The 57671-nt window shown below is 68.1% G+C and carries 55 protein-coding genes and 1 pseudogene (2 of these 56 only partly in view); 18 read left to right on the top strand and 38 right to left on the bottom strand.

The window, feature by feature from the left end; all coding sequences use genetic code 11:
• Positions 1 to 2513 carry the 3' portion of a PE family protein gene (locus G6N68_RS03770; RefSeq protein ID WP_240355358.1) on the top strand. The gene continues 808 nt to the left of window position 1, outside the view, so the window shows 2513 of its 3321 coding nt (coding positions 809–3321); the start codon falls outside the window, past its left edge; its stop codon occupies positions 2511 to 2513.
• 229 nt (positions 2514 to 2742) lie between these two features.
• Here G6N68_RS03770 and tsaD read toward each other — a convergent pair whose 3' ends face one another.
• The 14 genes from tsaD to glmS form a co-directional block, all read right to left on the bottom strand.
• Positions 2743 to 3765, bottom strand: a complete 1023-nt coding sequence (gene tsaD / locus G6N68_RS03765; protein WP_163708047.1) for a tRNA (adenosine(37)-N6)-threonylcarbamoyltransferase complex transferase subunit TsaD — start codon at positions 3763 to 3765, stop codon at positions 2743 to 2745.
• Positions 3762 to 4229 (bottom strand): ribosomal protein S18-alanine N-acetyltransferase, encoded by a 468-nt coding sequence (gene rimI, locus G6N68_RS03760; protein WP_163708043.1) that lies wholly within the window; start codon positions 4227 to 4229, stop codon positions 3762 to 3764. Before rimI ends, tsaD begins: the two co-directional genes overlap by 4 nt.
• A 47-nt stretch (positions 4230 to 4276) precedes the next feature.
• Positions 4277 to 4903: a tRNA (adenosine(37)-N6)-threonylcarbamoyltransferase complex dimerization subunit type 1 TsaB gene (gene tsaB, locus G6N68_RS03755; protein WP_205351451.1), complete on the bottom strand. Its 627-nt coding sequence runs from the start codon at positions 4901 to 4903 to the stop codon at positions 4277 to 4279.
• A complete protein-coding gene (tsaE, locus tag G6N68_RS03750; RefSeq protein ID WP_163708038.1) occupies positions 4897 to 5370 on the bottom strand; it encodes a tRNA (adenosine(37)-N6)-threonylcarbamoyltransferase complex ATPase subunit type 1 TsaE in 474 nt (157 codons plus the stop codon). The genes tsaB and tsaE overlap by 7 nt, the downstream gene beginning before the upstream one ends.
• Positions 5363 to 6427, bottom strand: coding sequence for an alpha/beta fold hydrolase (locus G6N68_RS03745; RefSeq protein ID WP_205351450.1), 1065 nt, complete (start codon positions 6425 to 6427; stop codon positions 5363 to 5365). Before G6N68_RS03745 ends, tsaE begins: the two co-directional genes overlap by 8 nt.
• Positions 6428 to 6480: 53 nt before the next feature.
• On the bottom strand, positions 6481 to 7650 hold the full coding sequence (alr, locus tag G6N68_RS03740) for an alanine racemase (protein ID WP_163708032.1): 1170 nt from the start codon (positions 7648 to 7650) through the stop codon (positions 6481 to 6483).
• Between the two features lie 84 nt (positions 7651 to 7734).
• Complete coding sequence (gene gad / locus G6N68_RS03735) at positions 7735 to 9120, bottom strand: glutamate decarboxylase (protein ID WP_163708029.1); 1386 nt, start codon at positions 9118 to 9120, stop codon at positions 7735 to 7737.
• Positions 9121 to 9156: 36 nt separating this feature from the next.
• Entirely contained in the window at positions 9157 to 10578 is a 1422-nt protein-coding gene (locus tag G6N68_RS03730; RefSeq protein ID WP_163718132.1) for an NAD(P)H-hydrate dehydratase, read from the bottom strand.
• A 102-nt stretch (positions 10579 to 10680) separates the two neighbouring features.
• Positions 10681 to 12552, bottom strand: a complete 1872-nt coding sequence (locus G6N68_RS03725; protein WP_163708025.1) for an alpha/beta hydrolase family protein — start codon at positions 12550 to 12552, stop codon at positions 10681 to 10683.
• A 4-nt stretch (positions 12553 to 12556) separates the two neighbouring features.
• Positions 12557 to 14338: an N-acetylglutaminylglutamine amidotransferase gene (locus G6N68_RS03720; protein WP_163708022.1), complete on the bottom strand. Its 1782-nt coding sequence runs from the start codon at positions 14336 to 14338 to the stop codon at positions 12557 to 12559.
• 224 nt (positions 14339 to 14562) lie between these two features.
• Positions 14563 to 15330 carry a rhomboid-like protein gene (locus G6N68_RS03715; protein WP_205351228.1) on the bottom strand — a complete coding sequence of 256 codons (768 nt, stop codon included), beginning with the start codon at positions 15328 to 15330 and terminating at the stop codon, positions 14563 to 14565.
• A 33-nt stretch (positions 15331 to 15363) separates the two neighbouring features.
• Complete coding sequence (locus tag G6N68_RS03710) at positions 15364 to 16206, bottom strand: DUF4436 domain-containing protein (RefSeq protein WP_163708019.1); 843 nt, start codon at positions 16204 to 16206, stop codon at positions 15364 to 15366.
• Between the two features lie 33 nt (positions 16207 to 16239).
• A complete protein-coding gene (locus tag G6N68_RS03705) occupies positions 16240 to 17154 on the bottom strand; it encodes a DUF4436 domain-containing protein (protein ID WP_240355357.1) in 915 nt (304 codons plus the stop codon).
• Positions 17155 to 17194: 40 nt separating this feature from the next.
• A complete protein-coding gene (gene glmS, locus G6N68_RS03700; RefSeq protein WP_163708016.1) occupies positions 17195 to 19069 on the bottom strand; it encodes a glutamine--fructose-6-phosphate transaminase (isomerizing) in 1875 nt (624 codons plus the stop codon).
• A gap of 120 nt (positions 19070 to 19189) precedes the next feature.
• Here glmS and G6N68_RS03695 point away from each other — a divergent pair, with 120 nt between their 5' ends.
• The 5 genes from G6N68_RS03695 to G6N68_RS03675 are packed head-to-tail and all read left to right on the top strand — an operon-like array spanning position 19190 to position 22626.
• Entirely contained in the window at positions 19190 to 19387 is a 198-nt protein-coding gene (locus tag G6N68_RS03695) for a hypothetical protein (protein WP_163708013.1), read from the top strand.
• A 34-nt stretch (positions 19388 to 19421) separates the two neighbouring features.
• Positions 19422 to 20336 carry an alpha/beta fold hydrolase gene (locus tag G6N68_RS03690; RefSeq protein WP_163708009.1) on the top strand — a complete coding sequence of 305 codons (915 nt, stop codon included), beginning with the start codon at positions 19422 to 19424 and terminating at the stop codon, positions 20334 to 20336.
• Positions 20337 to 20345: 9 nt separating this feature from the next.
• Positions 20346 to 21185 (top strand): dienelactone hydrolase family protein, encoded by an 840-nt coding sequence (locus G6N68_RS03685; RefSeq protein WP_163708006.1) that lies wholly within the window; start codon positions 20346 to 20348, stop codon positions 21183 to 21185.
• A 13-nt stretch (positions 21186 to 21198) separates the two neighbouring features.
• Positions 21199 to 21549, top strand: a complete 351-nt coding sequence (locus G6N68_RS03680; RefSeq protein WP_163718128.1) for a nuclear transport factor 2 family protein — start codon at positions 21199 to 21201, stop codon at positions 21547 to 21549.
• Between the two features lie 36 nt (positions 21550 to 21585).
• Positions 21586 to 22626 (top strand): LLM class F420-dependent oxidoreductase, encoded by a 1041-nt coding sequence (locus G6N68_RS03675; protein WP_163708003.1) that lies wholly within the window; start codon positions 21586 to 21588, stop codon positions 22624 to 22626.
• A gap of 77 nt (positions 22627 to 22703) precedes the next feature.
• Here the strand turns inward: G6N68_RS03675 and G6N68_RS03670 are convergent, their stop codons facing one another.
• From G6N68_RS03670 to G6N68_RS03600, 15 genes and pseudogenes are all read right to left on the bottom strand, one after another.
• Positions 22704 to 24251: an aldehyde dehydrogenase family protein gene (locus tag G6N68_RS03670; protein ID WP_205351509.1), complete on the bottom strand. Its 1548-nt coding sequence runs from the start codon at positions 24249 to 24251 to the stop codon at positions 22704 to 22706.
• Positions 24248 to 24478 carry a biotin/lipoyl-containing protein gene (locus G6N68_RS03665; protein WP_163708000.1) on the bottom strand — a complete coding sequence of 77 codons (231 nt, stop codon included), beginning with the start codon at positions 24476 to 24478 and terminating at the stop codon, positions 24248 to 24250. Before G6N68_RS03665 ends, G6N68_RS03670 begins: the two co-directional genes overlap by 4 nt.
• A 23-nt stretch (positions 24479 to 24501) precedes the next feature.
• A complete protein-coding gene (locus G6N68_RS03660) occupies positions 24502 to 24693 on the bottom strand; it encodes a ferredoxin (RefSeq protein ID WP_163707997.1) in 192 nt (63 codons plus the stop codon).
• The gene (locus G6N68_RS03655; protein WP_163707994.1) at positions 24690 to 25853 is read right to left on the bottom strand and encodes a thiolase family protein; all 1164 of its coding nucleotides are present in this window, start codon (positions 25851 to 25853) and stop codon (positions 24690 to 24692) included. The genes G6N68_RS03660 and G6N68_RS03655 overlap by 4 nt, the downstream gene beginning before the upstream one ends.
• Positions 25850 to 26290, bottom strand: coding sequence for a Zn-ribbon domain-containing OB-fold protein (locus tag G6N68_RS03650; RefSeq protein ID WP_240355356.1), 441 nt, complete (start codon positions 26288 to 26290; stop codon positions 25850 to 25852). The genes G6N68_RS03655 and G6N68_RS03650 overlap by 4 nt, the downstream gene beginning before the upstream one ends.
• Positions 26287 to 26628, bottom strand: a complete 342-nt coding sequence (locus tag G6N68_RS03645) for a 2Fe-2S iron-sulfur cluster-binding protein (protein WP_240355355.1) — start codon at positions 26626 to 26628, stop codon at positions 26287 to 26289. The genes G6N68_RS03650 and G6N68_RS03645 overlap by 4 nt, the downstream gene beginning before the upstream one ends.
• A 1-nt stretch (position 26629) precedes the next feature.
• On the bottom strand, positions 26630 to 27799 hold the full coding sequence (locus G6N68_RS03640) for an acyl-CoA dehydrogenase family protein (RefSeq protein ID WP_163707990.1): 1170 nt from the start codon (positions 27797 to 27799) through the stop codon (positions 26630 to 26632).
• The gene (locus G6N68_RS03635) at positions 27792 to 28880 is read right to left on the bottom strand and encodes an acyl-CoA dehydrogenase family protein (protein WP_240355354.1); all 1089 of its coding nucleotides are present in this window, start codon (positions 28878 to 28880) and stop codon (positions 27792 to 27794) included. Before G6N68_RS03635 ends, G6N68_RS03640 begins: the two co-directional genes overlap by 8 nt.
• Positions 28871 to 29767, bottom strand: coding sequence for an AMP-binding protein (locus G6N68_RS03630; RefSeq protein ID WP_163707987.1), 897 nt, complete (start codon positions 29765 to 29767; stop codon positions 28871 to 28873). The genes G6N68_RS03635 and G6N68_RS03630 overlap by 10 nt, the downstream gene beginning before the upstream one ends.
• Positions 29768 to 29849: 82 nt before the next feature.
• A pseudogene (locus G6N68_RS31940) lies at positions 29850 to 30194 on the bottom strand (AMP-binding protein); the annotation flags it as partial.
• A 4-nt stretch (positions 30195 to 30198) separates the two neighbouring features.
• Complete coding sequence (locus tag G6N68_RS03620; protein ID WP_205351227.1) at positions 30199 to 31230, bottom strand: alpha-ketoacid dehydrogenase subunit beta; 1032 nt, start codon at positions 31228 to 31230, stop codon at positions 30199 to 30201.
• Positions 31227 to 32219, bottom strand: a complete 993-nt coding sequence (locus G6N68_RS03615) for a thiamine pyrophosphate-dependent dehydrogenase E1 component subunit alpha (protein ID WP_240355353.1) — start codon at positions 32217 to 32219, stop codon at positions 31227 to 31229. Before G6N68_RS03615 ends, G6N68_RS03620 begins: the two co-directional genes overlap by 4 nt.
• An 89-nt stretch (positions 32220 to 32308) precedes the next feature.
• Positions 32309 to 32965: a TetR/AcrR family transcriptional regulator gene (locus tag G6N68_RS03610; protein WP_240355352.1), complete on the bottom strand. Its 657-nt coding sequence runs from the start codon at positions 32963 to 32965 to the stop codon at positions 32309 to 32311.
• Between the two features lie 45 nt (positions 32966 to 33010).
• A complete protein-coding gene (locus G6N68_RS03605; protein ID WP_205351226.1) occupies positions 33011 to 34408 on the bottom strand; it encodes an aromatic ring-hydroxylating oxygenase subunit alpha in 1398 nt (465 codons plus the stop codon).
• The gene (locus G6N68_RS03600) at positions 34405 to 35205 is read right to left on the bottom strand and encodes an SDR family NAD(P)-dependent oxidoreductase (protein ID WP_163707979.1); all 801 of its coding nucleotides are present in this window, start codon (positions 35203 to 35205) and stop codon (positions 34405 to 34407) included. The genes G6N68_RS03605 and G6N68_RS03600 overlap by 4 nt, the downstream gene beginning before the upstream one ends.
• A gap of 108 nt (positions 35206 to 35313) precedes the next feature.
• Here G6N68_RS03600 and G6N68_RS03595 point away from each other — a divergent pair, with 108 nt between their 5' ends.
• Genes G6N68_RS03595 through G6N68_RS03540 form a run of 12 tightly spaced genes read left to right on the top strand, consistent with a single transcriptional unit; the run spans position 35314 to position 48093 of the window.
• Positions 35314 to 36609, top strand: a complete 1296-nt coding sequence (locus G6N68_RS03595; protein WP_163707976.1) for a cytochrome P450 — start codon at positions 35314 to 35316, stop codon at positions 36607 to 36609.
• On the top strand, positions 36606 to 37469 hold the full coding sequence (locus G6N68_RS03590; protein WP_163707972.1) for an MlaE family ABC transporter permease: 864 nt from the start codon (positions 36606 to 36608) through the stop codon (positions 37467 to 37469). Before G6N68_RS03595 ends, G6N68_RS03590 begins: the two co-directional genes overlap by 4 nt.
• Complete coding sequence (locus tag G6N68_RS03585) at positions 37469 to 38326, top strand: MlaE family ABC transporter permease (RefSeq protein WP_240355659.1); 858 nt, start codon at positions 37469 to 37471, stop codon at positions 38324 to 38326. The genes G6N68_RS03590 and G6N68_RS03585 overlap by 1 nt, the downstream gene beginning before the upstream one ends.
• Positions 38326 to 39591 (top strand): MlaD family protein, encoded by a 1266-nt coding sequence (locus G6N68_RS03580; RefSeq protein ID WP_163707966.1) that lies wholly within the window; start codon positions 38326 to 38328, stop codon positions 39589 to 39591. Before G6N68_RS03585 ends, G6N68_RS03580 begins: the two co-directional genes overlap by 1 nt.
• Positions 39588 to 40628, top strand: coding sequence for an MlaD family protein (locus G6N68_RS03575; protein ID WP_163707963.1), 1041 nt, complete (start codon positions 39588 to 39590; stop codon positions 40626 to 40628). Before G6N68_RS03580 ends, G6N68_RS03575 begins: the two co-directional genes overlap by 4 nt.
• 5 nt (positions 40629 to 40633) lie before the next feature.
• A complete protein-coding gene (locus G6N68_RS03570) occupies positions 40634 to 41674 on the top strand; it encodes an MCE family protein (RefSeq protein WP_163707960.1) in 1041 nt (346 codons plus the stop codon).
• Entirely contained in the window at positions 41671 to 42789 is a 1119-nt protein-coding gene (locus G6N68_RS03565) for an MCE family protein (protein WP_163707955.1), read from the top strand. The genes G6N68_RS03570 and G6N68_RS03565 overlap by 4 nt, the downstream gene beginning before the upstream one ends.
• On the top strand, positions 42786 to 43931 hold the full coding sequence (locus G6N68_RS03560) for an MlaD family protein (protein WP_163707953.1): 1146 nt from the start codon (positions 42786 to 42788) through the stop codon (positions 43929 to 43931). Before G6N68_RS03565 ends, G6N68_RS03560 begins: the two co-directional genes overlap by 4 nt.
• Positions 43928 to 45208 (top strand): MCE family protein, encoded by a 1281-nt coding sequence (locus tag G6N68_RS03555; protein ID WP_240355351.1) that lies wholly within the window; start codon positions 43928 to 43930, stop codon positions 45206 to 45208. The genes G6N68_RS03560 and G6N68_RS03555 overlap by 4 nt, the downstream gene beginning before the upstream one ends.
• 22 nt (positions 45209 to 45230) lie before the next feature.
• Positions 45231 to 45809 carry an Rv1363c family protein gene (locus G6N68_RS03550; protein ID WP_163707947.1) on the top strand — a complete coding sequence of 193 codons (579 nt, stop codon included), beginning with the start codon at positions 45231 to 45233 and terminating at the stop codon, positions 45807 to 45809.
• Positions 45806 to 46513, top strand: coding sequence for a hypothetical protein (locus tag G6N68_RS03545; RefSeq protein WP_163707944.1), 708 nt, complete (start codon positions 45806 to 45808; stop codon positions 46511 to 46513). The genes G6N68_RS03550 and G6N68_RS03545 overlap by 4 nt, the downstream gene beginning before the upstream one ends.
• 8 nt (positions 46514 to 46521) lie before the next feature.
• Positions 46522 to 48093 (top strand): carotenoid oxygenase family protein, encoded by a 1572-nt coding sequence (locus G6N68_RS03540; protein WP_163707940.1) that lies wholly within the window; start codon positions 46522 to 46524, stop codon positions 48091 to 48093.
• Between the two features lie 119 nt (positions 48094 to 48212).
• On the opposite strand, the gene G6N68_RS03535 is transcribed toward G6N68_RS03540, so the two are convergent.
• The 9 genes from G6N68_RS03535 to eccCb all read right to left on the bottom strand — a co-directional run.
• Positions 48213 to 49478, bottom strand: coding sequence for a hypothetical protein (locus tag G6N68_RS03535; protein WP_163707936.1), 1266 nt, complete (start codon positions 49476 to 49478; stop codon positions 48213 to 48215).
• A gap of 2 nt (positions 49479 to 49480) precedes the next feature.
• Positions 49481 to 49768 carry a DUF7162 family protein gene (locus G6N68_RS03530; RefSeq protein WP_163707934.1) on the bottom strand — a complete coding sequence of 96 codons (288 nt, stop codon included), beginning with the start codon at positions 49766 to 49768 and terminating at the stop codon, positions 49481 to 49483.
• Positions 49769 to 49817: 49 nt separating this feature from the next.
• Complete coding sequence (gene glmM, locus G6N68_RS03525) at positions 49818 to 51155, bottom strand: phosphoglucosamine mutase (RefSeq protein ID WP_163707930.1); 1338 nt, start codon at positions 51153 to 51155, stop codon at positions 49818 to 49820.
• A gap of 125 nt (positions 51156 to 51280) precedes the next feature.
• Complete coding sequence (gene rpsI / locus G6N68_RS03520; protein WP_163707928.1) at positions 51281 to 51751, bottom strand: 30S ribosomal protein S9; 471 nt, start codon at positions 51749 to 51751, stop codon at positions 51281 to 51283.
• Entirely contained in the window at positions 51748 to 52191 is a 444-nt protein-coding gene (gene rplM, locus G6N68_RS03515) for a 50S ribosomal protein L13 (protein ID WP_163707925.1), read from the bottom strand. Before rplM ends, rpsI begins: the two co-directional genes overlap by 4 nt.
• Positions 52192 to 52411: 220 nt before the next feature.
• On the bottom strand, positions 52412 to 52708 hold the full coding sequence (locus G6N68_RS03510) for a WXG100 family type VII secretion target (RefSeq protein WP_163707922.1): 297 nt from the start codon (positions 52706 to 52708) through the stop codon (positions 52412 to 52414).
• 16 nt (positions 52709 to 52724) lie between these two features.
• On the bottom strand, positions 52725 to 53033 hold the full coding sequence (locus G6N68_RS03505; protein ID WP_205351225.1) for a WXG100 family type VII secretion target: 309 nt from the start codon (positions 53031 to 53033) through the stop codon (positions 52725 to 52727).
• A gap of 49 nt (positions 53034 to 53082) precedes the next feature.
• Positions 53083 to 54330 carry a type VII secretion-associated protein gene (locus tag G6N68_RS03500; protein ID WP_163707917.1) on the bottom strand — a complete coding sequence of 416 codons (1248 nt, stop codon included), beginning with the start codon at positions 54328 to 54330 and terminating at the stop codon, positions 53083 to 53085.
• A protein-coding gene (gene eccCb / locus G6N68_RS03495; RefSeq protein WP_443093970.1) for a type VII secretion protein EccCb crosses the window boundary here: on the bottom strand, positions 54327 to 57671 show its 3' portion. It continues 189 nt past the right edge of the window; 3345 of the gene's 3534 nt are visible here — the last part of the coding sequence; its start codon lies beyond the right edge, outside the window; the stop codon is at positions 54327 to 54329. Before eccCb ends, G6N68_RS03500 begins: the two co-directional genes overlap by 4 nt.

Here is a 57671-nt window from a genome sequence, read left to right as displayed (position 1 = left end):
GGGGTGCCGGCGGGGACGGCGGGGCCGGCGGCGCGAGCAGGGCACTGTTCGGCGGGAACGCCGGTTCCGGCGGCGACGGCGGGGCCGGCGGAGACGGCGCAACAGGTGAAACGGGCAGTGCAGGTGGCGGGACCGGCGGTGACGGCACCGCCGGCGGAGCGGGCGGTGCCGGTGGCGCAGGCGGCGCCAACGCGGGGATTTACGGAGTGGGCGGTGCAGGCGGCGCCGGCGGTTCGGGCGGCGTGGGCGGTGACGGCGGCACCGGTGGCACCGGCGTGGGCTCCGCCACGAACGGCGGCAGCGGTGGAACGGGCGGCACCGGCGGCAATGCCGGGGTTGGCGGGGCCGGCGGCACCGGCGGCCCGTTGGGTTCCGTCGGTAAGACGGGCAGCAACGGCACCGGCGGTAACGGTGGCTCCGGAGGCAACGGCGGGGTCGGCGATGTGGGCGCCGCGGGCACTAGCTCCACCACACCGACCCCGGGCCTGCAAGGCTTCCAGGGCGGCGCCGGCGGCCAAGGTGGCGCGGGTGGGGCCGGCGTCGACGGCCAGGGCGGCGGCAACGGTGGCAACGGTGGCCAAGGCGGCCAGGGCGGCGAAGGCGGTAAGGGTGGCTCGCACACCGGCACCAACGGCGCTAACGCCGCCGCGGGCGGTAAAGGCGGCACCGGCGGCGCGGCCGGTGCGGCCGGGCTCGGCACGGACGGCGGCTTGGACGGGTCGAACGGCACCGGCGGCCAGGGCGGCGCCGGCGGTGGAGGCGGTACCGGGGCAACCGGCAGCACCGGCGGCAGTGGCTCCGGGCCCGGCAAGGGCGGCCAGGGCGGCCAGGGCGGCGCGGGGGGCGTCGGCGGCGACGGCGGCGCCGGGATCAACGGCGTGGGCGGCGGCCAGGGCGGCACCGGGGGCATCGGCGGGACCGGCGGCAACGGCGGAAACGGCGGCAACAACACCGCCAGTGCCGGTGGTAACGGTGCCGCCGGCGGCAAGGGCGGCACCGGCGGCACGGCCGGGGCCGGCGGTATCGGCACCGACGGCGGGGAGATCGGCGCGAACGGGACCGGCGGCCAGGGCGGCACGGGCGGCAACGGCGGCAGCGGTGGCACCGGCACTGCGGGCAGCAACTCCACGAGTGCACCAACCGGCGGGAAGCAGGGCGGCGCTGGCGGCGCCGGCGGTCAGGGTGGTTCCGGCGGGGCCGGTATCGACGGCGAAGGCGGCGGCCAGGGCGGTCAGGGTGGTAACGGCGGCACCGGAGGCACCGGCGGCGTCGGCGGCAGCAACACCGGCACCACCGGTGGCGCCGGCGCCGACGGCGGCAAGGGCGGCACCGGCGGCGCGGCCGGCGCAGCAGGACTCGGCACTGACGGCGGCGACGACGGCAACATCGGCGCCGGTGGCACCGGCGGCAAGGGCGGCAATGGCGGCAATGGCGGCACCGGTACCGCCGGCACCAACAGCGGCACGCCGACCAATGGCGGTCAGGGCGGCAAGGCCGGCGCGGGAGGCCAAGGCGGTGACGGCGGTGCCGGCATCGAGGGTCAGGGCGGCGGCCACGGCGGCCAGGGCGGCAACGGCGGCACCGGCGGCACCGGCGGTGCCGGCGGCAACAACACCACCGTCGGCAGCGCAAATGTCGCCGGAGAGGGCGGCAAGGGTGGCTCCGGCGGCACCGCCGGAGCGGCCGGGCTCGGGGTTGACGGCGGCCAGGACGGGAAGATCGGCACCGGCGGCACCGGAGGCACGGGTGGCCAAGGCGGTACCGGAGCCACGGGTACCGCTGGAAGCAACGGTGCGGCTCCTACTGAGGGCAAGTCGGGTGGCACCGGGGGCGCGGGCGGCGTGGGTGGTGACGGCGGAGCGGGTATCGGCGGCGTCGGCGGCGGTGCTGGTGGCACCGGTGGCCAAGGCGGCACCGGCGGCACCGGCGGCACCGGCGGCAGCAGCAACGCCGTCGGCAGCACCGCGACCGGCGGAACGGGCGGCACCGGTGGCGCCGCGGGCACCGGCGGCGCCGGTGGGAATGGAACCGATGGTGGTTCCGGCGGCACCGGCGGTCAGGGTGGCACCGCTGGCGCCGGTGGCGCCGGCGGCTTGGCCAACACCAACGGCAAGGGCGGTATCGGCGGAACCGGCGGTATCGCCGGAACCGGCGGCGTCGGCGGCAATGCCGGCGGCGGCGACGGCAACGGCGGCAATGGCGGTGCCGGCGGAACCGGCGGCACGGGCGGTGCCGGCGGTAACTCGAGCGCCTCTACCGGCGGTACCGGTGGTGACGGCAGCATCGGCGGCACCGGCGGCGCGGGTGGCACCGGCAGCGGCGAGGGCGCGGGCGGCTGGGGCGGATCCGGTGGCGCCGGCGGGGGTGGCGGCACCGGCGGCAAGAGCTCCTCTACCAACGGCAAAGCCGGCACCGCCGGTACGGCGGGCGACGCCGGCACTGGTCCGGACGGCCTCACTGGCGGCGCCGGCGGGACCGGCGGCGGCTTCGGCACCGGCGGCTCCCCGGGCTGACGCCTCTCACTCGCCGAGTGCCGCGCCAGCGTGACGCTCGGCGTCGGCGGTCACTCTGGCGGGACGCTCGGCGGCGGGACGCTCGGCGGCGGGACGCCCGACGTCAGCCCAACCGCCCCTCACTCGCCGAGTGCCGCGCCAGCGTGACGCTCGGCGTCGGCGGTCACTCTGGCGGGACGCTCGGCGGCGGGACGCTCGGCGGTGGGACTAGACCTGGGCTAGACCTGGGCTAGACCTGACCCACGACCACCGGCAGTCCCGGGTCGCTCGCCGCGTCCAGCGGCGACGGTTCGGCTCCCGCCGCGACGAGCTGTGCGGCGAACGCGGCGATCATCGCCCCGTTGTCCGTGCACAGTCGCGGCCGGGGAACGCGCAGGGTCAGGCCCGCCTCGGCGCAGCGTTGCGTGGCCAGTTCCCTGATCCGCGAGTTCGCGGCCACTCCCCCGGCGATCAGCAGGTTCGACACACCGCGGTCGGTCGCCGCGCGCACCGCCTTCTTGGTCAAGACGTCGGCGACGGCCTCTTGAAACCCGGCGGCGACATCAGCGGTCACGGCATCGGGGTGGCTCTCCACATAGCGCGCGACGGCGGTCTTGAGTCCGGAGAAGCTGAACGCGTACGGGTCGTCGTTCGGGCCGGTCATCCCGCGTGGGAACGGGATGGCGTCCCGGTCCCCGGTGCGCGCCAGATCGTCAAGCACCTTGCCGCCCGGATAACCCAGACCCAGTAGCCGCGCCACCTTGTCGTAGGCCTCACCGGCGGCGTCGTCGACGGTGCTGCCCAACTCGACGATCGGCTCGCCGAGCGACCGTACGTGCAGGAGGTGGGTGTGGCCGCCCGACACCAACAGCGCCACACACTCGGGTAGCGGGCCCTGTTCGTAGACGTCGGCGGCCAAGTGCCCGCCGAGGTGGTTCACGGCGTAGAACGGCACTTCCCAGGCGGCCGAATAAGCCTTGGCGGCAGCGACTCCCACCAACAACGCGCCGGCCAACCCGGGCCCGATGGTGGCCGCGACAACGTCGGGCTTGGCCAGGCCGGCGGCTTCCAGCGCGCGCCGCATCGCGGGGCCGAGCGCCTCCAGGTGTGCGCGGGAAGCGATCTCGGGCACCACGCCGCCGAACCGCACGTGCTCGTCGACACTGGAGGCAACCTCGTCGGCCAACAGTGTCACGCTGCCGTCGAGCTCCAGCCGCGCAATGCCGACACCCGTTTCATCACAAGAGGTTTCGATGGCCAGAATGGTGGTCACTGGGCCCCCCGCCGCATCGTGTAGGCGTCGGCCCCGCTGACTCGGTAGTACCGCTTGCGCAGTCCGATCTGCTCGAATCCCACGCTGCGGTACAACCCGATGGCGGCCTCGTTGTCGGTGCGGACCTCCAGAAAGACCACGCCGCCGTCGGCGAATTCCAGTAACTCTTCGAGCAATCGGCGGCCGATGCCCCGTCCCTGATAGGCCGGGTCCACCCCGATGGTGTGCACTTCATATTCGAACAGTGCGACGCGGCCCAGTCGCGAGATCCCCGCGTACCCGACCAACAGGTCCCCGATCCGCGCGCCCACGTAATGATTACGCCCACTGGCCAATTCGCGCTCGAAGGCGACCGCCGGCCACGGGTCGTCGCCGTCGAACAACACCGCTTCGAGCTCGGCGCAGCGGCGCGCGTCCGCGCGGGTCAGCGCGCCCAGAATGACGGGCTCAAGGTCTAGGGCCATGCGCCGCTCCTCCTCATCGCGTCGCTCTGCATCGTCACCGGCGCGCGTCATGAGCGTGCCGCCAAGGGCTTGGCGTCGGGCCGGCGCAGGTACAACGCCACCAGCGGCGCCGGCGGCGCCGAAAAGTCGGGCACCGCGCGCACCAGGCCCGCCGCAGTCGGGTAGACGGGCTCTATCCGCGGCAGGTCGAAAAGTGCCGCATGCTCAAGCGATCCGGCCACCGCGTGCGCCGAGCCGGGGTCCACGTCGGCCGGGGCGTTGACGTCCGGACCCGCGGTGCGGACTCCGTCGCGGTAGCGCGCCCAGTAGACCTCGCGCCGACGCGCGTCCGTCACCACCAGCACGTCACCCGTGGTCAGCACCCCAATGGCGTCCAAGCTGCACACTCCGTGCACCGGAATGTCCAGCGCATGCCCGTAGGCCGCCGCGGTGGCCATGCCGGCCCGCAGGCCGGTGAAAGGCCCAGGCCCGCAACCCACTACCACGGCATCGAGGTCGGCCATGGTCAGCCCGGCATCGGCGAGCGCGGCCAGGACGTTGGGAGTCAGCCGTTCGGCGTGCGCGCGGGCGTCGAGCGTGACGCGCTCGGCCAGCACCTGCACATCATCGAGACCAACGATGCCCGCCGTCACCGCCGGCGTCGAAGTGTCAAGCGCGAGAACAACCTTCACGATCCCCACTCCCACGTCGCAATCCTGGTGTCGGAGTGGCTGACTCGCTCCAGCCGGACATCGAGGTGACGTTCGGAGAGCCGTTCGGCCAGTCCTTCACCCCACTCCACTACCACGACGGCGTCTTCGAGATCGGTGTCGAGGTCGAGGGAGTCGAGTTCGCCGAGCAAGTCCGCACCCTGATGGTCCAGCAACCGGTACATGTCGACGTGGATCATGGCCGGCTTGCCCGCCTGGCGCGCCGGGTGCACCCGGGCCAGCACGTACGTTGGCGAGGTGACCGGCCCGTCGACATCCATCGCTGCGGCAATCCCCTTGGCCAACACCGTCTTTCCCGCGCCGAGCGGACCGGACAACACCACCACGTCGCCGGCGCGCAGCTCGGCGCCCAGCCGGGAGCCGAGGGCGATGGTGTCCTCGACGCGCCCGCAGGTTGCGGTGCCCCCGCCGGTCCGGGCCGCGCTAACCATGACGCCGAAACCGTTCTCGGAGCCGCTCGCCGAATCGGCGGTATCGCAACGTCAGCCTGTTCGGGACGGCCCGCTCGACGAGCCGGATCAGACCCTCATTGATCGGATCGGGCTTGTCGAGCAACGCCAGGTGGCTGGCCCCTTCGACGATCACCAGTTCGGACTGCGGCAGCGAGGCCGCCATCAACCGCGAGTACTCGTCCGGGGTGAGCAGGTCGTGATCGCCGCAGACCACCAGCGTCGGGATCTTGAGCAGCGTCCACAATCCCCCGGTCTCGTCGTGCGTTTCCAGGGCCCGCAGGAAGCCCACCAAGGTGGCGATCGGGGTGCCGTTCATCATCCGCTGGGAGAACGCATCCAGGCTCCGGCTGACCTTCAGGTCGCTGTAGGAGGCGGCCCGCAGGATGGGGCCGATCAACGATCGAGATACGTTGCGGCCCCGGTCCAACAGCTTCGGCGCGGATTTGGCGGTGAACCGTACGGCGTTGAGTGCCGGGTTCTTGAGGAACTCGCCCAGCGGTGAGCGCGTCACGCCCTCTGCGGCCGACGACAACAACGCCGCACCCACGATCCGCTTGCCGTACCGCTCGGGGAATTGCCGGGCGTGTGACAGCACCGTCATGCCACCCATGGAGTGGCCCACCAGCACGACCAATCCGCGGGGTGCGGTGGCCTGCAGCACGGTTTCCAGGTCCTGCCCGAGTTGGGTCAGCGTGTAGGACTCGGGCTCTCCCTGCCCGGACTGGCCGTGCCCGCGCTGGTCGTAGAAGACCATCCGCACCCGCGAGCCGTAATGCTCGCCGAGCCGGGTCCGCTGAAAGTGGAAGGCGCCCATGTGCAAACAGAATCCGTGCGCGAACACGATGGTCAGCGGGGCGTCCTCCGGGCCGGCCTCGCGAACCGCCAGCTCCACCCCGTCCGGCGTCATCACCACGGTGGCGGGGTCGCTGTCCAGTCGGTCGAAATCCTCGTCGGCCCACGGGTCTTCGATGACGCTGCTGCGTTCGGCGAGCGATCGCCGCGCCGAGGCGCCCACGATCGTGGCCACCGCTGTCAGCCCTGCGCTACCCGCAAGCCATGCCTTCTGACGCTTGCGGGCATCCTCGTCGCTCAAGGTTTTTCGGCCTCGCGATAGGTCCTGGTGATGCGACCCCGTGGGCTGGTGACGATCTCGTAGTGGATGGTTCCGGCGAGGTCGGCCCAGTCCTGGGCGGTGGGCTCGCCGATGCTGCCTGGTCCGAACAGGATCGCCTCGTCACCTTCGCTGACGTCGACGGGTCCGGGTCCCAGGTCGACGACGAACTGATCCATACAGACCCGTCCCACCCCCGGTCGCCGCTTGCCGTTGATCATCACCTCGAGCCGCCCGCCCAAAGAGCGGAACACACCGTCGGCGTAGCCGATAGGCAGCAGCGCAACGGTGGTGTCGCGCGGCGCGACCCAATCGTGTCCGTACGAGACCCCGCCACCCGCTGGTATCGACTTCACCAGTGCCACAGCACATTTCAGTGTCATCGCTGGCACCAGACCCATGTCACCCAACTTGGGCACCGGGCTCAGGCCGTACACCGCGATGCCGGGCCGCACCAGGTCCAGCGTCAGGTCGGGCCGGGCCAGGGTGGCCGAGGAGTTCGACAGGTGCGCGACCTCGAACTTCACGCCCTTTTCGCGGGCATGCGCCAGCATGTCCTTAAACCGTTGGGCCTGCACGTCGTTGATGGACTTGTCCGGTGCGTCGGCGTAGACCATGTGCGACATCAGCCCGCGCAGCCGGATGGTCTCCTCGGCGACGGCCGCGCGCAACGCGGTCAACATCGCCGGGTACAGCTTCGCCGGTACGCCGTTGCGGTTCAGTCCGGTGTCGACCTTGACAGTGACCGTGGCGGGGACGCCGGTCCGCCGCACCGCGTCCAGCAACTCGTCGAGCTGGCGCACCGAGGACACGGCGATCTCCACGTTGGCCTGCAGCGCGGGCGCGAAGTCGATGCCGGGCGGGTGCAGCCAGGCCAGCACGGGGGCGGTGATGCCGTCGGCCCGCAAAGCCAGTGCCTCGTCCACGGTGGCGACGCCCAGTTCGGTGGCTCCAGCGGCGAGCGCGGCGTGCGCCACCCGGGTGGCGCCGTGGCCGTAACCGTCCGCCTTGACCACGGCCATCACCTGCGCGTCACCGGCGTGTTCGCGCAGCACCCGCACGTTGTGTTGGATGGCGCCCAGGTCGACGACCGCCTCGGCCAGTACTCCCGGTGTCAGCGATGTCGACGTAGCGTGCACGGCCGCCATTGTCCCAGAACCGGCTGATGCGCGTCGCCGCGCGATCCGGGCGACGGTGTGTGACGGCGCCCAACCGGCCCGGATAGCGCCTGGTCAATGGGCAAAATGCTGGCCGTCGTAATGTCCGCCCGGCTTTACCTTGTCCAGGGTGCGCAGCGCGGTGACGGCGTCGTCGTGCAGGGCCCGGGCCAGGTCGGCGGAGAATCCTTCCCGCACCACGATGCGCAGCACGGAGATGTGCGTGGCGTTGTCGGGCATGGTGTACGCGGGCACCTGCCATCCGAAGGTCCGCAGTTCGTGAGAGACGTCGAACTCGGTGTACCCGCGGTCGCGGGCCAGTCGGAACGCGACCACCGGGATCGCAGAACCGTCCGAGATCAGCTCCATGTGCTCGCCCGTCCGCAACTGCTCGCCGAGCCACCGCGCCGTCTGCGACAGGGACTGCATGACCTTCGTATATCCCTCGCGGCCCAGCCGCAGGAAGTTGTAGTACTGCCCGACCACCTGGTTGCCGGGACGGGAGAAGTTCAACGTGAAGGTCGGCATGTCGCCGCCCAGGTAGTTGACCCGGAAGATCAGCTCCTCGGGAAGATGCTCGGCGCTGCGCCACACCACGAACCCGATGCCCGGGTAGGTCAGCCCGTACTTGTGCCCGCTGACGTTGATGGACACCACCCGCGGCAGCCGGAAATCCCACTTCAGGTCCGGATGCAGGAACGGCACCACGAAGCCGCCGCTGGCGGCGTCGACGTGCACCGGGACGTCGACCCCGCCCCCCGCGGCCAGCTTGTCCAACGCCGCGCAGATTTCCGCGATGGGTTCGAGCTCACCGGTGTAGGTGGTGCCCAGAATGGCCACCACGCCGATGGTGTTTTCGTCGACGGCGTCCACCACCTGCTCCGGGGTGATGACGTAGCGCCCCTCTTCCATCGGCAGGTAGCGCGGCTCGACGTCGAAGTAACGGCAGAACTTCTCCCACACCACCTGCACGTTGGACCCCAGCACCAGATTCGGCGTGCGCCCTTCCCAGCCCTTGCCGACGCGCTGACGCCACCGCCATTTCAGCGCCAGCCCGCCCAGCATCACCGCCTCGCTGGACCCGATGGTCGAGACCCCGATGGCGCTGGACGGGTCGTCGTCGCGCAGGTTCTCGGCGTGGAACAGGTCGGCCACCATGCACACGCAGCGCTGCTCGATCGCCGCGGTCGCCGGGTACTCGTCCTTGTCGATCATGTTCTTGTCGAACGTTTCGGCCATCAGCTGTCCGGCCTGGGGATCCATCCAGGTCGTCACGAACGTGGCCAGGTTCAGCCGCGAACTGCCGTCGAGCATCAGTTCGTCGTGGATGAAGCGGTAGGCGGCTTCGGGATCCATCGACTCCTCGGGCATCCGCAGCGCGGGGATCGGAGCGTTGAACAGTCGGCCGGTGTATGCGGGCGCGATCGAGTGCCCCGGAACGGACGGGTGGTGTGATGCCATGACGGATCCTCTCGAAGTAGATCGCGGCTGACGCCGCTAGATGGCGGCCAGGGCGGCCCGGATGTGGTGCAGGATTCGCGACGCCGACGTGGGCGCTTCACCGGGTCCCGGGTCGGCGGCCGACAGCGCGGCGGCGCGCGCGTGCACAAAAGCAGCGGCCGCCGCGGCCTCGCCGGGCGGCAGCCCGGACGCCAGCAGCGCGCCGATCATTCCCGACAGCACGTCGCCGGAGCCGGCCGTCGCCGCCCAGGATTGCCCGGCCGGGTTCAGATAGACCGGACCGCCCGGGTCGGCGATGACGGTGACGTTGCCCTTGAGCAACACCGTGGCCCCGAACCCGTCGGCGAGCTTGCGGCAGGCACCGACCCGGTCATCACCCGGCGGCGCCCCGGCCAGCCGCGCGAACTCGCCGGCGTGCGGGGTCAGCACCGTCGGGGCTTGGCGATTGGCCACCAGTTCCGGGTGGGCCGCCAGCATGGTGAGACCGTCGGCGTCGACCAGCACCGGCAGGTCGGTCTCCAACGCGAACCACAGTGCGGCCGCTCCGGCCTCATCGGTCCCCAGGCCTGGCCCGACGACCCAGGCCTGCACCCGCCCGGCTGACGACGGAGTGGGTGACGCGATGACCTCGGGCCAGTGCGCCAGCACCTCGTGGTTCGCGCTCCCGGCATAGCGGACCATGCCGGACGTGGCGGCGACGGCGGCGCCGGTACACAGCACGGCGGCCCCAGGGTACGTCGCCGATCCGGCGAGGACGCCGGTCACGCCCTGGGTGTACTTGTCGTCGTGGGGGCCGGGGACCGGCCAACGCGCGGCGACGTCCGCGGCGTCGAAACCCAGCAGGTCCGTTTCGGGCAGGTCGAGCCCGATGTCCACCAGGACGACGCGTCCGCAGTCGGCCAGCGCGTGCACCGGTTTGAGCCCGCCGAAGGTGACGGTCAGCACGGCGCGCACCGCGGGTCCGTTGATCGCTCCGGTCGACACGTCGATGCCGCTGGGAATGTCGACGGCCACCACTGGGATACCAGCGTCGTTCACGGCGTCGAATACCTCGGCCGCGCCAGGGCGCAGCGGTCCGGAACCGGAGATTCCCACTACCCCGTCGATGACGAGATCGGTTGTTGGTGACACCTTTTCGACGACCCGACCGCCCGCGGCGCGGAACGCCGCCAGGCCCTTGCGGTGGGTGCGCTCCGGGTTGAGCAGGACCGCATCGGCGGCCGCGCCGCGGCGGCGCAGGAAGGTGGCCGCCCACAACGCATCGCCGCCGTTGTCGCCGGACCCGACGACCGCACATATTCGGCGCCCGGACACGCCGCCGGTGCGGTCCTTCAGCTCGCGCAGGATTTCGGTGGCCAATCCAAACGCCGCACGGCGCATCAAGGCACCGTCGGGCAGGCTGGCCAGCAGTGGCGCCTCGGCCTCGCGGATCGTGTCAGCAGAGAAGTAATGCCGCATCAACGCCAGCATTGCATACGGCAGAATCGGTCGCGGGTCTGCTTCCGACACCCGCTTCGATCACACTCGGCAGCGAGCGGGCGTCAGCACTCGACCGGGGGCCTAGACGGTCACCGCCGCAAAGGCCTTGTGCAACCACTCGCTCATGGCGTCGGCCAGCACCACCCGATTCTCCCGCTTGCTGATCGAGTGGCCGTCGTCGTCGAACAACAGGTAACGCACCTCGCGGCCGGCGCTGCGCAACGCCTCGACGATCTGTTCGGACTCGCCGACCGGCACGTTGGTGTCGTGGGCTCCGTGCACGACCAGCAGTGGCGCGGTGAGCGCGTCGACCCGTTGCAGCGGGGACAACCGGTCGAGCAACTCCCGGTCGTTGACCGGGTGCCCGTACTCGGGGTAGGCCGCATCGGCGATCCACGGTTCGGTATTGCGGTAAAAGGTACCGAGGTCGCTCATGCCGCAGATGCTGACGCCCGCCGCGAACAGGTCGGGGTGAAACGTCAAGGCCGCCAACGTCAGATAGCCGCCGTAGGACCAGCCCGCGCACGCGATGCGCCGCGGGTCCGCCAGCTTGTTGTCGACCAGGAATCGCACGCAATCGGCGACGTCGTCGATGGCCGCGAAGCGCTTCTCCTTGTCGTCGGCGTGTACGAAGGTGCGCCCGAAGCCGCCGGAACCGCGGACGTTCGGTGCCAGCACGGTGATGCCATCGTTCACCAGCCGCGCGAAGATCTCGTTATATCCGGGGCGGGCCTGCCCTTCCGGTCCGCCGTGCAGGTATACCACCGCGCCCGTCGACTCGGACGCATCGGGGGGTCGAAACAGCCAGGCGTTCAAGCTCAGCCCGTCGCGGGCGGTGATCCGTTCCGGCTCGGACTTCGCGGTGAACCCGGTGATGACCGGCCCCCGGGTGGGTTCGCGGTCGATCAGTTCCCACTCCCGGGTGCGGGGGTTGACCAGTTCGACGGTACGCGGCAGGTCTGGGCCCTGGATGGTCATGGCGACCATCGAGCCACCGGCACTGATGGACAGCTCGCCGGCGACCGGGCCCGGCAGCGGGATGGGCGGGGTGAGCGTGTAGTCGCTGTACTCGATGATCTGTAATTCGCTGCGCCCCTGCAGGTTCCACAGCAGCGCGATGGTGGACAGGTCGTCGCTGACGGCGAACTCGTCGATGCTGCAGTCGGGGCGTTCGGCCACCACAAAGTAGCTCACGCCGTCCTCGCTGACCGTCACCTCCAAAAGTCGCGTGTGCTCGCACCCGTTGTCGCTGAGCACCAGCGCCCGCACGTAGCCGAGGCCGGGATTTCGGCACATCTTCGCCGGGTAGTACAACCGGGCCTCATCGCCGGTGGGGCCGGACCGGATACGGCGTGGATGATGGTCGTCCAGGATCACCCCGGCCGCGGTGACGGACCCGGGATCTGAAGGCAGGAAGGCGATTTCGGTGGACCCATGCAGCATGATCATCTCGTGGTAACCGCGCGGCCCGACGCGAATCAGCGCCGCTCCGGCCCACGCATCGACCAATCGACCGCCCGACCGGCGGTCCAGCACGTTGGTGAACCCGTCGCCCGGGTCGATCAGGCACGACCGCCCGATGCCGTCCTCACCGGTCAGAATCGCCGCCACCCGGGTGCCGTCCCAGCCGATCAGTTCGGCGGTGCCGTGCTCTTCGCCGTCGATGCGTCTGGCCATGCGGTCGTCGGGATCGGTTGTCACGATCCAGATTTGGCTGCGATTGCCCCCGTCGGGCGCCACCTGGCAGGCCAACCAGTGCCCGTCGGCGGAATGAATCACCCGGGTGACCGGGCCCGCTACCGGTAGCTCGACATCCCGCGACGAACTGGCCCGTTGGCCTCGCAGAAAGCGTTGCACCGCACGGGGATAACCGCCGTCGTCGACCAGATGGGCGAACGCCGTCGCGTCTGGGGACAAGGACGCCCCGTAGAGCGCGCGGACCTGGTGAACCATTCGGTTAGCCCGCCATGCTCTGCAGCCACATCTCCAGCACGCCCAGTTGCCATAATGTGTTGCCGTCCAACGTGGTACGGGTCTTGTTCGGCTCCTTGAGCAGGGCGGCCACGGTCTCGGACCGGTACAGCCCACGGTTACGGGCGGCCTCGTTGGTCAGCGCGTCGCACACCATGTCGAGCAACTCACCGTCTAGATGGCGGATTCCGGGCACCGGAAAGTAGCCCTTCGTCCGGTCGATGACTTCGGACGGCAGCAACGCTCGCGCAGCGTCCTTGAGCACGCCTTTGCCGCCGGAGGCGAGCTTGTGCTCCGGTGGGCAGGTGGCGGCCAGTTCGACGAAGTCGTGGTCAAGGAACGGAACCCGCGCTTCCAGGCCCCACGCCATGGTCATCGTGTCGACCCGCTTCACCGGGTCGTCGACGAGCATGACCTGGGTGTCGAGACGCAGTGCGGCGTCGACGGCGGAGTCCGCTCCCGGCGCGGCCTGGTGCGCCGTCACGAACTCGCGACTGACGTCGGCGTCTACGGCGTACTCGGGAGCAAAGATGTTCAGCACGTCGCTGTGATCGCGGTCGAAAAACACCTTGGCGTACGCCTCGGTGGTCTGCTCGCGGGCAATGTTGGCCAGCGGCGGATACCAGCTGTAGCCGGCCAGGATCTCGTCGGCGCCCTGCCCGGACTGCACCACCTTGACCGACTTGCTGACTTCCTCCGACAGCAGATAGAAGGCGACGCAGTCATGGCTGACCATCGGTTCGCTCATCGCGGCAATGGTTTTCGGCACCGCGGGCAGCAGACGCGAGGAGTCGATGTGGATCTTGTGGTGGTCGGTGTCGAAGGTCTTCGCGATCAGGTCGGAGTAGACATATTCGTCGCCGGATTCGCCGGCGGCGGAGTCGAAGCCGATGCTGAACGTGGCAAGCCCGTGCTGGCCCTGCTCGGCCAGCAGCGCCACCACGATCGAGGAGTCGATGCCGCCCGACAACAACACGCCGACGGGCACGTCGGCGACCATCCGCAACGACACCGAGGTGCGCAGCGCGTCCAGCAACGCGTCCTGCCAGTCCCGCGCCGACCACGAAGCCCGTTCTGGATCGCGGCCGAACGCCGGATTCCAATAGACGGTGTCGGTGTGTGAGCCATCGGGTTGGATCACCCGCACGGTGGCGGGCGGCAGCTTGCGCACACCGCGGTAGATGGTCAGCGGCGCGGGAACCACCGCGTGAAAGCTCATGTAGTGGTGCAGCGCGTGACGGTCCAGCTCGGTGTCCACCCCGCCGGCATCCAGCAGGGCGCGCACGCTGGACGCGAACCGCAGCCGGCCCGGCGAGGCTGCCAGGTACAGCGGCTTGATGCCCAGTCGGTCGCGCGCCAGCGTCACGACGCCCGAATCGTGGTCGACAACGGCGAACGCGAACATGCCCTTGAACCGGTCCACACAGCGCGGGCCCCACTTGTGGAACGCCTTGAGCACGACCTCGCTGTCGGCGGTCGAGAAGAAGCGATACCCGACGGCCTGCAGCTCCTCGCGCAGCTGCTTGTAGTTGTAGATGCAACCGTTGAACACCAGCGTCAAGGCCAGGTCACTGTCGACCATCGGCTGCGAGCCGCGGGTGGACAGATCGATGATCGAGAGCCGCCGGTGCCCGAATGCGACCGCCCCGTGCGCAACGACACCGCTGCCGTCCGGCCCGCGTGACGTCATGGCGTCGACCATCCGGCCCACCGCGGCGACATCGGCCGACCGCCCGTCCCAGCGGATCTCACCGCAGATTCCGCACATGCCTCCCGCTTTCTCCGTTTGCTTCGCTCACCAGGATCCAGGTGGCCTTGCAATCGCCCCACCCGCTGCCGGGGACGAGTTCACGATTCGTGGATCCCGGACTGGCTACCCGCGTTCGAGCTGCGGGTATCACCTCAGCCGTCACCGGACCGAATCCGCCGCGCAGCTGCAGTAATGCCCCCAGGCCGACCTGGTGCGGGTACAGGCACGTGTCAAGTATCCCGTTATGTGCCCGCCGATTGCACATCCCCTTCGCGTCCTTCGCGCGGCGGGGCTTCCTCATCAGCAGCTTCAGCAGCCCGGCGGCGCCGGAAAATGGCCCTGAGACGGACGGGGTTCAAGGGCATACCCACGCGGTCACGGGCCATCGGGTAGAAAAGCAGGCCGATCAGCAACGCTGTGAAATGGCCGATGGCGGTGAAGTCCAGCTCGGTTTTGTCCATCGTGAGCAACGGAAAGCCGAAGATCACCAGCAACACCGCGAGATAGCCCCACCGCCACGGTTTCACGATGCGATAGGCCAGCACCCCCATCACCCCGGCGAGAAAATAGCTGACCCCGATGTCGCGGGAATGCACCAACCTCTCCGAAGACTCGCGCATTTGGATGGTGAGGTACAGAATCCCTTCGCTGAAGTAGGTGGCGCCGATGTGCGCCGTCAATCCCACTGTGAGCCAACGTAATTGGCCAAGCCAATGTTCGGCGGGAGCCAAGAACAGGGTGAACAGAACGAGATAGGGTTCCAGATTCCGGCCGTCGATCCAAAACAGGCTGGAAAACAGCACTTCCAGCGGATCACGGCCTAAATGGGCGAGGTTGGTGGAGCGGTGCAGCAGCACCGAATGCAACTGCGGGCCGGCGAGTTGATTCTGAATGATCGTGGTGACCACCAACGCGAGCAACCAGGAGTAGGTCAACGGCGCATCGCTGACGAAGACCCAGACCACGCGAGCCCAGCTCCGCAACCGCGCCTTCACCGATGTCCTCGCCACGGCCTAACCTTCGCATGCCGTGATTGGTTGTCACTACTTCTCGTAGTCGGGGGCCAGGTGGCGCCACCAGCAGGAGATGTAGAGCACTAACGAAATGGTCAGGACGACGATCACCCAGAGCACGACGGTGACGTCCACCCAACTACCGAAGGGCGGCGAGTCGGGTAGCGCATCGCGCAGCGGCATCACCGCGAACAGCATGGCCGCATACCACGTCGTCATGGGCGGCTGGAATTTCCTTCGGTTGCGCACCGTCTGGATTGCGACGAATAAGGCCAGGCCGGCCAGCGCGATGAGGACACCGAGGATCAACACCGCGAACGCCATCGTGCTGTGGGAGCGGTGCAGTAGCAGCCCGTAGGGAGCGTGACCTTCGCCCTGGTGCTGGTGCCTCACGTCGACTTCCCAGCCCAGCAGCCGATCGACGAGTGTCACCGTCACCTTCTGCGGAGTCTGCGAGGCGCCGGAGAAAAGGTGCACCTTGAGCGGTCCGGTTTCATATTGGTCGAACGGCCAGTCCGCGACGTCCCCGGTGAGGCTGATCGACACCCGCAACGGGTCGGGCAGTGAACCCTTCGGCCAGGTGCGTTTGCTGGACTGCACCAGCGAGTTGGCGACGATGTGGAGGTCGTCGTTGAGCGTGCCGGTCTGCGGATCCAACAGGTCGGGCGCCGGCATCACGGTGATGTTGGCCGCCAGGATGCCGTTGTTGGACTGGATGTCTTCGATGTCGAACGTCACCTTGGTGCCGTCGCCCGCACCGGAGGACATCTGGTGCCGCTGGCCCGATCCGCCGTTGACATACAACAGGATCGACAAGACGTAGGCCGCGACGAAGACCACCACTCCCACGATCGTGCGCGTCGACAGCGACATCCTTGCCAAGGGATTACTTCGCACGCCGCCGGTTTATTTCGTTGCCGGCTCGGCCGGCGCCGGCGCCGAATCAGCTTGTGCCGGTTCCGGTTTGCCAGCGGCGTCGAAGTCGAAGTCCGGTGCCAGGTGCCGCCACCAGCAGGACACGTACAACCCCATCGCTGTCACCAGGGCCACGATCACCCAGATCACGATCATGACATCCACCCAGGCTCCGAACGGCGGTGAGTCGGGCAGCGCGTTGCGTAGCGGTACCACCGCGAACAGCATGGCCGCGAACCACGTCGCCATCGGCGGCTGGAATTTGCGCCGGTTGCGCACGGTTTGACCGGCGACGAACAGGCCGAAGACGGCCAATGCGACGAGCACTCCCAGCAGGACGAGCGCCACCGCCATGGTGCTCGGGGACCGGTGCACGTGTACCTGGTAAGGCCCCGTGTCGCCGACCTTGCCACCGTGCACGGTGGGTTTCCAGCCCGGAAGCCGGTCGACAAAGCCCACCGCGGCCCGCTCCGGCGTTTGCGTTTGCGGGGAGCCGACGAAGATGTTGACGGAGACGGGCTTGGACTTATAGCCGTCGAAGGGCCAGTCCGATATGTCGCCGCTGATGTTCACCGACACCGGAAAAACGCCCGGTTGGGTGCCCTTCTGCCAGGTTCGGCTGGTAGGTGTGGTCGCTGAAGTGATTGCGACCGTGAGGTCCTGCGTGAGGTTGCCGGTTTTCGGGTCCAATATGTCAGCGCCCGGCGTCACGGTCACATCGCATTGCAGCGAATTGCGATACGGCTGGATGGCCACGATGTCCAGATTCACGGTCGTTCCGTCGGACGTTGGCTTGGCTTCGATGAGCGGGTGCGCTGGGCCCATGCCAGCGAGGGCGTACACCGCGGCCAGACCGATGTATGCGACGACGAACGCGACAATGCCCGCGATGCGCCATTTCTTCACGGTGCCTCCCCGACGACAGCTATTCGACGATTCGACTTGCTTATTCGACGGTCACGGATTTTGCCAGATTTCGGGGCTTGTCGACGTCGTAACCGCGGGCTTGGGCCACCGCGGCAGCGAACACCTGCAGCGGGATCGTCGACAGGAGCGGTTGCAAAAGGGTTGATACTGCAGGGATTTCGATCAAATGATCGGCGTAGGGACGCACCGTATCGTCGCCCTCTTCGGCGATCACAATGGTCACCGCGCCGCGGGTCTGGACCTCGCGGATATTGGACAACAGCTTCGCATGCAACATCGCCGACCCCTTCGGGGACGGCATGACGACGATGACCGGCAGGTCGTCTTCGATCAACGCGATCGGCCCGTGCTTGAGTTCGCCGGCCGCGAACCCTTCGGCGTGCATGTAGGCCAGCTCTTTCAGTTTGAGCGCGCCTTCGAGGGCCACCGGGTATCCGACATGGCGGCCCAGGAACAGCACCGTCGACGACTTCGCGAACTGGTGCGCCAGCTCGGCGACCGGGTCGATTCCCGCGATCACCCTGGCCACCAGGTCGGGCATCGCTTCCAGTTCGCGGTACTCACGCTCGACCTCGTCGGGGTACTTGGTACCGCGCGCTTGCGCCAGCGCCAGGCCCACCAGGTAGTTGGCGGTGATCTGCGCCAGAAAGGTCTTGGTCGACGCCACACCGATCTCCGGCCCGGCGCGCGTGTACAGCACCGCGTCGCACTCGCGCGGGATCTGCGAGCCGTTGGTGTTGCAGATCGCCAGCACTTTGGCCTTCTGTTCCTTGGCGTGCCGCACGGCTTCCAGGGTGTCGGCGGTTTCGCCGGATTGCGAGATCGCCACCACCAGCGTGCTGCGGTCCAGCACCGGGTCGCGGTAGCGGAATTCACTGGCCAGCTCCACTTCCACCGGGAGCCGCGTCCAGTGCTCGATCGCGTACTTGGCCAGCAGACCGGAGTGATAGGCGGTGCCGCAGGCGACCACGAAGACCTTGTCGATCTCGCGCAGTTCCTGGTCGCTCAACCGCTGTTCGTCCAGGACGATCCGGTTGTCGACGAAGTGCCCGAGCAGGGTGTCGGCCACCGCGGTGGGCTGTTCGGCGATCTCCTTGAGCATGAAGTACTCGTAGCCGCCCTTTTCGGCCGCGGCCAGGTCCCAGTCGATGTAGAACTGCCGGTAAGCCCCGGGGCCCAGGTCCTCGTTGCCGTAGAAGTCGGTGATCCGGTAACTGTCGGCGGTGATCACCACGGCCTGGTCTTGGCCCAGTTCGACCGCGTTGCGGGTGTGCTCGATGAACGCGGCGACGTCGGACCCGACGAACATCTCGCCGTCGCCGACCCCGACCACCAGCGGTGTGGAGCGGCGCGCCGCGACGATGGTGCCGGGTTCGTCGGCGTTGGCGAACACCAGGGTGAAGTGGCCTTCGAGCCGACGCAGCACGGAGAGCACGGATGCGGTGAAGTCGCCGGCCGTCTCGCCGTGGTGGTAGGCCTGCGCCACCATGTGCACCGCGACTTCGGTGTCGGTGTCGCTGGCGAACTCCACGCCCGCTGCCTCGAGCTCATGGCGCAGGCTGCTGAAGTTTTCGATGATCCCGTTGTGGACGACGGCGATCTTGCCGGCGGCATCGCGATGCGGGTGCGCGTTGCGGTCGGTGGGACGGCCGTGGGTGGCCCAGCGGGTATGCCCCAGGCCGGTGCAACCGGCCAGCTCGGCGGGTGACATTTCCGCGGTCGCGGCCTCGAGGTTGGCCAGCCGTCCGGCGCGGCGACGCACGGTGAGCTTGCCTTTTCCGTCCACCAACGCCAAGCCCGACGAGTCGTAGCCGCGGTACTCCATCCGGCGCAGTGCGTCCATGACGACATCGCAGGCAGAACGCTGTCCCACGTAGCCGACAATTCCGCACATAGCCAACCAGGGTAATGCAGCAGCCGGTCACAGCGGGCCCGCAGCGACCTTGAGCGGGGCCGGTCAGGCGCGTGACCTGGGTCGATGATTAGTCGAACAACCGGCGCTACCGTCGGAGGGATGACCCGCGAACAGACGACAAGCAAGCAGAAGAGCGCCTGGTCATTCTTCTACCTGCCTTTGATTGTCGGCCTTGTCATCGGGGCGGCAGTGGCATCGGCGACCGATCACTGGTGGTGGGTGACGGTCGGCGCGGTGGTGGGCGCAGCGGTAGGCGAAGTTGGACGCCGAGTGAAGCTTCGCCCTCCGGCCGAATGACTGCCACGATTCGACGTCGGGGCCGCGGTTGCTGATGGAAACCTTCGTTCAGCTCGACGGTGATGTTCGTTTGTGGGTCTGCGACGAGGGCCGCTCGGACAGATCGCCGCTGCTGTTGATCATGGGCGCGAACGCGTCCGCCTTGGCGTGGCCTCCCGAGTTTGTCGAGCAGTTGGGGCGCCAACATCGCGTCATCAGCTATGACCACCGCGACACCGGTCGCTCGACCTGGGCTTTCGACGAGCATCCGTACGCGGTCGCCGACCTCGCCGAGGACGCGGTGGCGGTGCTCGACGCACTCGGCGTGGCGCGGGCGCACCTCGTCGGCATGTCGTTGGGCGGCATCCTCGTGCAGTTGCTCTTGCTCGACCATCCGGACCGCCTGCTGTCGGCCACGGTGCTGTGTAGCTGTGCGTTGGGTGTCGGCGCCGCCGCGACCGGTGACTCGTCGCCGAGACCGGATCTTCCCGGTCCCGATCCCCGGCTGCTGGCGCTGTGGGAGCAGATGAACGAACCGAGAGACCGGGCGGCCGAGCTCGAGTGGCGGGTGGAGCACTGGCGCATCCTCAACGGAGGGGTCATCGACTTCGACGCCGACGACTTCCGGCGGCTCGAGGAGCGAACAATCCAGCACGCCGGCCGATACGACAATCCGGCCGCACACGCCCGCGCCGACCAACGGGGACTCGACCGTGGCGCAGAGTTGGCTCGAGTGAGCGTCCCGACGCTGGTCATCGAAGCTCCGGAGGATCCCATCAATCCGCCGCCGCACGCCGCTTATCTCGCCGAAGTCATCGGCTCCGCGCGGCGCGTCACCATCCCCGGCATGGGACACGCACTCAGCAGTCCGGTGCTCGAACCCGTCGCCGCGGCGATCCTCGCCCACACGGCGGACGTCGATGCGGCGGCTCCGCCAGGCAACTGGACCCGGGCCACGCGTCACCGCTAACGTCGACGGGTGGCCCGCACCCGCAAGCTTTTCGCCGCCCTGAGCCGTCGTGGTCCGCACCGCGTTCTGCGCGGCGACCTGGCGTTTGCCGGACTCCCCGGGGTTGTCTACACCCCGGAATCCGGGCTGAACCTGCCCGCCGTCGCCTTCGGTCACGATTGGCTGACCGGCTCGGCCCAATATGCGGGCCTGTTGGAGCATCTGGCGTCCTGGGGGATCGTCGCCGGGGCTCCCGACACTCAGCGCGGAGTCGCGCCGTCGGTCCTGAATTTCGCCTTCGACCTCGGCGTCGCCCTCGACATCGTGGCGGGGGTGCGGTTGGGACCCGGCGAGATCAGCGTGCATCCGGCCAAGCTCGGAGTCGTCGGTCACGGTTTCGGCGGATCCGCGGCCGTGTTCGCCGCGGCGGGCATGCCGGCCAAACTCGCGTCGGCGGTAGCGCTCTTCCCGAGACCGACCGCTCCCCCGGCCGAGCAACCGGCCGCAACGCTGGAGCTCCCCGGTCTGATCCTGGCCGCCCCCTCCGCAACGCTGTCGCTGAATTCCAACGCGCACGAACTGTCGCGAGCCTGGGACACGGCCACGCTGCGCATCGTCAGCAAAGCCCAGGAGGGTGGCCTGGTCGAGGGCCGCCGACTCACCAAGGTGGTGGGACTGCAGGGCGCCCACCGCAAGACGCAGCGTGCGGTTCGGGCGCTGCTGACCGGGTATCTCCTATTCACGCTCACCGGCGACAAGAAATATCGCGATTTCGCCGACCCGGATGTGCAACTTCCCAAGACGGACGCACTGGATCCCGAAGCGGCGCCGGTGACGCGGGAAGACAGGATTGTCGCGCTACTGAAGTGAGCGAGTGAGCACCATGCCGAGTGTGCGGGAGCTTTACCGACGCTGGATCGACGAACTCTGGGCCGGGCAACCGGTTGCCGCCGAGATCGTCACCGAAGACTTTGTCGGACACTGGCCCGACAGAGAGGTCCACGGACCGCACGAACTGCAGCAGATTGTCGACCAGACACGAAACATGTTGTCGGATATGACTTTTGCGATCCAGATCGGTCCACTGCACGAGGGAGACCTGGTCGCCGGCCGCTGGGTCGGCTCCGGCCGCGGTCCGGACGGGCCCATGTCGTTCACCGGCAACGACATCCTGCGGCTCGCCGACGACGGGCAACGCTTCGCCGAGTACTGGACCGGCACGTCGGCGGGCTAGGACGGGCCCTGCACCCGGCCGTGATAAGCATCGTTGATGCGAATCGGGCTAGCGTTGGACTACACGGGCGGGTTTCATGAGGGCGTCGAGCGGGTCGTAGAGCTGGAGAAGTCCGGCCTGGACATCGCCGTGGTGGCCGAGGCGTATTCCTACGACGCCGTCAGCCAACTGGGCTATCTGGCCGCCAAGACAACCACCGTCGAATTGGCGTCTGGGGTGCTTCCCATCTACATCCGCACGCCCACACTGCTGGCGATGACCGCGGCCGGTCTGGACTACGTGTCCAACGGCCGGTTCACCCTCGGCATCGGCACGTCCGGGCCGCAGGTGATGGAAGGCTTCCACGGCGTGGCATTCGATGCGCCGCTGGGCCGCACCCGCGAGGTGATCGAGATATGCCGCCAGGTGTGGCGCCGAGAGCGGGTGCAATACGCCGGCAAGCACTACCAGATCCCGCTGCCCGCCGACCGCGGCACCGGGCTGGGTAAGCCATTGCACCTGATCAATCACCCGGTGCGCGAACGCATTCCGGTACACATTGCGGCGCTGGGACCCAAGAATGTCGAGCTCACCGCCGAGATCGCCGAGGGCTGGCAGCCGGTGTTCTTCCTGCCGGAGAAGGCATCGTTGGTCTGGGGTGACGCGCTCGCGGCCGGTGCCGCCAAACGCGACCCCGCCCTGGGCCCCCTCGACGTGGTGGTGGGCACCTCGCTGGCCATCGGCGACGACGTCGACGACCGGTTGGCCTGGACCAAACCGCAGCTGGGTCTCTACATCGGCGGGATGGGCGCCAGGGGCCGCAACTTCTACCACAACCTGGCCACGCGCTACGGATTCGGCGAGGTCGCCGACCGCATCCAGGAGCTGTATCTGGCCGGCCGTAAGCAAGAGGCGATCAACGCGGTGCCCGACGAGTTGGCCCGCGGCATGTCGTTGGTCGGCCCCCGTGGGTTTGTCGCCGAACGGTTGGCCGCCTTTGCCGAAGCCGGGGTGACAACACTGACCGTGCGGCCGTTGAGTTCGGACTCCCGCGAATCGGTTCGCTTTGTCGAGGAGTTGCTGCAGATGCGGCCGTGACGCGTCATTTCACTGGCCTGCCTTCAGAAGCTCGTCGGCCGCGAGTTCGCACGGGCTATCCGGATCCGGTGGCCCGGTCACTCGGGAAGCGAAGGTCGTCGCGCTGTTGAAGTGGCGGTGGCGGCGAACCTGCGTCGGCCGCGCCCGTCGAAAGCCCGCATCAGCGTCGTCACCGCCCGGAAGCGTGCCTTCGACGCCGGGTACCACAGCGGTTCGCGTTTGAGCAACGGTCCGCGGGGGCTGACAATCGCCTGCTGCCTGCAGTATTTGCGGATGCCGGCCGCGCCGCCGAACCGCGCGCCGATGCCCGATCGCTTCCAACCGCCCATGGGGACAGCAAAGTTCACCATGTTCGCGAACGCATCGTTGATGTTGACCGCACCGACTTCCAAGCGGCGCGCCACCCGTTCGCCGCGCCGGAGGTCGCCCGTCCAGACTGTGGCCGACAACCCGTAGACCGAGTCGTTGGCCAGTTGCACCGCCTCGTCCTCGCCGGCCACCTTGATGATCGGCAGCAGCGGGCCGAAGGTCTCCTCGGTCAGGCACGCCATCGAATGATCGACGTCGACCAGCACCGTCGGCTCGAAGAAGGTACCGGTTTCGGATGCCTTGCCGCCGAACAGAACTCGCGCGCCACGCGCGACGGCATCATCGACATGCCGTTGCACGATGTCACGCTGGGCCGACGTCGCCATCGCGCCGATGTCGAATCGGAACCCCCGGCCGTCATTGCCCTGGCGCAGCCGCCGCACCTGCTCGACGAGGCTGGCCACGAAGCGGTCGTAAACGGGCTCCTCAACGTAGATCCGCTCGACCGAGATGCACGCCTGGCCCGAGTTGAACAGACCGCCGTATATGACCCCGGCCGCGGCCCGGTCGATGTCCGCGCCGGACAGCACGATGGCCGGATCCTTGCCGCCCAGCTCCAGGCTGTACGGGATCAGCGCGTCACCACAGGCGGCGGCGATCTGCCGGCCGGTCCTGGTGGACCCGGTGAACTGCAGGTAGTCGACGACGCCGACCACGGCGCGGCCGGTGTCGGCACCGCCGGTCAGCACCGAAAACACCGGCGGCGCCCCGATTTCGGCCCAGCCGCGGCCCAGCTCGACGGCGCTGAGCGGGGTCACCTCGGACGGTTTCACCACTATCGCGGCGCCGGCCATCAGCGCGGCGAACGCGTCCAGGCAGGGATTGAGCAACGGCAGGTTCCACGGGGTGATGATGCCGATCACCGGGTGCGGCCGATACCTGGTGACCAGCCGCTTCGTCAGCCCGAGAGGGCTGTGTGGCGTCGGCCGCTCGTCGGCCAGGAACGCCCCCGCATGCCGGACCCAGTACTTCACCAGGTCGATCGCGGCGGGCGCTTCGATTTCGGCGTCGCAGCGCGATTTCCCGGTCTCCGATTGCACCACGTCGGTCAGGCGCGTCGCGTTGTCGATCAGCCAATCCTGATAGCACAGTAGCCATTTCGCCCGCCCACGGACACCGAGGTCCTCCCATTCCGGCTGCCGCGCGCGCAACCGCCGAACGGCCTCCGCGACGGCCGGCGCCGCGTTGTCGGGGACCGCGCCCACCAACTTTCCATCGGCGGGATTGCGGACCTCGATCTCGGCGCGGTGGTTCACGTCTCGACCACGCCCAGGGTGGTGCCCACCGGATAGACGGCCTCCTCCTCGATGTTCCCGTGCCGCAGCACGCCATCGCACGGTGCCGGGACATCCACCTGGACCTTGTCGGTCCCCACCGTGTAGAGGTCCTCCCCCGCGGACACGTTGGCGCCATCGGGAACCAGCCAACCCATAAAGGTGCCTTCGGTCATGGTGACGTCGAGTTTGGGCATCTTGATTTCCATCCGACTCCCTTTCGGTGCGGCCGCTACTCGCTGATGCGCAGCGCCTGGCTGGGGCAGGCCCGAACTGCCTCGAGCGCCGCCTCGTAACGGTCGGCGGGTATCTCGTCGAGCTGCGGCCGCGCGATCGCGTCGTCATCGACCACGAACAGATCCGCGGCGATCGATTCGCAGACTCCGTTGCCGACGCAACGATCCTCATTCACAACAACTTTCATCGAATCTCCGATCGGCGGGTCAACACCGTGCAGGCGCTCAGGCCGGGTGCCCCGTAAACATGGGAAAAGGCCACCCTGGGCCGCCCGGCCACCTGACGCGCGCCGGCGTGGCCGCGCAGCTGCAGTACGTTCTCGTGGATCTGACGCAGTCCCGAGGCGCCGATCGGTTCGCCGTTGGCCAGGCAGCCGCCGTCGGTATTGATCGGCAGTCGCCCGCCGATCTCGGTGTCGCCGTCATCGATCAACGCGGTCTGCTCGCCGTGTTCGCACAAGCCGGTCTCGGCCAAATGGATGAGTTCCGCTCCGGCATCGGTGTCCTGCAGTTGCGCCACGTCGACGTCGGAGGGCCCGATGCCCGCCGCTTCCATGGCCGCCCGCGCGGCGTCGACGGTCGGGCTGTCCCCGCGCCGCACCGAAAGCGACGGGCTGAGCACCTCGAACGAACCCGGCCGACGCGTACGCACGGCCGCGCCCGCGACATAGACCGGATCCGCACGCAATTGCCGGGCACGCTCGGAGCTGCACAGCACCAACGCGGCGGCCCCATCTCCGGGCGAGCACAGCATGTACTGGCGCAGCGGGTCGCTGAGCATCGCCGAGGCCTCCACGTCCGCCACCGAGAGCGGCTTGCGCCGCCACGCGTTGGGGTTGATCGAACCATTGCGAAAAGCCTTGCTGGCCACGGCCGCCAACAGCCGCTGCGGCACCCCGTGCTCGTGCAGGTACCGCTGGATCTTGAGCGCGAAGAACTGCGACGTCATCGCCAGGCCGGTGGCGCCGTACCAATGCCCCAGGCCCATCGCCTCGGGGCGGATCGTGAATGCACCCCGCGGATGCGAATCGAATCCGACGACCAACGCGGTCTCCGCCGCCCCCGACGCGATCGCCTGCACCGCGCAGACCAGCGAACTGGTGCCCGTCGCGCAGCCGTTCAGCACGTTGACGAATGGCACACCGGTCAGACCGAGCTCGGACACCAGCGTGTCCGCCGAACCGGCGGCCATGCTGCCGCCTACCGCGTAGTCGATCTGCGGCCACGACAGCCCCGCGTCGTCGAGGGCTTCGCGCACCGCGCGCACCGCCTCGCCGCGGGCCGTGGTGTCCAAATACCGGCCGAAGGGGCGGCAGCCGATGCCGACTATTGCGACGCCGCCGCTCATCCCAGCTCTCCTTCTTCGATCGGAGCGAACGCGAATGTCGTTGCAGCTCCGCCCTCTTCGGCGGGAACCTGCAGCGCGGTCACCCGCATCGGCATGCCGATGCGCAACGCGTCCGGATTGGATTCGGTCAGGCGCGCCTCGACGATCACCTGACCGGGCAGCTCCACGTAGCCGACGCCGAACGGCACGAACTCGTCACCGGATGCCACGAACGGTGGGCTCGGGGGCGGAAACCGCTGGATCGTCCAGCTCCACAACACTCCCCGCTGGGCCAACCGCACCGTGGCGATGCGGTCGGCGCTGCAACGCCGGCAGGTGTTCTGCCGCGGGAAGCCGGTCTCGCCGCACTCCCCGCACTGCCCGCCGATCAGGTGAATGTGGCCATCGTCGATCTCCATGATCTCGCGATCGATGGGCTCTACACTTCCTGCCGTCACCCGCCCTCCTCCCGTTCTCGTCGTGGTTTACCCGGGCGCACACCACGTTTGAGGACAACCACGTCACCCTCGACGGCCGCCTGGCACGCCAGCCGGACGTGTCGTCCCCGAGCGCCGCGATCGCCCGAGAGGCCCCGGATCGCCTGCGCCTCGGCCGCGTCGGCCTGCGCGAGGTGCTCGGGGTGTTCGAGGACCTCCACGTGGCACACCAGGCACTCACCGTTGCCGCCGCAGATGGTCGGCCACCGGTAGCCGGCCGCCTCGCCCGCGGCCATGATGGTCTGGCCCGGAACAGCGGCGAATTCGATGCCAGACGGCCGCACCGTGATCGTCGGCATGTCAGCCCCGCCGTAGTTCTCGCCACGGGCGTCCGCGGTCGGGGTCGGGTTCGCGGTCCAAGCCCAGCACGCGCTCGGCGATGATGTTGCGCTGAATCTCCGAGGTCCCACCGGCCACCGTGAGCCGCCGGCTGTCCAGCAGGCCCATCGCCTCGGGCGACCCCGCATCGCCCTCCCAATACGCGGCACCGGGGCCGGCCAGCTCGAATCGCAACTCGCTGATGCGTTGCGACAGTTCGGAAAGCAGCAACTTGGTGATGGAGCCCTTCGCGTCGGGACGAGCGCGCAGGCGCAGGTTCGTCAGGGCCAGCGCCCGTTCCTTGGCGATCAGCGTGGCTATTCGGTCGCGCACCGTGTCGTCGCGCCACGCGCCGGTGCGGCGCGCCAATTCCAGCGTTGGCTCCAACTCCACGCCGCTGGCGCTGGAGGTCTCCGAAAGGCCGGAGCGCTCCGCGGTCAACGTCGAGAGCGCCACCCGCCATCCGCCGTTAAGCGGGCCCAGCATGCTGTCGGCGGGCAGTTCGACCCGCTCCAGGAACACCTCGCAGAAGTGCTCGGTGCCGGTCATCTGCCGCAGCGGGCGCACCGTCACGCCGGGGGCCCGCATGTCCACCAGAAAACAGGTGATGCCCGCATTTTTCGGCAGATCGGGGTCGGTACGGGCGAGCAGCATCCCGTATTGGCAGAGGTTGGCGAACGAACTCCAGACCTTCTGGCCGTCGACGATCCAGGTCCCGCTGTCGGTGGGTACCGCCCGGGTCGCCAGGCTGGCCAGATCCGAACCGGCGCCGGGCTCGCTGAACAGCTGGCACCACATGTCGGCACCACTGGTGATGCCCGGCAGGTAGCGCCGGCGTTGCTCCTCGGTGCCCCACGCGATGATGGCCGGTCCGATCAGCGTCAACGGCACGAAATGGTGCACCGGTAGGTCAGCGTCGTAGCTCGCCAGCACGTCGCGGATCACCGCGGCGGCGGCGGCGTCCAGGCCCGCCCCGCCGTGCTCGGGCGCCCAGCCGGGCACCGTCCAGCCGCGCCCCGCCAGTGTCTGGTACCAGCGCCGCGCCACATCCGCGTCCGATTCGGTTACCTGCGGCCAGTTTTCAGGGAGGTTGGCCCGCACCCATGCGTCCGCCTCGGCGCGCAGCGCGTCGAGGCCGGTTCGGTCAGTCATCGACACCGTCCCGGGCGTCCACCAGCGCCGCCAGCCGGCGGCGGTGCAGGCCGGGCGCACCCGTCAGGGCGATCACCGAATGTGCCCGGCGGAGGTACCGATGCGCCCAATGCTCCCAGGTGATCCCGATTCCGCCGTGCAGTTGCACCGCGGCCTTGGTGACGTCGACGGCGGCCTCCCGCGCCAGCACCGCGGCCACCGCCAGATCCACGTCCGTCTGGGCCGCCGACGGCCGGTACTCGAGCTGCCAGGCCGCGCCGTAGACCGCCGACCGGGCCAGCTCGACCTGCGCCAGCAGATCGGCCAGCCGATGCTTGATCGCCTGGAACGAGCCAACGGTACGACCGAATTGGACTCGCTGCGCGACGTATTCGACGGTGGCGTCCAGCGCCCATTGGGACACCCCCAGCAACTCGGCCGAGATCACCAGGTCAGTGCGCCGCCGGATCGCCTTCAGCGCGTCGCCCGCCGCGGCACGCACCAATAGCGGCGGGCTGTCGCGACGCGTGATACGGCCCAACGACCGCGACAGGTCCAGCCCGGACAGCCGCTGCAATCCGACGGAGGCGCCGGCGAACGCGATGATGGCCGGTTCGCCGTCGACGTGATCGTCGACGATGACCAGCGCGTCGTCATCGAAATCCCAGAGCGGCTGCACCGTTCCAGCCGCCCAGTGCCCGGGCTCGCCGAAGCCGGTCAGCGAGATCGCCGCGGACACACCGTGCTGTCCACGCCGCACCGGCGCGGCCACCGAGGCCCAGTCGCCGTCGTCGAGCAGCGGGGCCAGCGCCGCCGCCGAGACCACCGCGGCACCCGACAACGCGGCCCCGGCTTCCTCGGCCAGGATGCTCAGTTCGGTTGCGGTGGAATCTGATTCGTCGCCGCCGAGCAGGATGTCGTCGGCGCCCACCTCGGTGAGTAGCCGCCGCCAACGTAGGTGGCCGTCCAGCGTCGCGGTGGCGGCGAAGTATTCGCGCAACACCTCCCGCAGGGCATCCTGTTCGGCGGTGAACTCGAACATTTTCGGCGTCCCGGACGTCTCGGATGTCCCCGCGGTCTCAGCGGTCTCGGTTACCGACACCAGTCACCCGACCGGGAGCCGGCCCACTGGGCGGCCAGGTAGTCGTCACGCAGCTTGCGTTTGTTGACCTTGCCCATCGCCGTTCGCAGCTCGACGTCGGTCAGCTCCAGCACTGCGGGGCACTTGTAGTGCGACAGCCGATCGCGGCACCACCGGACCAGTTCCGCGGCGTCGACGTCGGCGCCGGGCTCGGCGACCACCAGCGCGCACAGTTGCTCGCCGAGATCGTCGTGGGGGATGCCGATCACGGCGACGTCGCGCACCGCGGGATGGGTGCGCAGCACCGCCTCGGACTCGGCCGGGTAGACGTTCACACCACCGCTGACCACCATGTCGGAGGCTCGATCGGTGAGGTACAGGTAGCCGTCGTCGTCGAGGTAGCCGATCTCGCCCAGCGCGAAGACGCCGTCGGCGACGTAGCTGCGCCGGGTCTTTTCGCGATCGCCGTGGTAGCTGGGTCGGTGACCGGTGGTCGATTCCACGCAGACCAGCCCGCTCTCGCCGGGGTCCAATTCCACGCCGTCCTCGGTGCGGATGCTGACGCGGTAACCGGGCGAAGCCTTGCCGACGGATCCCGGGTGGGCCAGCCACTCGGTGGAGGTGATGGTGCTGATCGTGCCTGCCTCGGTCGAGCCATACGCCTCGAGGAGCACCGGGCCGAACCAGTCGATCATTGCCCGCTTCACGTGCACCGGGCACGCGGCCCCGGTGTGCACGATGCTGCGCAGACTGCTCACGTCGTATCGATTTCGAATCTCTTTGGGGAGAGCCAACATTCGGGAAAAGTGGGTGGGCACCATCATCGAGCTCTCGATGCGGTGCGTCTCGATCGCGGCCAGCGCCGCCTCCGCGCTTGACCGGTGCGATGTCAGCCGACGGCTCGGCATAGGAGTGTGCGGCGCACACGGTGGCGTCGAAGTCGTCGACACCGGCGACGTCGGGCCGCCCCCAGGCCACCACCCGCACGTCGGGGTCGGCCGCACGCACCGTGGCGGCGGTTTGACCGCTGCACAACACGGTGTGCACGCGCGCATCGCGCAGGATGTACCCGACCTCGGCGGATGTCAGGTGGTAGTTGACCGGCACGGCCGAGTACCCCGCGTAGGTGATCGCCAGGTGCGCCATCGCGGTGTGTGCGCTGTTGCCGGCCATCACCGCGATGCGCTCACCGGGCTGGAGCCGCAGCGAAACCAGCCAGTTGACCATCCGATTCAGGGTCGAATTCAGTTGTGCCCAGGTCCATTCCGCGGACCCGTCGACTATGGCGACGTCCTGGGGATGCCGCTGTGCCGACTGCGCAATGCCGTAGACCAATCGGTTATCCCTTCACTCGCTGCGGCGCGCGCGAACGTGACAGTGCTGACCTGGCGGCAGCGACGATGGCACCGGCGTCGGGGACGAATGCGTCCTCAAGTTGCTTGGCGTACGGGATGGGGGTGTTCGGGCCCGCGACCCGCTGCACCGGGGCTCCCAACTCGTCGAACAGGCGCTCGTTGATCAGGCTGGCGATTTCGGCGCCGAAGCCGCCGCGGCGCACCGCCTCGTGGATCACCACCGCGTGCCGGGTGCGCGCCACCGACTCCAGCACCGTCTCCTCGTCCAGCGGCACCAGCGACCGCAGATCGATGACCTCGGCGTCGATGGACTCCACGGCCAGGGTCTCGGCGGCGGCCAGCGCCTGGTGCACCTGCCGGCCATAACTGATCAGGGTGATGTCAGCACCGGGTCGCACGGTGGCCGCGCTGCCCAACGGCACCACGTGGTGCCCGGTCGGAACCGGTTGCGGCGGCCCGAAATACAGCAGGCTCTGCTCGATGACCACGCACGGATCCGGATCGAAAATGGCGGCAGTCAGCAATCCCTTGGCGTCGGCCGGATTGCTGGGTACCACCACCTTGAGACCAGGGATATGGGTCAGCCACGCCTCGAGCATCTCCGAATGCTGTGCGCCAAACTGCATTCCGGCGCCGGCGGCGCATCGGATGGTCAGCGGCACCGTCGTCTGGCCGCCGGACATGTAACGCAGTTTGGCGGCGTGGTTGGACAACTGGTCCATGCAGACCGCGAGGAAGTCCATCAGCATGATCTCGGCGACCGGCCGCATTCCCGCGATGGCCGCCCCGATCGCGGCCCCGACGATCGCCTGCTCACTGATCGGCGTGGCCCGCACCCGGTGCGCGCCGTGCTTGGTGGACAGTCCGACCGAGGTCTTGAACACGCCCCCGCTGGGATCGGCGATGTCCTCACCCAACAGCAGCACGGAGGGGTCGCGGGTCAGCGCGTCGTCCAGCGCGCTGCACACGGCCTGGAACCCCAGCATCGGCACCGTGTCGACGGCGGCACCGGTCATGGCAGCTGCTCCTCGTATACGTCGGTCAAGACTTCGGACACGTCCGGCGGTGGGCTGTCCATCGCGAACTTCACCCCGGCCTCCACCTCGGCCTTGGCCTCGGCCTCGATGGACTCGACCTCGGCGGCGGTCAGAATGCCGTTGTCGATCAGCCACCCCCGGAACCGCACGACCGGATCGGCGGCACGCGCCGCGTCGAGTTCGCCGGGCTTCATGTACTCGTTGCCGTCGGACATCTGATGGCCGTAGAAGCGGAAGGTCATCGCCTCGAGCAGGGTGGGGCCGTCCCCGCGGCGCGCCCGCTCCACCGCCTCTTTGGCCGCGGTGTACATCGCCACCGGGTCGTTACCGTCGACCCGGACCCCCGGCATGCCGTAGCCGACGGCGCGATCGACGATCCGTTCGGCACTGGTGCCGTCCTCGAACGCGGTGTGCTCGGCGTATCGGTTGTTCTGGCAGCAGAACACCACCGGCAGCTTCCACAGGCCCGCGAGGTTGCACGCCTCGTGGAACGCGCCGATGTTGCTGGCGCCGTCACCGAAGTTGACCACGGTGACCCGCTTGTCGTCCCGCAGCTGCGAGGCCAGCGCCAAGCCCGCCGCGATCGGCAGGCCGCCCCCGACGATGCCGGTGGTCACCATCAGGCCCGACGCCGGATGGGTGATGTGCATCGGGCCGCCCTTGCCTTTGCAGGTGCCCGTCGCCTTGCCCAGGAATTCGGCCCACAACTGCGGCATCGGCACGCCCTTGGCCAGTTGGTCGTGCAGTCCGCGGTAGGTCGTCACCACGTAGTCCGTGGTCTCCAGCAAAGCCCCGACCGAGGCCGAGACGATCTCTTGGCCACGCGGTGAGTAATACTGCGCGCTGACCTGGCCGGCCAGCACCAGCGAGCGGAACTTCTCGTCGCACACCTTGATCCGGGTGGCGGTGGTGAAGATGCGCGTCAGGACAGAGGCCTGCACGCCAACCTCGGCAACGGGACTGGCCACGGCGCCCCTATCTATTAGTTGGTCCAACAATTAATTTGTAACAGTCGTCACCAGAGGGTGTCAACGCCGCAGGTGCGAGCGGACGCGCGCTAGCTGGGGGTGGGCCTGGACGGGGCGGAAACGTCGGCGTCCAAGACCAGCGTTTCGAACAATTCGGTCATCGAGTCCATAGCGGGCGGGTCCAGTGACGCCGCCGCGTGCGCGAAGCCGTCGACGACGGCGCTGATCATCTGTGCGATCTCGACCGGGTCCCGATCGGCCGGAATCAGGCCGCCTTCCTGGCCCTGTCGCACCGCCATGGCCAGGGTCTCGGTCATCCGCACGGCCTGCCTGGCAAACGCATCGGTGAGCTCCCGATGGCGTCGCGCGTCGATCGGCGCGGTGGCGACGAAACCGGCCAACTCCGGCGATTCGTGATTGATCCGCATCGATTCCTCGAGCACCGCCCGCAACAGGCCGCTCACCGAACGGGGACCGGCCATCGCCACCGTCGACCGCCCGATGATCTTGCCGTAGACGTCGTCGCAGACCGCCTCGAACAGGTTGCGCTTGCTGCCGAAGTGGTAATGCACCGAACCCGCCGTCACACCCGCCATCTCGGCGATCACGCTGTTGGTCGCCGGGCCGTAGCCGAACTGCGCAAAGCACCGGCATGCGGCGTCGATGACCTGTTGCCGGGTGTCGCCGCTGTCGATTCCGGCCCGACGCCCGGGCCCCGGGCGTGGCTTGGCGTTCGGACTCGTCACTGACTCATCATCGCGCATCGCGACGACGCTGCGACTAAGCACGCCCTAGCCCCGCAGATAGTCGTCGAGGTCCTGATGGAACTGACGTATCCGAATTTCCTGGTAGTTGGCCAGCGTCACGCCGGGTTTGGTCATGCTTTTCAACCCCCGCTGCACCTGGGCGAGGTTGACCAGATCCTGGTTGTAGACGGCGCACAACGCACCCAACTCCGGCGCCGCGTCGTAATCCTCGTCTGGCCCCAGCCAATGCGCCGGGGCGGCCTTTGGCTTGGGCACCCCCGGCGGCAACGGCGCGAGCAGCATGATCTCGAAGATGCACTGATCGGGGTCGTTGCCGTACGGCCGGAAACGGTAGGTCAACGGTGCCCCGACCCCGGCCCAGGGCACCAGGTTCGGGAACACGAAGTACTCGATCGCGTCCACGATCTCGCTGTCGCTGACGGCCGACAGGTCGGCGCCGGTGGCCTCGGCCAACCGGCCCCGCATCGCCTCGGCCACCACCGGCCGCGCTTCCTGACCTTCAGGCACCGTGATGTTGCCGGCCGCGTCGGGGAAGAAATCCCGGAACATCGCGTCGAGCACCTCCTGGGGGTCCAGCGGCTCCCCCAGGTGCGGGCTGCTGGTCGCCTGCGGGGTGATCATCCGGTTGAACCCGGGCAGCCCGTCACCGCGGCGGTAGATGTCGTACTGGGTATTGCAGTCCCCCAGGTACTCCAGCAACTGCGGATGGGTGGCGATGACGTGGTAGGACTCGATGAAGGCCTCCAGGCCGACCTTCCAGTTGCAGGCGATGACCTTGGCGACGTGCGCCGCCTTGAATCGGGATTCCAGGCCGAAGGGCGCCAGATGCCGCTGCACGTCACCTAGGTAGTCGGCCAGCGGCGCGGCGTCGGGGTCGGGGTTGACGAACACGAAGCCGGCCCAGGTCCCGGTGCGCGCTTGCGGCAACCCGAACGCCTGGTCGTCGACGTGCGGGAAGTCCCAGCGGCACGGCACCTCGGCCAGGGCGCCGTGCAGGTCCCAGGTGAAACCGTGGAACGGGCACCGGAAGCGCGCGGCGTGGCCGGAGTCGTCGCAAAGCCGCCGCCCGCGGTGCAGGCACGCGTTGCGATACGCCTTGATTTCGTCGGGACCGGTGCGCACCACGATCAGCGAGATGTCGGCGACGTCGTAGACGACGTAGTCGCCGGGCTCGGGAATGTCTTCTTCGCGGCAGGCGAACTGCCACACCCTGCTCCACAGCCGGTCGACCTCGCGCTGGTGGAAGTCCCGGCTGAGGTAGCGCTCCTTGTCGATGTCGGCCGACCCGAGAAATTCGTAGGACTCCTCCAGCAGCGGCGCGGGGACGTCGCGAGTGTCCTTGGCCAGCAGCTCCTGCACCGTCGGCCCCGGCGAACGAGCCTCGCCCGGTGCCGGCTCGCGCCGCACGCCCACATCAGTCACGCTGTCCTCCCACCACTGGGTCCTCCAACCGCTGGTTCACCACCGAGCCCCGCCAGATAAGCCTGGATCGCGGTGCCGATGAACGCCGAACCGTTCACCGACCAACCCCCGTCCACGTAGAGCACCTGCCCGGTGACGTACCCGGCGGCATCCGACGCCAGGAAAGCCACCGCGGCGGCGACGTCCTCGGGGTCGCCGATCCGGCCCAGCGGCATCGCGGCGGCGACCGCGTCCCGCAGGCCCGGGTCGCCGAACTCCGCGGCCGTGCCCTCCGTCAAAACCAGGCCGGGGCCGACCGCGTTGACCCGGATCCGCCGGCCCGCATATTCCGATGCCATCTGCTTGGTCAGTGCGACCAGCGCCGCCTTGGACGCCGGGTAGATGCCGCGGCCGACACCGCCGAGTTCGGCCAGCACCGACGTCAGGTTCACCACCGCGCCTCCGGCCGGCCCGAACTTCGGCATCAGCGCGCGAGTGACCAGCCAGGTGCCCCGCACGTTGACGCCCAACACGTCGTCCACGTCGACCACGGTGCTGTCGTCGAGCGTCTGCGATCGCCAGATGCCGGCATTGTTCACCAGCACATCCACCGAGTCGACGGCCTCTGCCAGCCCGGCGACCGACCGTTCGTCGGATACGTCGCACTCCACGGCGGTCCCGCCGACGCTCTCGGCGGTGCGGCGCGCCGCGTCGGCATCCCGGTCCACCACCACGACGTGGGCGCCGGTGGCGGCGAGGCGACGCGAAATCGCACGTCCGATGCCGTTTCCCGCGCCGGTCACTACCGCCGTCGGCACGCCGGTACCCGCGTCATGTCATCTCCTCATGATCTTGCCTATGATTCAGATCACTATTATATTAGCTCACCAATTAACTGCCGGCCAAGCGCGAAGTTGGGAGCCACCGTGAGCCAGACGACCACCGATCCAGACATCGCCGCCGGTCCCCCCTCGCCCGACAACTTCGACCCGCTCGACCCGCAGACGCTGCAATGCCCGTTCCCGCACTACCGGGCGTTGCGGGAGCAGGCGCCGGTGCACTTCGTGGCCGCCCGGGGCATGTGGTTCGTCACCTCGCGCGAACTGGTCACCGAAGCGTTGACCAACCACGAGGTGTTCTCGTCGAACTTCGGGGTGCCGCAGCTGCCGGCGCCGGAATCGATCGCGGCCGCGGTCGCCGAGATCGCGGCCGAGGGCTGGCCCCCGGTGCCGACGTTGCTCACCGCCGACCCGCCCGAGCACCACTACTACCGCCGGATGGTGGCCCGGACCTTCACGCCACGCTTCATCGCCCAGCAGGAGCCGGCGATCCGCCGGATCGCCGCCGAGGTCGCCGATCAACTGCCCGCCGGCAGCCCGATCGAGGTCATCACCGCGTTCGCGGCACCGCTGCCGCTGCGAGTCATCGCGCACATCCTGAACGTTCCCGACGAACGGATCGACGACTTCAAACAGTGGTCCGACCAGTTCGCCCTGACCGTCGGCGCCGAACTCGACGACGCCGGCCGGCTCGAACAGGCGCGCAGCCTGCTGGAATTCCAGCGCTACTTCGCTGCCCAACTCGACGACCGTCGCGCCGAACCGAAGGACGACCTGCTCACCGGGCTCACCACCGCATCCACCGCCGAGAGCGACGACGAGCCGCTGAGCACCGGCGCGGCGCTGAGCATCATCCAGCAGCTGTTGATCGCCGGCAACGAGACGACGACCAAGCTGTTGACGGGATCGCTGCTGCTGGCGGGAGAGTCGCCGAAGTGGTGGGACTGGCTGCGGGAGAACCCCGCCGAGCGGGCCGGCGCGTTCGTCGAAGAGGCACTGCGTTTCCTGTCTCCCGTCCAGACCATGTTCCGGATCACCAAGGCAGAGACCGAACTCGGCGGCGTGACCATCCCCGCGGGCTCGTTGGTGGTGCTGGGCTTCGCGTCGGCGAATCGCGACGAGGCCCAATTCGACGACGCCGACGACTTCAATCCTGAGCGCCCGAACGCCAAGACCCACTTGGCCTTCGGACACGGCATCCACGCGTGCCTCGGCGCCACCCTGGCACGACTGGAAGCCGCAATTGGGTTGCAGGAACTGGCCCAGCGGTTCGCCTCCGTGACGTTGACCGCGGACAACGACTTCGAATACGAGCCCAGTTTCATGCTGCGCGGACTCAAGCGGCTCTCCCTGGTGCTGGAGCCGTCCCGGGCGCCGCAATGACGGAAGGCGTTGCCGTGCAGGAGAACCGGCTGGATTCGTCGACCCAGGAGATCATCGGGTGGTCCACCGGCTACGTCGACCGCCACCCGATCACAGCGCTGCGCACGGTCGGCGGACAGTGTGTGCTCGCGGTGCGCGCCTTCCAGTACTTCTTCATCGACCTGGCCCGGGCCCGCTTTCCGTTCCGCGAATTCGTCGAGCAGGCCACCTTCATGGCGCGCACCGCGGCGGTACCGACACTGTTCATCGCCGTGCCGCTCAGCGTCACCCTGGCGATCCAATTCAGCTTGTTGGCCGGGCAACTCGGCGCCACCTCGCTGGCCGGGGCGGCCAACGGCCTGGCGGTCCTGCGGCAGGGTGCCCCACTGGTCGCCGCCGTCCTGATGGCCGCGGCGGTCGGGTCGGCGACGGGCGCGGACCTCGGCTCCCGAAAGATCCGGGAAGAGACCGACGCCATGGAGGTGATGGGGGTGTCGGTGATCCGGCGCCTGGTGGTGCCCCGCCTGGCGGCCAGCATGCTGATCGCCACCGCGTTGACCGGATTCGCCTGCTTCATCGGGTTTTTGGCCGGGTACGCGTTCACGGTCATGCTGCAAGGCGGCACCCCGGGCAGCTACACCGCGACCTTTTCCTCGTTCGCCACCGTGGACGACCTGATCCTGACCCTGCTCAAGGCGGTGGTCTTCGGCGCCATCGTCGCGGTCATCTCGTGTTACAAGGGCCTGGACGCTCGTGGCGGCCCGGCCGGCGTGGCCAACTCGGTAAACGCCGCCGTCGTGCAATCCGTTCTGGTACTGCTGCTGGTCAACGTGTTGATGAGCCAGATGTATTTGATCTTGTTCCCCAAGACCAGTTTCTGATCATGGCAGCCACCTACTATCCCGTCGGCGTGCGCCCGGTCGTGTCCGCCGTCGTCGGGGCCGGTGACCAGGTGGCCCGGATCGGTCATATGGTGGCGTTCTTCTTTCAGACGCTGGCCGGCGTGCCACTCGTGCTGCGCCGGTATCCGCGCGAATTCTTCCGGTTGCTCTCCGATGTCACCTGGGGCAACGGTTCGATCGTCGTCGGCGGCGGCACGGCCGGCGTGGTACTTATCAACGGGGCGGCCGGTGGAGCCGTTGTGGCGATCGAGGGCTACAACGCGCTCAACCTGCTCGGACTGGGACCGGCGACCGGGCTGATCACCGCGCTGGCCAGCGTGCGCGAAATCGCGCCGATGATGGCATCACTCGGCTTCGCGATCCAGGCCGGGTGCCGCTTCACGGCCCAATTGGGGGCGATGCGGATCTCGGAGGAGATCGACGCCCTCGAGTCGGTGGCGATCCGGCCCATCCCCTATCTGGTGACCACCCGGGTGCTGGCGTCCGCGCTGGCCGTCGTCCCGTTGTTCGTGGTCTGCCTGTGTCTGAATTTCCTGGTCTGCCAGTTCGTCATCTATCTGGCCAGTGGGCAGGGGTCGGGCACCTATCTGCACTACTTCGGGCTCATGCTCAGCCCCCGCGACATGGTGTTCGCCATCATCAAGGTCGCCGTCTTCGTCACCATCATGTCCACGCTGCAGTGCTATTACGGCTTCTACGCCAGCGGCGGGCCGCGTGGCGTCGGCATCGCGGCCGGGCGGGCGATGCGCGCCAGCATCACCGTCATGGTCAGCGTCAACATGCTTCTCACCATGGCGTTTTGGGGCGTCGACGCGGGCGGAAGGCTGGGCGGCTGATGCCGAACAAGTTCGACCTCGACGGGCGCGGTCCGTCGATGCCGATACTGCGGGTCACCGGAACGGGCTTTCTGCTGGTGTGCGTGCTGGTGGGCTACCTGCTGCTGGCGAAGTCTCAGGGCAGGCTGGACGGGCGCGTCGGGGTCACCGCGGTGCTGAGCACCGTCGGCGACGGGCTGCCGCCGCAATCGGACGTGAAGTTCCGCGGCGTGCTGGTGGGTGCCGTCCGCGACGTCACGCCCGCGACCGGCGGTGGCGCCAACCGGGTGCACATCGACATCGATCCGGTACGGGCGCAAGGCATCCCGAACAGTGTGACCGCCCGGATCGTCCCGAGTAACGCCTTTGCGGTGTCGTCGGTGCAGCTGGTCGACAACGGTCCGGCGCCGCCGATCCGACCCGGGGCCACCATCGCCCAGGATCACACCCTGCCGACGCAACTGTTCCAGACCACGCTGGCCAAGTTGCGTGATGTGGTCGCGGCCGTCGGCCGTCCCGGCGGCGACCACACGCTGGGGCTGATGCGCGCGCTTGCCGACGCGACCGCGGGTAAGGGACGGGCGCTGACCTCGGCCGCCGCGGGCCTGAATCGCATTGCCACCGAGCTGAATCGGCTGAACACCCAAACCGACGAGTTGCCCACCCTGGCAACGTGGGAATCCGCGATCGAGGCGCTGCGCGGTTCGGCGCCCGACCTGGTGGACGCGTTGCACAACGCCGTGGTGCCGATGCGAACCATCGCCGAGAAGCGGGTTGCTCTCGACGACCTGCTGACCGGAGCGCAGCACACCGTCGGCACCGTCGACACCGGGCTGAACAACCACGCCGACCAGTTATTGGCGATCACCACCCAACTCACGCCGGTCGTCGGCGTGCTGGCCGATCACTCCGCCAAGTTTCCGGCAATCGCATTGGGAATCAACAACGTTGTCGACAAGTTCTTCGATGAGTTGTGGACCCGCACCGGCACGAAGGTGGGCTTCACCTTCAAGCTTGTGGTGGCGCTGGCTCCGCTGCGGCTGTACACACGCTCCGACTGCCCGGTGTACGGGGAGCTGCGGGGACCCAGCTGCGTCACCGCGCCCGAGACGACGCCCGTGGTGGACACCCACGGACTCCCCGATCCCCGCGCGTACGTTCCCCCGCCGGGCACCGTCCTGCCGCCGCCGACGAACGCGGCGGAACAGCTTCTGACGGGTGCCGCGCAAACTCCGCCGCCGCCAGCGGCTTTCGTGCCCGAACCGGACCCTCGGGGGACGCCATGACCACGCACCGATGCCAGCTCGCCTGGCTCGTCGCCTTCCTCACGTTCTGCTTCGCACTCACCTGGATCATCTACGTCACCCTGCGCCGCGACGTCGTTGGACCGACCGCAAGCTACACCGCGACCTTCACCGATGTCACCGGGCTGCGCGCTGGGTCCGACGTGCGGATGGCGGGTGTCCGGGTGGGACGGGTCGACGACATCGACCTCTCCGGGGATCTCGCACGGGTGCGTTTCCGGATTGAACGCCACCAACCCGTCTACGGCAACACCAAAGTCGCTGTGGTCTATCAGAACATCATCGGGCAACGCTATCTCAGCCTGTCACTGGCCGATTTCGGCCAGCCGGACCTGCTCGCCCCGGACGCAACGATCCCCCTCGATCACACGGAGCCGTCGTTCGACGTGACCGAACTGCTCAACGGCTTCGAACCGCTCTTCACGCTGCTCGATCCCGACAACCGGGGGAATCTGTCCAACGCGCTGATCAAAGCGCTTCAGGGCGACTCGAATTCGTTGGCGCTGCTGATCGCCGAGACATCACACCTCGCCCAGTCGATGTCCGGCCCTGACGACCTCCTGGGCCAGCTCATCAACAGCCTCAACGCGGTAACCCACAACCTGGCGAGCCAGGGTAAATCGCTGGAGACCACGTTGACGCAGGTCCGGGCGGTGGTGGCGGGGCTGAATGTCCGCCGCGACGAGCTGATCACCTCGGTGGGGTCGATTTCCACGGTGGTCGACCGTATTTCGGCGATCATGACCGCGACGCGCCCGGATCTGGATGACACCCTCAACCGTCAGCCGGGGCTGCTGCGGACCATGGTTGCCGATCAGGACCAATTCGCCACCCTGGGCGCCAACCTGCCCGCCGTCCTCAAGGGCGTGGCCCGCATCACCGGCGACAGCACCGCCATGAGCGCACAGGCCTGCGACTTCAACTTCACGCTGCTCAACTTCCTCAAGCCGATCGTGCCCAGCATCGTCAACGCGGCCACTCCCGGTGGCCAGCGCAAATATTCGGCGCAGTGCAGGTGAACGCGATGGCAAAACGGCGACGCAAGTGGGTCCTCGAGGACCTCAATACCGCGTGGCTGGGCCTCGGTGCGGTGCTCACGCTCGCCGCGCTGGTGGCGGTCAGCACCATGCTGACCTCGTTGCACCTCGGAAAGACGACGTACGTAGCTGAATTCGTGCAGGCGGCAGGCATCCGCCCGGGCGACGACGTGAGCATCGCCGGGGTGCCGGTGGGCACGGTCGACGACACCTCGCTGGCCGACGACCACGTCGTGGTGACGATGAAAATCCGGCCTGACGTGTCGCTTCGATCGCAGACCAGGGCGGCGATCAAGTTGAGCACCGTGCTTGGCGCCCGCTATGTGGAATTGAAGCCGGCCGGCGACGGACCGCTGGCCGACCGACGAATCACGCTGGCGCACACCATGGTTCCCTACGACTTACAACGGGTACTGCAGGATTCGACGAACACCTTCGAGCAGGTGAATGCCGAGCAGTTCGCCGATTCGATGGAGACCGTATCCAGACAGTTGAGCGGCCTACCGTCGATCCTGCCCGACGCGATGACCAACATCGAAATGCTCTCGCAGGTAATCACTTCCCGCCGGGGCCAGATCGCGGAGTTGCTGCGCAGCACCGCGACGGTAGCCGACATCCTGGGGCGGCAGCAGGATGACCTCAAGGCGCTGATCAAGCAGGGCAGTGACCTGTTCGGTGAGATCGTCGCCCGGCGCGACGCGGTCATGCGACTGCTGCAGGCCGCGACAAACCTGGTGAACACCACGCACGAACTCACAGTCGGTAACAGCGCCCAGATCAACACGCTGCTCACCGAGACCCGTCAGGTCACCGCGATGATCGGAAACCACGATCCGTTGTTGCGCAACCTGTTTCAAACCATGCCCATCGCGATGCGAAACGTGGCCAACGCCAGCGGAACGGGGCCGTTTCTGGATTTCGCGCTTCCCGGTGGCCTGATGGTGGATTCCTGGATGTGCGCGATCAGCGGTCGCGCGCAGCAATGGAATTGGCCGGACCGTTACCAGTACTTCAAGGACTGCGAATGAGCAAGAGACTAATACTCCGGCTCACCATACTCGCCGTGCTGGCGGCGACCGTGCTCGTTGCCGGCTACTCACTGTGGCCCAGCGTGGCGCCCAAGCACCTCACGATCACCGCACAGTTCGACAACACGATCGGCCTCTACACCGGCAATATCGTTGCAGTGCTGGGTATGCCGGTCGGACGGGTCGGCTCGATCAGCCCGAAGAACGACTACGTCGAAGTCGTCCTCGACGTGGATGCCAAGATACAGATCCCCAGCGATGTCACGGCGGTGACGGTCGGCACCTCGATCCTCACCGACCGCCACGTGGAACTGACCCCGCCCTATCGGGGGGGCCCTACGCTGGCCGACGGCACCGTGTTGAGCCTGCGCCGGACCAGGACGCCAATCGAGTTCGACCGAGTGCTCAAGATGCTCGACAAGCTCGGCACCGCGATGCACGGCGACGGTGCCGGCGGCGGACCGATGGCCGACATCCTCAACGCAACCTCAGATATCACGTCCACCAGTGGCGAACGGATCAAATCGGCGCTCGGCGCGCTCTCGGCGGCGTTGCGCACCGGCGGGGACGGCGGGGACGCTGGCCACGCAACCCGGCAGAACCTCACCACCGTGGTGACCAACTTGAGCAGACTCACGGATTCCGCGGCGCAGAACGAGGCCTTGGTACGCGAGTTCGGTTCGAGCATCCGCCAACTCAGCGACCTCCTGGCCGACGAGGACGTCGGCCAGGGGCAGACCGGACGGCGGCTCAACGAGGTGCTCGAACAGTTGAACCGCCTGCTCGGCGACAACGGCGAGAACCTGGCGGCAACGATGCAGAGCAGCAACGCCTTCACCAAGGCTTTGGTCGACTATCGCCGCGAGCTGGCCGAGGTTTTCGACGTCGCGCCGCTGGCAATCGACAACGTCGCCGCGGCGATCGATCCGGACAACGGCATGCTGCGGGTCGGTGCGCATTTCGACTCGGTTTTCTTCGACAGCTCGATGACCAAGGAAGTCTGCAACATCCTGGGACTGCGCCAACTCGGCTGCCGCACTGGGACAATCCGTGATCTCGGGCCCGATTTCGGCCTGACCTCGGTGCTGGAAGCGATGACGAGGCTCGGCAAGTGATCGCCCGCCGCGTACTGACCCGCCGAGTCGCGCACACCGCCGCGCCGGCGGCGCTGTGCGCGGTGTTGGTCGCCGGGTGTTCGGTCGGCGTGGAGAAGCTGCCGCTGCCCGCCCCCGGCATCGGCGGTGCCGGCTACCACCTCACCGCCGTGTTCTCCAACGCGCTCAACCTGCCCGATCGGGCCAAGGTCCGCCTCGGCGGGGCCGACGTGGGCGAGGTGGTATCGATGTCCGCCGAGCACTACACCGCAGTGGTCGGCATGCGGATCCTCGACAGCGTCCGACTACCGGTAGGCACTACCGCCGAATTGCGTTCGGCCACGCCACTCGGGGACATCTTCGTGGCGCTGCGCGAGCCGGAAGGCGCTGCAGCTACGGGCGCCGTCCTGCACGACGGCGACACCATCCCGCTCGCGTCGACGGTGGCGGCAACCACCGTCGAACAGGTCCTGGCCTCAAGTTCGATGCTGGTCAACGGCGGGGTGATTCGCAACCTCACCAGGGCGCTCAACGGGGTGGGCTCCGCGGTGGGACACCAGGGCGAGGGGCTGGCCACGATGATCCGCGAATCGCGGGCCCTGGTGACCACCATGTCGGCGCGCGCCGAGGACATCCGCACGGTGATGAAGCAGACCGCGGCGCTCGCCGACGAGCTGAACACCAGGCGCGATTCGATCGACGATCTGCTGACGTCGTCAGCGCCGGCGCTGACGGTGATCGCCGACAACACCGCCACGATCGTGGATCTGGTCGACCGATTGTCATCCGTCACGCGCCAACTACAGCGGTTCCCGTCCATCGCCGGCACCGACACCCGCAGCCTCATCCACGATCTGAACGAGCTGTCCCGTTCGTTCAACGACGTCGCCGTCGACCCGCGCGTCACCATGTCCAACCTGCTGCGGGTACTGCCTCCGACGCTGAAACTGTTCAGTGCCAATGCAACTCACTCAGATGTCGACCTGCAGCAAATCGCGCTCGGCCACATCCCGGACAAGAACCATCTGGGTGATCCAGGTTTCCACGGGCCGAAGTGGGCCGATTGGGAAAACCTGGTCGGGTCGCTGAGGTTCGTCCTCACCCAGCTGGGCGACCGGGTGTGGGGCCCCGACCGCGACCGGATATGGGGCCCGCGCCGATGAATCTCGTGGAACCGGTCGCCGCATTCACCGTGAGAACGGTGCGTTCCGCCGTTGCATCCCGGCTCCTTCTTTCGGTGCTGGCTCAGGTCGCGCTGATCGTCGTCGGTGCCGCCTACCTCACTTTCGGTGCGCTGCGCGACAATCCACTCGCGAGTCGGATCGTGGTCGAAGTTCAGCTCGCCGAATCCGGCGGCCTGCTTGCCAACCAGGACGTGACCCTGCGTGGCGTGCCGATCGGCCGAGTGCAATCGGTCGACCTGGCCGACCATGGGGTTCGGGTCACCGCGCGCATCGACGGGCACGTCCGGATTCCGCGCGACGGCACGACCGTCCGCGTGTCGGGCCTTTCCCCCGCCGGGGAGCAGTACCTGGACTTCGAGCCGGCGGGCACCGGTGGGCCGGTGATCACCAACGGTGCCGTGATCGCCGAAAGCCAGACCACCACACCGATTCCCATCTCGCGGCTGCTGCAGAACGTCGACGGGCTGTTGGCGCAGATCGATCCACCCAAGCTGAAAGCGGTCATCGACGAGCTGGGCGTCAGCGAAGAGGGGCCACAGCGGCTGCGCGATCTGCTCAACGGCGGCGAGCTGCTCATCTCCACGCTCGACGGCGTGCTGCCGCAGACCATGACGCTGCTGCGCAGCAGCCGGTCGGTGTTCCGGATCATCGACGAGTCCACCGCGGGACTGGACGCCCTGTCCGACAACCTGCGCGCCACGCTGACCGGCGTCGCGGCCAGGGACGGCGGTGTGCGGCGCATGCTGGACGAGACCCCACGCCTGCTGGCCACGGTTGATCAGCTGATCGCCGACAACTCCCCCGTCATGGCGGCACTGCTGGGCAACCTGACCACAGTCGCCCAACTCGCCTACGTCCGAGTTCCCGCGTTGGGCCAGTTGTTCGGCGACAACCGGCCACCACTGCTGGATGGCATCACCACGCTGATGCATGGCGGTGCCATCTGGGCGATCGCCGGGATCTACCCCCGCTACCTGTGCGACTATCCGCATCCGCGCGACGTGCCGTTCATACCGAACTATCCCGAGCCCTACGTGAACACCTACTGCCTCAATGACGATCCGGGTGTGCTGGTCCGCGGCGCGCGTAACGCCCCACGGCCCCCCGGCGACGACACGGCCAATCCGCCGCCGGGCTGGGACCCGCTGCGCCGCACCGATCCCACGCCCGTTGGGCCGCACACGATTCCACTGCCTTACGGGGGCCCGGTGCTGCCCCCGGATTCCGAGCCGCAACGCCGGGGCGGCCAATGGTAACGCCAGAGCGAGGAGACTGCCGATGACCACCAGCCTGTGCGATGAACGCGAAGAGGACCAGGTCGCCACAGAGGCGGTCGCGAAGTCTGCCGCGGACGCGGAGCCCGGCGCGCCACCACGAATTCGATTCCGGCGCAACCTGACCGCCGCCCTGGTGTTGCTGATCGTCGCACTCGCGGCGGCGACCGGCTACTTCATGTGGCAGTACCACCACGCCCGCAACATCCAAGCCGCCGGCGAGGCGGCGCTGAAAGTGGCCACCAGCTACGCGGTCACCCTGACGTCAGTCGACAGCAACAATCTCGACGCGAATTTCAACGCCGTCCTGGACGGGGCAACGGGCGAATTCCGGGATCTCTACAGCCAATCCAGCTCCAAGCTGCGGCAGCTACTGATCGACCACAAGGCCACCGGCCGCGGGGTCGTCGTCGACGCGGCGATCAAGTCCGCCACCGAGACTCAGGTCGTAGTCCTGCTGTTCGTCGACCAGACCGTCACCAACAGCGACGTCCCGGACCCGCGCGTCGACCGCAGCCGCATCGTCATGACGATGCAAAAGATCGACGGTCACTGGAAGGCCGGAAAGGTGGAGATCCCGTGACCACGTCGACGCAGGAAAGTCTCCTGAGTTCGCTCACGGCGGTCCGCGACGACCTGATCATGCGTTCGATGCTGCGCGCCGTCGGGGACATACCCGAATCATTGTTGCTCCCCATCCTGCGACTGGTCGTCGACGATCGGGCCGCCGTCGAGGCCGGCTGGGCGGCGGTGACCGCGCCGCGTGGTCGCCGGACGAGGCGGCCGGAATCCCCCCGGGAGTCGTGGCGCCGGCGGTACGGGCAGTTTGTCCGCGAATTGGAATGGGCGACTGGGCTACTCGTTCGCGAGCTACCACGCGACGACGTCAACGAGCTGGTCTCCTCGGCGGTTGCCCATCGGCTACAGCGCTGGCTGCGTTTCCTCCTACCGGCGTTCAACGCGGTCAGGATTGTCCCACCCGGAATGTACCCCGCGGTGCTAGACGCCGGAGTCGGCTTCGCCACCTTCCTGGTGGGCCCGATCCACCGATCCGGGGTGGAACCCGACGGTACCCTGGTGTACGAAATCCCCGAGTGCGCAATGCACACGTCGACGGGATTGGCTGCCGCCCAGGAAAATTCGTGCCTGATGGCATGCAAGGCCGCGTGTGAGCGGCTCTTCGACCGAAACTCGGCGATCCCCCTCGAGTTCGATCCGTACCTGCCCGGGCTGTCCTGCACGTTGCGTGTGCGCCCACCCCGCCCTCAGACCGTCCCCATCGACTAGGAGCACCAATGGTCAGTCCGAGCGTCCCGGAAAGCAGCCTCACCGTCTACGCCCCGCTCTACGACGAACACGACTACGTCATCGACGATTACGAGGGCACCCTGCCGGCCGAGCTGCGCGGCACGCTGTACCGCAACGGCCCGGGAAAGCTGGATGCCGGTGGCCACCCCCTGGGCCACCTTTTCGACGGCGACGGCATGCTGTCCATGTTCGCCTTCTCGGACGGCGCCGTGCACTACCGCAACCGGTACATCCAGACCGAGCACTACCGGAAGTCACTGGAATCAAAGGAAATTCCGTTCCGCACGCTCGGGACGATGCGGCCCGGCGGGCTGCTGGCCAACGCGCTACGCTTCCCGGCCAACGTCGCAAACACCGGAGTCGTCATGCACGCGGGAAAGCTGCTGGCACTTTGGGAGGGTGGTCCGCCGACCGAGATCGATCCGGACACTCTCGACACCATCGGCATCGACAGGTTCGGTGGCAAGCTCCGGTGGCTCGGCGCCTTCTCGGCGCATCCGAAGTGGGACCGCGCCACCGGGGACATGTTCAACTTCGGCCTGGCCATGTTCCCGATTCCCAAGCTGATCTGTTACCGGGTCGATCGCGCCGGAAAACTACACCGGCTGGGGCACCTCACGTTGCCGGGCCCGATGTTCAACCACGACGTCGGGCTCACCGCGCGAAACATGGTCTTCGTGGTGCCGCCGCTGATCTTTCCGATCGACATGTTCATCGGGGCGGGTCTGGGGGTACGCAACTTCATCGACGCCATCCAATACGACGCGAAGCGCGGAACGATGATCGGCCTGATGCCGCGCAGCGGCGGGAAACCGCTTGTGTTGCACACAGATCCGACGTTGCACCTGCACCTGGTCAACGCCTACGAGGACCGCACCGACACCGTGGTGGAAATGGTCAACTACCACGCGTCGTGGGAGCAACTCAACGGCCAGCTCTCGGCGGTGCAATCCCTGGACCAGATGGGCAGCGTGCCCTACGGCGGACATCTGCTGCGGATGAGGATCACCCGATCGGGCAAAGTGACCCAGGAGCGATTCTCCGACACCACCGGCGAGTTCCCCGCCTTCAACCTGTCGCGCACCGGACAGCGCAGCCGTTACACGTATCTGGCCACGGGCCTCGACGCGAGCGTCCTTCCGAACGCCATCGCCAAGGTGGACAACGTCTCCGGCGCCGCGGTGACATACCGGCTGCCACCGGGCCACCTGCCGCAAGAGGGCGTCTTCGCCGCGCGGCCCGGCGGCACCGACGAAGACGACGGCTGGCTGCTGGTCCCCACCCAGGACGGGATCAACAACACCGCCAACCTGCTGGTGCTGGACGCCGGGAACCTGGACGCCGGACCCGTCTACACCGGCCGGTTGCGGCATCACCTGCCGCTGAGTTTCCACGGGTACTTCACCCCCCCGCGTCGCCCGGCGGGTCTGACCTACCCCCGGTGCCGGGATCACCCTGCAATTGCAACGAATTCGGGTGCGATGAGGTCGATGATCTTCGCCCACGGCACGGTGACGACCGGTAGGCCGCGGCCGACACTCCGTCGCTGCTGGCGATGACCGCCGCGGGCCTACACAGGTGATCGAGGGATTTCACGGCGTCCCGTTCGAGCACCCGCGAACGGTTCGGCGTGCCGAAGAGCCGCTACAGATGCGGACACGCCACGTCACTCGTCCAGTCACTGTCCTGCCTTCGGAAGCTCGTCCGCCGCGATCTCACACGGGGTAGCCGGGTCCGGCGGCGCGGGTGGCGTCACGACCTGAGTCGGGGCGGCGACCGGTTCGGCGGCGTCGGGTACCTGGGTGGCGGCGTGCGGCGTCGCTGCGGCGTCGGCGCGGTCGGTCGGCGGCGGTTTGTCGTCGCTCCGGTCGACCTTGTCCGCCTGATCGACCTCCTTGGGCGCGTGGGGTCGTTTGGGGTGCTGGTCGTCGTCGAGGTCGTCGCGGAACGGATCGTCTTCACCCGGGTCGCTCGACCCCAGCGCACCGCCCAACGCATCGCCCATCGCGTCGACAATGCGGCCGGCGAGCGCACCCAGCCCGCCTGACCCACCCACCCCGCCACCGCTCCCCAGACCCGAAAATGGTTGGGGTAGAGGAACATCAGTGGCCGGTGGGGGGTTGGTGGCCGGCGGCCGCGTTGCACTGCCGATGGGCGGGCCGGGATCTGCCGGCCGACCACCGAACCCTACGGGCGCTGACGGTGCTGCGATGCCGGACGGTGGCCCCGCGGCCGCCGGCCGAACCGGTGGGCCGCCTACCGGGCCTAGATCGCCGGGGATCTCGAAGGATGCGGCGGCCAGCGCGCCGGCCAACCGGTCGTTGACCATGTCGTAGTAAGCCGCAACTTCCGTCCGTGCCGATCGCATCGCGTCCCGCCAGTCATTGCCGATGTCGTTGTGCACGTATGGATTTATCTGCTCGCGCACCACCGCTTCGGCGGTTTGGCGATCGCCCGCTCCGGTCGACACGGTGGCAACAGCGGCCAGCCATTCCGGCCGTTGGGCCAGGCTACGATCGTCGATCGCAATGGCCGCGGCGACCTTGGCATCGATCAACCGCCAGAGGTTGTCGCGCAGCGACTCGCAGCGCTGCGCGGCCGCGCGGATTTCGGTCGTTATCGCGTTCGCGGTGTCGCAGTGGCGCTGCAGAAACGCGACCGCCGCGTCGGCTCCCGGCCCTGTCCACGCCACCGCCAACTCGGCGACCTGCGCCCGTTGCATCCGCAGGGATTCCATGACGGCCACACCCGCGGCGCGCAGCTGGACGCAGTCGTCGTCGAGCGCGCGCAGATCAAGCCCGTCCTCACTGCCGTATTCGTCGACAATATCGAGATCGGGGGCCGCGCAACCGACACGTTCGCAGGCTTGCACATAACTTTGCGTCCGCTCTGCCGCGGGACGGCCCTCGGCCAGTCGCCCGGCGACATCCAGCCATGCCGCCACGATCAGGCGATCCGGGCCGCGGCGTACGCGTCGGCATCGGCGTAGCGTTCGGCACCGGCTCGCAGCGCTGCGGCGATCTCGCGCGCTGCCCGCGACCACTGCGACAACTCATCGGCCAACCGGTCGAGGTTCGCACGTAGTGCGTCACCGCGCGCTGCGTGCGCCCGGCCGGCGCAGGAGCCGTCAAATATCAACCGCGCCAAGTGGTTTGCGACGGCCTCATCGATCAGGTCGGCCGCAGCACTGAACCGGTCCGCTACCGCACGCAGCGCGGCACAATCGAGTCTCATACCAAGTTCGACGCCGGAACCCGGCCAAACGGTTCCAGGTGTTCGCGAATTAGCTTGCGCTGCTTACCGCATCCGCCACGGTGGTGGCCAGCCGCTGTGCGACGTGCTCATCCGCAGCCTCCACCATGACTCGGATCATCGGCTCGGTTCCCGAGGGGCGCAATAGGATTCGCCCGGTGTCACCCAATTCGGCGGCAGCCTGGTCGACCGCGCTCTGCACCGAGGGCGCGACGGCCGCGGTGGCCTTGTCGGCGACCTGGACGTTGATCAGCACCTGCGGCAACGACTGCATCGCCGACGCCAAGCTGGCCAGGGTGGAACCGGTCTCCACCATGCGCGTCATCAGACGCAACCCGGTGACGATGCCGTCGCCGGTGGAGCCCAGTGCGGGCATCACGATGTGACCGGATTGCTCGCCGCCGAGGCTGAAGTCGCCGGCCCGCAGTTCCTCTAGGACGTAGCGGTCGCCGACAGCGGTGGTCCGCACCTCGACGCCGGCCGCCCTCATCGCCAGATGCAGGCCAAGATTGCTCATCACCGTCGTCACCAACGTGTTGGCGGACAGTTCGCCTGCCTCTTTCATTGCCAGCGCGAGCACCACCATGATGGCGTCGCCGTCGACGAGGTCGCCGTTGGCGTCCACGGCCAGGCATCGGTCCGCGTCACCGTCATGCGCCAGACCCAGGTCCGCGCGGTGGGCGATGACCGCCGCCCGCAGCGACTCCAGGTGGGTCGATCCGCAGCCGTCGTTGATGTTGAGTCCATTGGGCTCGGCGTTGATCGCGATGACCCGCGCGCCGGCGGCGCGATAGGCGCGCGGTGCCGCCGACGAGGCAGCGCCGTGCGCGCAGTCGACGACCACGGTCAGCCCGTCCAGCGGAGTGGTGCTGGCCTTGCTGACTTGGCGGAGGTAGCGGTCGGCGGCGTCCTCGGCGTCGATGACTCGGCCGATTCCCGCCCCGACCGGGCGCAATCCCGGCCCGGCGGCGACCAGGTTTTCGATCTGGTCCTCGGTGTCGTCGTCGAGTTTGTGGCCGCCCGGCCCGAAGATCTTGATGCCGTTGTCGGGCATCGGGTTGTGCGACGCCGAGATCATCACCCCGAAGTCGGCGTCATAAGCGCCGGTCAGGTAGGCCACGGCGGGGGTGGGCAGCACCCCGACGCGCAGCGCGTCGACGCCCTCGCTGGTGAGTCCGGCGATCACCGCGGCCTCCAGCATTTCGCCGCTGGCCCGCGGGTCGCGGCCGATCACGGCAACCCGTCGGCCCGGTTCGCCCGTACTGGCCAGGTGCCGCGCGGCGGCGGCACCCAGCGCCAGGGCCAACTCGGCGGTCAGCTCACGATTGGCGACCCCGCGCACACCGTCGGTGCCGAACAGTCGACCCATAACGACAAACCTCTCACAGTGCTTCTGCCTGTACATACCCACTCTTGGCCGCGAGCGTGCGTGTCAGTCCTGCGACACGCCGAGCGTGGCGGACAAACTTGCACGCTCGCGGCGCAAAAGTGATATCAGCGCTTGCTGTACTGAGGTGCCTTGCGGGCCTTCTTCAGGCCGTACTTCTTCCGCTCGGTGGCACGCGGGTCACGGGTGAGGAAGCCGGCCTTCTTCAGCGCGGGTCGGTCCTCGGGCTGCGCCAGGATCAACGCCCGGGCGATGCCCAGGCGCAGCGCACCGGCCTGTCCGGACGGGCCGCCACCGTGCAAAAGCGCGTAGATGTCGAATGCTTCCGTCCGCTCCACGGTGACCAGCGGAGCCTTGATGAGCTGCTGGTGCACCTTGTTGGGGAAGTAGTCCTCCAAGGTGCGGCCGTTGAGGTTGAACTTGCCGGTGCCGGGCACCAGGCGCACCCGCACCACGGCCTCCTTGCGGCGGCCGACGGTCTGGATGGGCCGCTCAAACACGTACGAGTCGCTGTACTCGACGGGGGCGCTTTCCGTCGTGACGTCCGCAGTCTCGACGGCTTCGGTTGTCTCGGTCACTGGGCCACCTGCTTGATCTCGTACGGAACCGGCTGCTGAGCGGTGTGCGGATGCTCCGGGCCTGCGTAGACGCGCAATTTGCGCTGGATCTGGCGGCTGAGCTTGTTCTTGGGCAGCATGCCCACGATCGCCTTCTCCACCACGCGGTCCGGGTGCTTTTGCAGCAGTTCGCCGATCGTGCGCTTACGCAGACCGCCGGGATACCCCGAGTGACGGTAGGCCATCTTGCTCTGCAGTTTGTCGCCGCTGATGGCGACCTTGTCGGCGTTGATGACGATGACGAAATCCCCGCCATCAACATTGGGCGCGAACGTCGGCTTGTGCTTGCCACGCAGCAGGTTGGCTGCCGCGACGGCAAGGCGGCCAAGCACCACGTCCGTGGCGTCGATGACGTACCACGAACGCGTGGTGTCACCCGCCTTGGGCGCATATGTAGGCACAGCGCTTACCTTCTTCTCTCTCGGGTGGATCCCGGTGTGACCCGGGTATCGGTCAGGCGTAAGCGGTGGGATTGTCTCGGCGACCGACGTTGACCCGAGGCCCGGCGTAACCGCACGCCAACCGAGCAGCTTACCGAGGGGCATCCCCGCAGGTCAAAACGACTGTGCCGCCCCGACGGCTCTCCATCCGTCGGGGCGGCACAGGGCCTGTGAGCTGCGGCTACCGGCCCCAGCCGCCGGCCGCCCGCCGATCGGCGATCGCCATCTCGTCGGCGCCGTCGCGGACCGCATTACCCAGTTCGACCAGCATTTCGTTGAGCGCGGTCGCCGCCTGGTGCCACTTCAGCTGTTCGGCCTGGTAGGCGGCGGCCGCTTCGCGCGTCCACATCTGCTGCAGCGGCGCGATCTGTGACCTCAGGTCCTCGAGCGCAGCGTTGAGCCGCGCGGACGTGGTGTGGATCTCCTGGCGGACGGAGTATTCGATGGCGTCGAAGTTGTACGACAAGACCGGATCCATGGTGGCTCTCCCCCGCTCAGAGGTCCCCGCCGACGGCGGCGATGCGCTGGGCATGGTTCTGTGCGGCCTCGCGCAGCGTGGCTTCGTTGGTCCGGATGGTTGCGGCGATGCCGTGCAAGACGTGGTACAGCCGCGTCGATTCGGTATTCCACCGCTCCACGACGTCGCGGAACCGCGCCGCCGCGTGGCCACCCCAGACCGCGGGCGGCACGCTGTTCATCCGCCCGATGAACGCCTGCAGCATCGCCCTGATTTCTTCGTTGCGGGTGTCGGTGGACGCGGCCACCGAACGCATCAGCTCGAAGTCGGTGCTCAGTGTGCTCATGTCCAGTACGACCACCGCGGGCCCGGATTGGTTCCATCCAATTTCTGCCTCATTCGACCGCGTGAGCCGAGCGCACCGCCTGCTCACACGCGTCGCGCACGGCATCTTGGCCGCCGCGCCTGCTCTGACAGCCGACGCCGATCCGCAGTTCCCCATCGAGCAGCACCGTCCACCACACGTCGTGGCCGGGGCGCACTTCCCGGTACGTCACTGCTGGGCGGCCCGCGCTGGCGCCCGAGGGGTTGAAGTCGACGAACACACCGTCCGGTTCCATCTCGATCGCCCGCCGCAACCGGTCGGCGGCGTCGGCCAGCGTCTCGCCGGGGACCGGCGACTGGGTGATGTGCAGAGCCGTCTCCGGATCTGACGGGGAGGTCACCTGAATCCGGGCCGACCCGGGCCCGCCCGCGACACGCTGCGTCGGCCAGTTGGCGGGGACGGTCAACGCCAGCCGGCCCTCGACCAGATAGGTGGTGGGCAGCTCCAGGGCGGACGGCACCGTCTGGCGAACCCCTGAGCTCTGAACCGGCGCCAGCGTCGCCAATACCGCCAACGCCGCCACGACCAGCGCCACACCGGTGCCCGCGAGTCGCGCCATCACCCGGGTGCGGGGTCGGGAAGGTTCAACCAACGGGGCGCGAGGGGTCGGCTGGATCTCCCTGGCCAGCCGCCGCAGCCGCGCGTCGCCGACTTCCATCACCGCACCGCTGGCAGCTTCGCGTACCGCCGCGGCGATATGCGTGGCGAATTCCCGCACGTCGGCGACACCATGCGCCGCATCGATCACCACCGCCGTCACGCCCGTCATTTCGGCGACGACGCGGGCTACCTCCACGGCCACGACCCGGGCGTTCCCACGTCGACGTACCGCTGCGGTCTTCGAGCGCCCCGATACGCGCCCCGATACGAAAGCGAACCCGTCGGTGAGTTCAACCATCGCCGACGCTTCACTCCCCACGCCCGGCTGCGCGCGGGCCAGTAGCCATGACCGCGGCCGCACACTCACTTCGCCTGTCAGCGTTCGTGCGGCCCGCGTGACGGTGGCTACCCGTGTCGGGGACCACCACGATGGGTGCACGATGATCGCGCCTTCGTCGTGATCGCGGCACAGGGATGACAGTGCGTCGGACCAGAGCGAGGCGACGGCGATCGGTTGCTCCGCCACCAGCGCCACCGGGTCGTCGATGGCGCCCAGAGCGGCCTCGACGACCTCGGTGTCAACGACCACTCCTGTGTTGCAACACAATTGGCGAAGTGTGCCGGGTCCCGCTTCGATGACCGCCCGATGAACGCTCACGGCGGGCACCAGGCGACCTGGACAAGCAGTTCGACACCGCTGCGTGTGACCATAACGCCGCGTCCCGGCGGCAACGGGCGCGGACGACTGGTCCCCAGCAGCGTGCCTTCGTCCGGGCGCGTGCTCATCAGCAGACCCAGGCACCCGCCGTCGCGCAAGGCAGCGAGCAGCGGCTCGAACAGTGCGCGAGCGGCGCCGCCGCTGCGTCGTGCAACGATCATGTGCAGCCCGAGATCTGTTGCGTGGGGCAGATATTCAAGCAGGTCATGCAATGGGTTCGCCGCAACCCCGGCGACCAGGTCGTAGTCGTCGACGACCACATAGATCTCCGGCCCGGACCACCAAGACCTTTCCCGCAGCTGCGCTTGGCTCGCATTGAGGGACGGCATCCGCGCCTGCAGCAGGCCCAGCAGACCCGGCATCAGGGCGCCGAGGGCCTGCGGCGACATTGCGTAGCCGCCAAGGTGGTCCGGTTCGACGACACCGAGCAAGCCGCGACGGAAGTCGATGAGGAACAACTGGGCGTTCCCGGCCCGGACGATCTCGTGGCACAGGATCCGCAACGCGGCCGTCTTGCCGCAGCCGTTGTCGCCAAGCACCAACAGGTGATGCTCGAGATCGACCGAAACCGGCCGCAGTCGGCGTTCCTCGAGACCGAGCATGATTTCCCGTCCACAGCCTGCCTCGTCCGCACGCTGGACAATGTCGTCATAGGCCACCTCGGCGGGCAGCAGGGCAATCGGCGGTGCCACTTCGCCACCACCGCAACGGAATTCAAGCTCCGTCAACTCGGGCCGGGCAATCATGATGTGTAGCCCCTCTTGGCAGAGGCCGCGGCCCGGCCTGTCACCGGGTACCTGCCGCGCCTGCTTGCGGTCGAACTCGGAATCGGCAGGGTCACCGAGCCGCAACTCGATGCGGGTGCCGATCTGATCCTTCAGCGCCGGTCGCAGTTCGGCCCAGCGCGACGCCGACAACACGACATGCACGCCATACGCAAGGCCTCGCGTTGCCAACAAAGTGATCGATTCCTGAAGCGCGGCAAATTCACAACTCAGCGCCGACCAGCCGTCGACGATGAGGAACACATCGCTGCGGCCGAGGGCTTCGGAGGAGGCGACCTCTCGGGCATGCAGGACCGACTCCAGCTCGCCGACCATGCCCCGGGCGAGTTCGGGTGCCGCCCTACCCGCGACCGCACCCACATGCGGCAACTCACCGAGCGAGGCCAGGGAGCCGCCGCCGAAGTCCAGGCAGTAGAACTGCACCTGGCTCGGATCATGCGTTGCGGCCAGCGCCATGATCAGCGTGCGCAGCGCCGTTGACTTACCCGTTCGGGGCGCCCCCACAACCGCCACATTGCCTGCGGCGCCGGATAAGTCGACCAGCAACGGTGTGCGGGACTGCTCGAACGGCCGATCGATGATCCCGACCGGAACGGACAATGCGGCGAAGGCACCATTACGGAGTAGATCGGCCAGCGCCGGTGCGTCGTCCAGCGGCGGCAACCAGATTGGGTGCGCGGGCGGGCCCTGTCGGCATAGCCGGTCCAAGACTTCCTGCAGGACAGTCGGTCCAGCGGTGCGGGAGCCAAGCCCGGTGTCATGCGTGCTGAACAACCGCACCGCCGCCGGGGCCGCCGCCCGGGGCGCTCCCCTGCGTTGCAGCTGACCCGAAACGCATGCCGCCTGGAAGCGCACCGATTCGCCGGTCGCCGAGCACAGGATTCCGGCGCCGGGGCTGTTCGGCAGGTGATACGCGTCCGGTGTGCCTAACACCGCGCGTGATTCACTTGCCGACAGCGTCTTGAGACAAAGGCGGTAAGACAGGTGGGCCTCCAGCCCGCGCAGCCGGCCTTCATCGAGCCGCTGGCTGGCTAGTAGCAGGTGCATGCCCAAGGACCGACCCAGCCGGCCGATCGCGACGAACACGTCCGCGAAGTCGGGGTGCTGGCTGAGCAGTTCGGAGAACTCGTCGACGATGATGAACAACGTTGGCAGAGGCTTGAGTTCGGCCCCTGATCGGCGCGCGCGTTCGTAATCGGCGACGCTCGCGACGTTGCCCGCCGTCCGCAGCAGTTGTTGTCGCCGGTGCGTCTCGCCGGCAAGCGCGTCGCGCATCCGGGCCACCAACGGCGCTTCCTGCGCGAGGTTGGTGATGACGGCAGCCACGTGCGGGGATCGGCCAAAGTCCAGAAAGGTAGCGCCACCTTTGAAGTCGATCAGAAGCAGGTTGACGACCTCCGGCGAGTTGCGCACCATCATGCCGAGCGCGATGGTGCGCAGCAATTCCGATTTGCCCGACCCCGTCGCCCCGATGCAAAGACCGTGCGGGCCCATCCCCTGCGCCGCAGGTTCTTTGATGTCCAGCTCGACGGGCTTGCCGTCGACGGAGGTGCCGATCGGAACGCGAAGGCGATCGTCGCCGGTGCGGTCGCCCCCCAGTACGCCGGCGTCCTCGAGACGATGCGCGGCCAGCAGCCGCGCACACACCAGCGCGTCAACGATGTCCATGTCGTCTGGTCGCAACAATGTTTCATCCTGTCCGACCTGCGGAACCACCACCGGCGCGCCGACACCCCCCGCGCCCACCACGATGCTGGTCGCACCCCGCACACTTTCGGCGCGCTCGTCGTCGTCAACGATCACCACCAGCGGCGTGGCAACGCCGGCGAGTGCGCTCTCGGCCTCTGCGACGCTCTGGTACACCATCCGCGCGGCTCCCGACGTGTCGGTGATGCTCGGATGTTGGTTGTGCGGCAACCACTTCAGCCATTCCCAGTGCGCACGATGCCGGTCGCAGATCACGGCGGCGATCAGCAGCCGCTCCGGGGCATGCCACACCGCCAGTTGGCAGATGATCGCGCGCAGCAATCCTCGCACCCGCGGCGTCTCACCGTCTACGGTCACCGTCCCCGCACCCTGCAATGGGATCGCGATCGGCACCTCGGCGATCGTCGAGTGTGCCCGCAGAAACTGCCGCAGCGCGGTCACCGTTACCGGATCCGACCGATGCACGGGCGGTAATTGCGGTGCACTGAGACGCGTTGCCAGCGGCCTGGTTCCGATACCGACCCGCACCCGGCAATAGTCAGCGGAGTCGGAATGTCGTTCCCACATTCGCGGCCCACCGATCAACGTCCACAACGTGTCGGGATCGGGATGAGTCCGGGTCAATGATGATCGTTGCGCCGCCGCGGTTTCGGAGACGGTGCGGCGCAAGTCGCTCAAGTAGCTCAGGTAGTCGATGCGATCGTCCTCGAGACCGCGGTGCCTACCCCGCGCCGTCACAGCCGCCACGGCCAGGGAAGCCAGCATCATCACCGGAACGGCCATAAATGT

Origin of the sequence: Mycobacterium bourgelatii, assembly GCF_010723575.1 — a bacterium.
GTDB lineage: Bacteria > Actinomycetota > Actinomycetes > Mycobacteriales > Mycobacteriaceae > Mycobacterium > Mycobacterium bourgelatii.
This window is presented reverse-complemented; position numbering and strand designations above follow the sequence as displayed.

Coding starts and splice junctions, on each gene's coding strand:
- G6N68_RS03540 (WP_163707940.1), top strand. CDS start 46,522: ATGGTCAGTCCGAGCGTCCCGGAAAGCAGCCTCACCGTCTACGCCCCG.
- G6N68_RS03645 (WP_240355355.1), bottom strand. CDS start 26,628: ATGCCGACGATCACGGTGCGGCCGTCTGGCATCGAATTCGCCGCTGTT.
- G6N68_RS03630 (WP_163707987.1), bottom strand. CDS start 29,767: ATGCCGAGCCGTCGGCTGACATCGCACCGGTCAAGCGCGGAGGCGGCG.
- glmS (WP_163708016.1), bottom strand. CDS start 19,069: ATGTGCGGAATTGTCGGCTACGTGGGACAGCGTTCTGCCTGCGATGTC.
- G6N68_RS03690 (WP_163708009.1), top strand. CDS start 19,422: ATGGAAACCTTCGTTCAGCTCGACGGTGATGTTCGTTTGTGGGTCTGC.
- gad (WP_163708029.1), bottom strand. CDS start 9,120: ATGGCATCACACCACCCGTCCGTTCCGGGGCACTCGATCGCGCCCGCA.
- alr (WP_163708032.1), bottom strand. CDS start 7,650: ATGGCGGCCGTGCACGCTACGTCGACATCGCTGACACCGGGAGTACTG.
- G6N68_RS03725 (WP_163708025.1), bottom strand. CDS start 12,552: ATGGTTCACCAGGTCCGCGCGCTCTACGGGGCGTCCTTGTCCCCAGAC.
- G6N68_RS03695 (WP_163708013.1), top strand. CDS start 19,190: ATGACCCGCGAACAGACGACAAGCAAGCAGAAGAGCGCCTGGTCATTC.
- G6N68_RS03675 (WP_163708003.1), top strand. CDS start 21,586: ATGCGAATCGGGCTAGCGTTGGACTACACGGGCGGGTTTCATGAGGGC.
- tsaE (WP_163708038.1), bottom strand. CDS start 5,370: ATGGTTAGCGCGGCCCGGACCGGCGGGGGCACCGCAACCTGCGGGCGC.
- G6N68_RS03730 (WP_163718132.1), bottom strand. CDS start 10,578: ATGCGGCATTACTTCTCTGCTGACACGATCCGCGAGGCCGAGGCGCCA.
- G6N68_RS03570 (WP_163707960.1), top strand. CDS start 40,634: ATGGCAAAACGGCGACGCAAGTGGGTCCTCGAGGACCTCAATACCGCG.
- G6N68_RS03680 (WP_163718128.1), top strand. CDS start 21,199: ATGCCGAGTGTGCGGGAGCTTTACCGACGCTGGATCGACGAACTCTGG.
- G6N68_RS03530 (WP_163707934.1), bottom strand. CDS start 49,768: ATGAGACTCGATTGTGCCGCGCTGCGTGCGGTAGCGGACCGGTTCAGT.
- G6N68_RS03580 (WP_163707966.1), top strand. CDS start 38,326: ATGCCGAACAAGTTCGACCTCGACGGGCGCGGTCCGTCGATGCCGATA.
- G6N68_RS03640 (WP_163707990.1), bottom strand. CDS start 27,799: ATGACTGACCGAACCGGCCTCGACGCGCTGCGCGCCGAGGCGGACGCA.
- G6N68_RS03575 (WP_163707963.1), top strand. CDS start 39,588: ATGACCACGCACCGATGCCAGCTCGCCTGGCTCGTCGCCTTCCTCACG.
- G6N68_RS03665 (WP_163708000.1), bottom strand. CDS start 24,478: ATGGAAATCAAGATGCCCAAACTCGACGTCACCATGACCGAAGGCACC.
- G6N68_RS03565 (WP_163707955.1), top strand. CDS start 41,671: ATGAGCAAGAGACTAATACTCCGGCTCACCATACTCGCCGTGCTGGCG.
- rimI (WP_163708043.1), bottom strand. CDS start 4,229: ATGGCCCTAGACCTTGAGCCCGTCATTCTGGGCGCGCTGACCCGCGCG.
- G6N68_RS03555 (WP_240355351.1), top strand. CDS start 43,928: ATGAATCTCGTGGAACCGGTCGCCGCATTCACCGTGAGAACGGTGCGT.
- G6N68_RS03620 (WP_205351227.1), bottom strand. CDS start 31,230: ATGACCGGTGCCGCCGTCGACACGGTGCCGATGCTGGGGTTCCAGGCC.
- G6N68_RS03710 (WP_163708019.1), bottom strand. CDS start 16,206: ATGTCGCTGTCGACGCGCACGATCGTGGGAGTGGTGGTCTTCGTCGCG.
- glmM (WP_163707930.1), bottom strand. CDS start 51,155: ATGGGTCGACTGTTCGGCACCGACGGTGTGCGCGGGGTCGCCAATCGT.
- G6N68_RS03720 (WP_163708022.1), bottom strand. CDS start 14,338: ATGTGCGGAATCTGCGGTGAGATCCGCTGGGACGGGCGGTCGGCCGAT.
- G6N68_RS03550 (WP_163707947.1), top strand. CDS start 45,231: ATGACCACCAGCCTGTGCGATGAACGCGAAGAGGACCAGGTCGCCACA.
- G6N68_RS03660 (WP_163707997.1), bottom strand. CDS start 24,693: ATGAAAGTTGTTGTGAATGAGGATCGTTGCGTCGGCAACGGAGTCTGC.
- G6N68_RS03505 (WP_205351225.1), bottom strand. CDS start 53,033: ATGAGCACACTGAGCACCGACTTCGAGCTGATGCGTTCGGTGGCCGCG.
- G6N68_RS03590 (WP_163707972.1), top strand. CDS start 36,606: ATGACGGAAGGCGTTGCCGTGCAGGAGAACCGGCTGGATTCGTCGACC.
- G6N68_RS03655 (WP_163707994.1), bottom strand. CDS start 25,853: ATGAGCGGCGGCGTCGCAATAGTCGGCATCGGCTGCCGCCCCTTCGGC.
- G6N68_RS03510 (WP_163707922.1), bottom strand. CDS start 52,708: ATGGATCCGGTCTTGTCGTACAACTTCGACGCCATCGAATACTCCGTC.